The sequence below is a fragment of the Pseudomonas sp. AP42 genome, assembly GCF_001728935.1.
GTDB lineage: Bacteria > Pseudomonadota > Gammaproteobacteria > Pseudomonadales > Pseudomonadaceae > Aquipseudomonas > Aquipseudomonas lactis.
Genome location: NZ_LYSO01000017.1, coordinates 1 through 54,942, shown reverse-complemented (window position 1 = coordinate 54,942; position 54,942 = coordinate 1). Strand labels below are relative to the sequence as shown.

The 54,942-nt window shown below is 61.4% G+C and carries 55 protein-coding genes and 1 pseudogene (1 of these 56 only partly in view); 26 read left to right on the top strand and 30 right to left on the bottom strand.

Going from position 1 to position 54,942, the window contains the following annotated elements; translation table 11 throughout:
* Positions 1–60 (top strand): annotated as a pseudogene (locus tag A7K61_RS34190) (outer membrane lipoprotein carrier protein LolA) (its annotated part extends 30 nt beyond the left edge of the window); the annotation flags it as partial.
* Positions 61–68: 8 nt separating this feature from the next.
* On the opposite strand, the gene A7K61_RS09340 reads toward A7K61_RS34190, so the two are convergent.
* A complete protein-coding gene (locus A7K61_RS09340) occupies positions 69–1,460 on the bottom strand; it encodes an L-cystine transporter (RefSeq protein ID WP_014720352.1) in 1,392 nt (463 codons plus the stop codon).
* Between the two features lie 242 nt (positions 1,461–1,702).
* Between A7K61_RS09340 and A7K61_RS09335 the strand changes: the two genes are divergently transcribed.
* Positions 1,703–2,764 (top strand): phosphorylcholine phosphatase, encoded by a 1,062-nt coding sequence (locus A7K61_RS09335; protein ID WP_069557460.1) that lies wholly within the window; start codon positions 1,703–1,705, stop codon positions 2,762–2,764.
* A 191-nt stretch (positions 2,765–2,955) separates the two neighbouring features.
* On the opposite strand, the gene ilvD is transcribed toward A7K61_RS09335, so the two are convergent.
* On the bottom strand, positions 2,956–4,797 hold the full coding sequence (gene ilvD, locus A7K61_RS09330; RefSeq protein ID WP_003195159.1) for a dihydroxy-acid dehydratase: 1,842 nt from the start codon (positions 4,795–4,797) through the stop codon (positions 2,956–2,958).
* Between the two features lie 383 nt (positions 4,798–5,180).
* Here ilvD and A7K61_RS09325 point away from each other — a divergent pair, with 383 nt between their 5' ends.
* Complete coding sequence (locus tag A7K61_RS09325) at positions 5,181–5,639, top strand: transposase (RefSeq protein ID WP_069557459.1); 459 nt, start codon at positions 5,181–5,183, stop codon at positions 5,637–5,639.
* 129 nt (positions 5,640–5,768) lie between these two features.
* Here A7K61_RS09325 and A7K61_RS09320 read toward each other — a convergent pair whose 3' ends face one another.
* Positions 5,769–6,965, bottom strand: coding sequence for a class I SAM-dependent rRNA methyltransferase (locus A7K61_RS09320; protein ID WP_003195152.1), 1,197 nt, complete (start codon positions 6,963–6,965; stop codon positions 5,769–5,771).
* Between the two features lie 277 nt (positions 6,966–7,242).
* Between A7K61_RS09320 and A7K61_RS09315 the strand changes: the two genes are divergently transcribed.
* Together A7K61_RS09315 and mutM are read left to right on the top strand one after the other, a co-directional pair.
* On the top strand, positions 7,243–8,055 hold the full coding sequence (locus A7K61_RS09315; protein WP_171905467.1) for an HDOD domain-containing protein: 813 nt from the start codon (positions 7,243–7,245) through the stop codon (positions 8,053–8,055).
* A 21-nt stretch (positions 8,056–8,076) separates the two neighbouring features.
* Entirely contained in the window at positions 8,077–8,889 is an 813-nt protein-coding gene (gene mutM, locus A7K61_RS09310) for a bifunctional DNA-formamidopyrimidine glycosylase/DNA-(apurinic or apyrimidinic site) lyase (protein WP_044269621.1), read from the top strand.
* 132 nt (positions 8,890–9,021) lie between these two features.
* Here mutM and A7K61_RS09305 read toward each other — a convergent pair whose 3' ends face one another.
* From A7K61_RS09305 to A7K61_RS09285, 5 genes are all read right to left on the bottom strand, one after another.
* Entirely contained in the window at positions 9,022–9,273 is a 252-nt protein-coding gene (locus A7K61_RS09305; protein WP_003195146.1) for a YfhL family 4Fe-4S dicluster ferredoxin, read from the bottom strand.
* A gap of 102 nt (positions 9,274–9,375) precedes the next feature.
* The gene (coaD, locus tag A7K61_RS09300; RefSeq protein ID WP_003195136.1) at positions 9,376–9,855 is read right to left on the bottom strand and encodes a pantetheine-phosphate adenylyltransferase; all 480 of its coding nucleotides are present in this window, start codon (positions 9,853–9,855) and stop codon (positions 9,376–9,378) included.
* A 103-nt stretch (positions 9,856–9,958) separates the two neighbouring features.
* Complete coding sequence (locus A7K61_RS09295; protein ID WP_069557458.1) at positions 9,959–11,554, bottom strand: GMC family oxidoreductase; 1,596 nt, start codon at positions 11,552–11,554, stop codon at positions 9,959–9,961.
* Between the two features lie 53 nt (positions 11,555–11,607).
* On the bottom strand, positions 11,608–12,153 hold the full coding sequence (locus A7K61_RS09290) for a hypothetical protein (RefSeq protein ID WP_044269617.1): 546 nt from the start codon (positions 12,151–12,153) through the stop codon (positions 11,608–11,610).
* Positions 12,154–12,182: 29 nt separating this feature from the next.
* A complete protein-coding gene (locus A7K61_RS09285; RefSeq protein WP_069557457.1) occupies positions 12,183–13,610 on the bottom strand; it encodes a coniferyl aldehyde dehydrogenase in 1,428 nt (475 codons plus the stop codon).
* A gap of 145 nt (positions 13,611–13,755) precedes the next feature.
* Here A7K61_RS09285 and A7K61_RS09280 point away from each other — a divergent pair, with 145 nt between their 5' ends.
* Positions 13,756–14,427 carry a TetR/AcrR family transcriptional regulator gene (locus A7K61_RS09280; RefSeq protein ID WP_005792294.1) on the top strand — a complete coding sequence of 224 codons (672 nt, stop codon included), beginning with the start codon at positions 13,756–13,758 and terminating at the stop codon, positions 14,425–14,427.
* A 33-nt stretch (positions 14,428–14,460) separates the two neighbouring features.
* Positions 14,461–15,315: a sulfurtransferase gene (locus A7K61_RS09275; protein ID WP_069557456.1), complete on the top strand. Its 855-nt coding sequence runs from the start codon at positions 14,461–14,463 to the stop codon at positions 15,313–15,315.
* Positions 15,316–15,431: 116 nt separating this feature from the next.
* Here A7K61_RS09275 and A7K61_RS09270 read toward each other — a convergent pair whose 3' ends face one another.
* From A7K61_RS09270 to A7K61_RS09255, 4 genes are all read right to left on the bottom strand, one after another.
* Positions 15,432–16,430: a hydrolase gene (locus A7K61_RS09270; RefSeq protein ID WP_069557455.1), complete on the bottom strand. Its 999-nt coding sequence runs from the start codon at positions 16,428–16,430 to the stop codon at positions 15,432–15,434.
* Between the two features lie 112 nt (positions 16,431–16,542).
* A complete protein-coding gene (gene rsmD / locus A7K61_RS09265) occupies positions 16,543–17,148 on the bottom strand; it encodes a 16S rRNA (guanine(966)-N(2))-methyltransferase RsmD (protein ID WP_044269606.1) in 606 nt (201 codons plus the stop codon).
* Positions 17,148–18,638 (bottom strand): pitrilysin family protein, encoded by a 1,491-nt coding sequence (locus A7K61_RS09260; RefSeq protein ID WP_032894697.1) that lies wholly within the window; start codon positions 18,636–18,638, stop codon positions 17,148–17,150. The genes rsmD and A7K61_RS09260 overlap by 1 nt, the downstream gene beginning before the upstream one ends.
* Positions 18,631–19,986: a pitrilysin family protein gene (locus A7K61_RS09255; RefSeq protein ID WP_069557454.1), complete on the bottom strand. Its 1,356-nt coding sequence runs from the start codon at positions 19,984–19,986 to the stop codon at positions 18,631–18,633. The genes A7K61_RS09260 and A7K61_RS09255 overlap by 8 nt, the downstream gene beginning before the upstream one ends.
* 232 nt (positions 19,987–20,218) lie before the next feature.
* On the opposite strand from A7K61_RS09255, the gene ftsY reads away from it, so the two are divergent.
* The 4 genes from ftsY to rpoH all read left to right on the top strand — a co-directional run bounded on the left by ftsY (position 20,219) and on the right by rpoH (position 24,291).
* Positions 20,219–21,619 carry a signal recognition particle-docking protein FtsY gene (ftsY, locus tag A7K61_RS09250; protein ID WP_047712001.1) on the top strand — a complete coding sequence of 467 codons (1,401 nt, stop codon included), beginning with the start codon at positions 20,219–20,221 and terminating at the stop codon, positions 21,617–21,619.
* Complete coding sequence (ftsE, locus tag A7K61_RS09245; RefSeq protein WP_003213784.1) at positions 21,616–22,287, top strand: cell division ATP-binding protein FtsE; 672 nt, start codon at positions 21,616–21,618, stop codon at positions 22,285–22,287. Before ftsY ends, ftsE begins: the two co-directional genes overlap by 4 nt.
* Positions 22,284–23,306 carry a permease-like cell division protein FtsX gene (gene ftsX / locus A7K61_RS09240; RefSeq protein WP_047712000.1) on the top strand — a complete coding sequence of 341 codons (1,023 nt, stop codon included), beginning with the start codon at positions 22,284–22,286 and terminating at the stop codon, positions 23,304–23,306. The genes ftsE and ftsX overlap by 4 nt, the downstream gene beginning before the upstream one ends.
* Before the next feature lie 130 nt (positions 23,307–23,436).
* On the top strand, positions 23,437–24,291 hold the full coding sequence (gene rpoH / locus A7K61_RS09235; protein WP_005792286.1) for an RNA polymerase sigma factor RpoH: 855 nt from the start codon (positions 23,437–23,439) through the stop codon (positions 24,289–24,291).
* 300 nt (positions 24,292–24,591) lie between these two features.
* Here the strand turns inward: rpoH and mtgA are convergent, their stop codons facing one another.
* A complete protein-coding gene (gene mtgA, locus A7K61_RS09230; protein WP_069557453.1) occupies positions 24,592–25,314 on the bottom strand; it encodes a monofunctional biosynthetic peptidoglycan transglycosylase in 723 nt (240 codons plus the stop codon).
* A 74-nt stretch (positions 25,315–25,388) separates the two neighbouring features.
* On the opposite strand from mtgA, the gene A7K61_RS09225 reads away from it, so the two are divergent.
* The 4 genes from A7K61_RS09225 to trmB all read left to right on the top strand — a co-directional run bounded on the left by A7K61_RS09225 (position 25,389) and on the right by trmB (position 27,627).
* Positions 25,389–25,763 (top strand): DUF423 domain-containing protein, encoded by a 375-nt coding sequence (locus A7K61_RS09225; protein WP_014720336.1) that lies wholly within the window; start codon positions 25,389–25,391, stop codon positions 25,761–25,763.
* Between the two features lie 79 nt (positions 25,764–25,842).
* On the top strand, positions 25,843–26,043 hold the full coding sequence (thiS, locus tag A7K61_RS09220) for a sulfur carrier protein ThiS (RefSeq protein ID WP_032894705.1): 201 nt from the start codon (positions 25,843–25,845) through the stop codon (positions 26,041–26,043).
* A gap of 54 nt (positions 26,044–26,097) precedes the next feature.
* Positions 26,098–26,892 (top strand): thiazole synthase, encoded by a 795-nt coding sequence (locus A7K61_RS09215; RefSeq protein ID WP_003195103.1) that lies wholly within the window; start codon positions 26,098–26,100, stop codon positions 26,890–26,892.
* A 9-nt stretch (positions 26,893–26,901) separates the two neighbouring features.
* On the top strand, positions 26,902–27,627 hold the full coding sequence (trmB, locus tag A7K61_RS09210) for a tRNA (guanosine(46)-N7)-methyltransferase TrmB (protein ID WP_069557452.1): 726 nt from the start codon (positions 26,902–26,904) through the stop codon (positions 27,625–27,627).
* A gap of 138 nt (positions 27,628–27,765) precedes the next feature.
* On the opposite strand, the gene A7K61_RS09205 is transcribed toward trmB, so the two are convergent.
* The 9 genes from A7K61_RS09205 to A7K61_RS09165 all read right to left on the bottom strand — a co-directional run bounded on the left by A7K61_RS09205 (position 27,766) and on the right by A7K61_RS09165 (position 34,469).
* The gene (locus tag A7K61_RS09205) at positions 27,766–28,089 is read right to left on the bottom strand and encodes a DUF3392 domain-containing protein (RefSeq protein ID WP_003195099.1); all 324 of its coding nucleotides are present in this window, start codon (positions 28,087–28,089) and stop codon (positions 27,766–27,768) included.
* 19 nt (positions 28,090–28,108) lie between these two features.
* Positions 28,109–29,311, bottom strand: coding sequence for a radical SAM family heme chaperone HemW (gene hemW, locus A7K61_RS09200; RefSeq protein WP_069557451.1), 1,203 nt, complete (start codon positions 29,309–29,311; stop codon positions 28,109–28,111).
* Entirely contained in the window at positions 29,308–29,904 is a 597-nt protein-coding gene (gene rdgB, locus A7K61_RS09195; RefSeq protein ID WP_032894708.1) for an RdgB/HAM1 family non-canonical purine NTP pyrophosphatase, read from the bottom strand. The genes hemW and rdgB overlap by 4 nt, the downstream gene beginning before the upstream one ends.
* Positions 29,901–30,335: a DUF4426 domain-containing protein gene (locus A7K61_RS09190; protein ID WP_047711995.1), complete on the bottom strand. Its 435-nt coding sequence runs from the start codon at positions 30,333–30,335 to the stop codon at positions 29,901–29,903. Before A7K61_RS09190 ends, rdgB begins: the two co-directional genes overlap by 4 nt.
* A 21-nt stretch (positions 30,336–30,356) precedes the next feature.
* Positions 30,357–30,977, bottom strand: coding sequence for a methionine biosynthesis protein MetW (gene metW / locus A7K61_RS09185; protein WP_003195091.1), 621 nt, complete (start codon positions 30,975–30,977; stop codon positions 30,357–30,359).
* A 7-nt stretch (positions 30,978–30,984) separates the two neighbouring features.
* Positions 30,985–32,124 (bottom strand): homoserine O-acetyltransferase, encoded by a 1,140-nt coding sequence (locus tag A7K61_RS09180; RefSeq protein ID WP_069557450.1) that lies wholly within the window; start codon positions 32,122–32,124, stop codon positions 30,985–30,987.
* Positions 32,125–32,317: 193 nt separating this feature from the next.
* Positions 32,318–32,905 carry a YggT family protein gene (locus tag A7K61_RS09175; RefSeq protein WP_003195087.1) on the bottom strand — a complete coding sequence of 196 codons (588 nt, stop codon included), beginning with the start codon at positions 32,903–32,905 and terminating at the stop codon, positions 32,318–32,320.
* Between the two features lie 25 nt (positions 32,906–32,930).
* On the bottom strand, positions 32,931–33,749 hold the full coding sequence (gene proC / locus A7K61_RS09170; RefSeq protein ID WP_069557449.1) for a pyrroline-5-carboxylate reductase: 819 nt from the start codon (positions 33,747–33,749) through the stop codon (positions 32,931–32,933).
* Between the two features lie 33 nt (positions 33,750–33,782).
* Positions 33,783–34,469 (bottom strand): YggS family pyridoxal phosphate-dependent enzyme, encoded by a 687-nt coding sequence (locus A7K61_RS09165; protein WP_069557448.1) that lies wholly within the window; start codon positions 34,467–34,469, stop codon positions 33,783–33,785.
* A 57-nt stretch (positions 34,470–34,526) separates the two neighbouring features.
* On the opposite strand from A7K61_RS09165, the gene A7K61_RS09160 reads away from it, so the two are divergent.
* On the top strand, positions 34,527–35,561 hold the full coding sequence (locus tag A7K61_RS09160) for a type IV pilus twitching motility protein PilT (protein WP_047711991.1): 1,035 nt from the start codon (positions 34,527–34,529) through the stop codon (positions 35,559–35,561).
* Positions 35,562–35,701: 140 nt separating this feature from the next.
* Here the strand turns inward: A7K61_RS09160 and A7K61_RS09155 are convergent, their stop codons facing one another.
* Complete coding sequence (locus A7K61_RS09155) at positions 35,702–36,340, bottom strand: C40 family peptidase (RefSeq protein WP_032894719.1); 639 nt, start codon at positions 36,338–36,340, stop codon at positions 35,702–35,704.
* 249 nt (positions 36,341–36,589) lie between these two features.
* On the opposite strand from A7K61_RS09155, the gene A7K61_RS09150 reads away from it, so the two are divergent.
* Positions 36,590–37,018 carry a TM2 domain-containing protein gene (locus tag A7K61_RS09150; protein ID WP_032894720.1) on the top strand — a complete coding sequence of 143 codons (429 nt, stop codon included), beginning with the start codon at positions 36,590–36,592 and terminating at the stop codon, positions 37,016–37,018.
* A 126-nt stretch (positions 37,019–37,144) separates the two neighbouring features.
* Here the strand turns inward: A7K61_RS09150 and A7K61_RS09145 are convergent, their stop codons facing one another.
* The 7 genes from A7K61_RS09145 to gshB all read right to left on the bottom strand — a co-directional run bounded on the left by A7K61_RS09145 (position 37,145) and on the right by gshB (position 43,100).
* A complete protein-coding gene (locus A7K61_RS09145; RefSeq protein ID WP_047711989.1) occupies positions 37,145–38,416 on the bottom strand; it encodes a dihydroorotase in 1,272 nt (423 codons plus the stop codon).
* Positions 38,413–39,417, bottom strand: a complete 1,005-nt coding sequence (locus A7K61_RS09140; protein WP_014720325.1) for an aspartate carbamoyltransferase catalytic subunit — start codon at positions 39,415–39,417, stop codon at positions 38,413–38,415. The genes A7K61_RS09145 and A7K61_RS09140 overlap by 4 nt, the downstream gene beginning before the upstream one ends.
* A 24-nt stretch (positions 39,418–39,441) precedes the next feature.
* A complete protein-coding gene (gene pyrR, locus A7K61_RS09135) occupies positions 39,442–39,948 on the bottom strand; it encodes a bifunctional pyr operon transcriptional regulator/uracil phosphoribosyltransferase PyrR (RefSeq protein ID WP_044269546.1) in 507 nt (168 codons plus the stop codon).
* 148 nt (positions 39,949–40,096) lie between these two features.
* Positions 40,097–40,534, bottom strand: a complete 438-nt coding sequence (ruvX, locus tag A7K61_RS09130) for a Holliday junction resolvase RuvX (protein ID WP_003195067.1) — start codon at positions 40,532–40,534, stop codon at positions 40,097–40,099.
* Positions 40,534–41,103, bottom strand: coding sequence for a YqgE/AlgH family protein (locus tag A7K61_RS09125; protein WP_032894725.1), 570 nt, complete (start codon positions 41,101–41,103; stop codon positions 40,534–40,536). The genes ruvX and A7K61_RS09125 overlap by 1 nt, the downstream gene beginning before the upstream one ends.
* Positions 41,104–41,163: 60 nt before the next feature.
* Positions 41,164–42,069 carry an energy transducer TonB gene (locus A7K61_RS09120; RefSeq protein ID WP_044269540.1) on the bottom strand — a complete coding sequence of 302 codons (906 nt, stop codon included), beginning with the start codon at positions 42,067–42,069 and terminating at the stop codon, positions 41,164–41,166.
* A gap of 77 nt (positions 42,070–42,146) precedes the next feature.
* Entirely contained in the window at positions 42,147–43,100 is a 954-nt protein-coding gene (gshB, locus tag A7K61_RS09115; protein ID WP_003195061.1) for a glutathione synthase, read from the bottom strand.
* A gap of 239 nt (positions 43,101–43,339) precedes the next feature.
* Here gshB and pilG point away from each other — a divergent pair, with 239 nt between their 5' ends.
* The 9 genes from pilG (at position 43,340) to A7K61_RS09070 (ending at position 54,825) form a co-directional block, all read left to right on the top strand.
* Positions 43,340–43,747 (top strand): twitching motility response regulator PilG, encoded by a 408-nt coding sequence (pilG, locus tag A7K61_RS09110; protein ID WP_014720321.1) that lies wholly within the window; start codon positions 43,340–43,342, stop codon positions 43,745–43,747.
* A gap of 46 nt (positions 43,748–43,793) precedes the next feature.
* Positions 43,794–44,159: a twitching motility response regulator PilH gene (gene pilH / locus A7K61_RS09105; RefSeq protein WP_014720320.1), complete on the top strand. Its 366-nt coding sequence runs from the start codon at positions 43,794–43,796 to the stop codon at positions 44,157–44,159.
* 11 nt (positions 44,160–44,170) lie between these two features.
* Complete coding sequence (locus tag A7K61_RS09100; protein WP_047711987.1) at positions 44,171–44,695, top strand: chemotaxis protein CheW; 525 nt, start codon at positions 44,171–44,173, stop codon at positions 44,693–44,695.
* Positions 44,692–46,743 (top strand): methyl-accepting chemotaxis protein, encoded by a 2,052-nt coding sequence (locus tag A7K61_RS09095; RefSeq protein ID WP_069557447.1) that lies wholly within the window; start codon positions 44,692–44,694, stop codon positions 46,741–46,743. The genes A7K61_RS09100 and A7K61_RS09095 overlap by 4 nt, the downstream gene beginning before the upstream one ends.
* A gap of 175 nt (positions 46,744–46,918) precedes the next feature.
* On the top strand, positions 46,919–52,735 hold the full coding sequence (locus tag A7K61_RS09090; protein WP_069557446.1) for an Hpt domain-containing protein: 5,817 nt from the start codon (positions 46,919–46,921) through the stop codon (positions 52,733–52,735).
* Positions 52,728–53,183 carry a chemotaxis protein CheW gene (locus A7K61_RS09085; RefSeq protein WP_003195048.1) on the top strand — a complete coding sequence of 152 codons (456 nt, stop codon included), beginning with the start codon at positions 52,728–52,730 and terminating at the stop codon, positions 53,181–53,183. The genes A7K61_RS09090 and A7K61_RS09085 overlap by 8 nt, the downstream gene beginning before the upstream one ends.
* Before the next feature lie 290 nt (positions 53,184–53,473).
* The gene (locus tag A7K61_RS09080) at positions 53,474–53,857 is read left to right on the top strand and encodes a polymorphic toxin type 44 domain-containing protein (RefSeq protein WP_044269533.1); all 384 of its coding nucleotides are present in this window, start codon (positions 53,474–53,476) and stop codon (positions 53,855–53,857) included.
* The gene (locus tag A7K61_RS09075; protein ID WP_069557445.1) at positions 53,835–54,254 is read left to right on the top strand and encodes a hypothetical protein; all 420 of its coding nucleotides are present in this window, start codon (positions 53,835–53,837) and stop codon (positions 54,252–54,254) included. Before A7K61_RS09080 ends, A7K61_RS09075 begins: the two co-directional genes overlap by 23 nt.
* A gap of 331 nt (positions 54,255–54,585) precedes the next feature.
* The gene (locus A7K61_RS09070) at positions 54,586–54,825 is read left to right on the top strand and encodes a DUF6124 family protein (protein WP_003195043.1); all 240 of its coding nucleotides are present in this window, start codon (positions 54,586–54,588) and stop codon (positions 54,823–54,825) included.
* Positions 54,826–54,942 lie beyond the last annotated feature (117 nt).

The following is a 54,942-nucleotide window of genomic DNA, read 5'->3' as shown; positions in this document are numbered from 1 at the left end:
GGCATTCTGAATGAGCGCGGCGCTCTCAGGTTCTTCGCGAGCAAGCTCGCTCCTACAGTTGATTGGCTTCAGACCTGCGCTAACTCGGCATGCTCATCGGCATCCAGCAACGCCTTATCCGTCTGCCCCATGATCTGGCTGGTAATCGCCCCGGCCGTCATCGAACCATTCACGTTCAACGCCGTGCGGCCCATGTCGATCAGCGGCTCCACGGAAATCAACAGCGCCACCAGTGACACCGGCAAGCCCATGGCCGGCAGCACGATCAGCGCGGCAAAGGTCGCACCGCCGCCGACGCCGGCAACGCCCGCCGAACTCAAGGTCACAATCGCCACCAGGGTCGCGATCCACAGCGGGTCCAGCGGGTTGATGCCCACGGTCGGCGCGACCATCACCGCCAACATGGCAGGGTAAAGACCGGCGCAACCGTTCTGGCCGATGGTCGCGCCAAACGAGGCGGCGAAGCCGGCGATGGATTGCGGAATGCCCAGGCGACGGGTCTGCGCTTCAATGCTCAGCGGGATGCTTGCAGCGCTGGAGCGGCTGGTAAAGGCGAAGGTCAGCACCGGCCACACCTTGCGGAAGAAGCGCAGCGGGTTGATCCCGGCCAGGGACAGCAGCAGGCCGTGCACCACGAACATCAGGCCCAGGGCCAGGTACGACACCACGACGAAACTGCCGAGCTTGATGATGTCTTGCAGGTTGGAACCGGCGACCACTTTGGTCATCAGCGCCAGCACACCATAAGGGGTCAGCTTCATTACCAGGCGCACCAGGCGCATCACCCAGGCTTGCAGGGTGTCGATGGCGTTAAGGACTTTCTGGCCTTTTTCCACGTCGTCCTTGAGCAGCTGCAGCGCGGCAACCCCAAGGAACGCGGCGAAAATCACCACGCTGATAATCGACGTCGGTTTGGCCCGGGCCAGGTCGGCGAACGGGTTGGCCGGTACGAACGACAGCAGCAACTGCGGGATATTCAGGTCGGCGACCTTGCCTGCGTAATCACTCTGGATCACTTGCAGGCGCGCCATTTCCTGGGTGCCGGCCACCAGGCCTTCGGCGGTGAGGCCGAACAGGTTGGTCAGGCCGATGCCGATCAGCGCCGCGATGGCCGTGGTGAACAGCAGCGTGCCGATGGTCAGAAAGCTGATCTTGCCCAGGGACGAGGCGTTATGCAGGCGCGCCACGGCACTGAGGATCGAGGCGAACACCAGCGGGATCACGATCATTTGCAGCAGTTGCACATAGCCGTTGCCGACCAGGTCAAACCAGCCGATGGAGGCTTTGAGCACCGGGTTGCCGTCGCCATAGATCGTGTGCAACGCCGCGCCGAACAGCACGCCCAGCACCAGGGCGAACAGCACCTTCTTGGCCAGGCTCCAGTTAGTACGGCGGGTTTGTGCCAGGCCCAACAACAGGGCCACGAACACCAATAAATTGAGAATCAGGGGCAGATTCATTGAAGCTCCGTTGAGAAGGCAGCCAATCGCGTGAGCCTGCGATTGCGAACCGGGAAGCCTAACAGCTTGAAATATATTGATTTAATACCGATATGGAATGGCGACTGTCGTTTTTGGAATAAGCCTTTGACGCTCAGGCGTATGCCCTTGGCGTGATCACGACGTCCTTGGTCGTGCTCGGGCGATAACTGTCATACGGATTTGTTAGCGTCGATGTCTTTCACTTGAGGGAGACAACGCCTATGAAGCTCGCGCCGAAACTATTGGTATCCGCCGCCTTTTGCCTCGGGCTCGCCAGCCAGGCGTTTGCCGCCACCGAGTTGAAACACTGGCCGGCACCTGCCGCCAAACAACTCAACGAAATGATCGCCGCCAACGCCAACAAGGGTAACTACGCGGTGTTCGACATGGACAACACCAGCTACCGCTATGACCTTGAAGAGTCCTTGCTGCCGTACATGGAAAACAAGGGGCTGATCACCCGCGACAGCCTCGACCCGTCGCTCAAGCTGATGCCGTTCAAAGACACCGCCGAGCACAAAGAGAGCCTGTTCAGTTACTACTACCGCCTTTGTGAAGTGGACGACATGGTCTGCTACCCGTGGGTGGCCCAGGTGTTTTCTGGCTTCACCCTCAAGGAGCTCAAGGTTCAGGTGGATGAGCTGATGGCCTCCGGCAAGCCGGTGCCGGTCAGTTATTTTGAAGGCGACGCGGTGAAGACATCCGAGGTGCAGCCGCCAAAAGTCTTCACTGGCCAGGCCGAGCTGTACAACAAGCTGATGGAAAACGGCATCGAGGTGTATGTGATGACGGCCGCATCCGAGGAGCTGGTGCGCATGGTCGCCGCCGATCCGAAGTACGGCTACAACGTCAAACCCGAAAACGTCATCGGCGTGTCCACCCTGCTCAAGGACCGCAAGACCGGCGAGCTGACCACCGCCCGCAAGCAGATCGCGGCCGGCAAGTATGACCAAGCCGCCAACCTCGGCCTGGAACTGACCCCCTACCTGTGGACCCCGGCGACCTGGATGGCCGGCAAGCACGCGGCGATCCTCACCTACATCGACGAATGGAAAAAACCAGTGATTGTCGGCGGTGACACACCGACCAGCGACGGCTACATGCTGTTCCACGATGTGGACGTGGCCAAGGGCGGCGTCCACCTGTGGATCAACCGCAAAGACAAGTACATGACCCAACTCAACGGCATGATCGCCAAGCACGCGGCGGCGCAAGCCAAGGAAGGGCTGCCGGTGACGGCGGACAAGAACTGGGTGATCGTGAAACCGGAGGAGATTCAGTAAAGAGCCTTAAGTCGAAGTGCAGCCACTGTGGGAGCTGGCTTGCCTGCGATGCAGACACCTCGGTACTTCATGTACTCCGAGGTGATGCAATCGCAGGCAAGCCAGCTCCCACATTTGATCGCCAATGTCTTGGGGATTTTCTGCAGACAAAAAAAGCCCCGCACCTGGCGGGGCTTTTTTATGCGCGAAGCTTACAGGCCGTCGAGCATGGCTTTGTTGCGCACCGCACCTTTGTCGGCGCTGGTGGCCAACAATGCGTAGGCCTTCAATGCGGTGGTGACTTTACGCGGGCGCTTCTCCACTGGCTTCCAGCCTTTCTTGTCCTGCTCAACCCGGCGTGCCGCCAGTTCTTCATCGCTGATCAACAGGTTGATCGAGCGGTTTGGAATGTCGATCAACACCTTGTCGCCATCCTGCACCAGGCCAATCGCGCCACCGGCAGCGGCTTCCGGGGAAGCGTGGCCGATGGACAGGCCCGAGGTGCCGCCGGAGAAACGGCCGTCGGTCAGCAGGGCGCAGGCTTTGCCCAGGCCTTTGGATTTCAGGTAGGACGTGGGGTAAAGCATCTCCTGCATACCCGGGCCGCCTTTGGGGCCTTCGTAGCGGATGATCACGATGTCGCCTTCCTTGACTTCGTCCGCGAGGATGCCGCGTACCGAACTGTCCTGGCTTTCGTAGATCTTGGCGCGGCCTTCGAAGACGTGGATGGATTCATCCACACCCGCCGTTTTGACCACGCAGCCGTCGAGGGCGATGTTGCCGTACAGCACGGCCAGGCCGCCTTCTTGCGAGTAGGCGTGCTCGACACTGCGGATGCAGCCGTTTTCACGGTCGTCATCCAAGGTGTCCCAACGGGTCGACTGGCTGAACGCGGTCTGCGTCGGAATGCCCGCAGGGCCGGCCTTGAAGAAGGTGTGCACGGCTTCGTCGTCAGTCTGGGTGATGTCCCACTTGGCGATGCCTTCGGCGATGGACTTGCTGTGCACGGTCGGCAGGTCGGTGTGCAGCAGGCCGCCACGGGCCAGGGAACCGAGGATCGAGAAGATTCCGCCGGCGCGGTGCACGTCTTCCATGTGGTATTTCTGGATATTCGGCGCGACCTTGCACAGTTGCGGCACGTGACGGGACAGGCGGTCGATGTCGCGCAGGTCGAAATCGATCTCGGCTTCCTGGGCGGCGGCCAGCAGGTGCAGGATGGTGTTGGTGGAACCGCCCATGGCGATGTCCAGGGTCATCGCGTTTTCGAACGCCTTGAAGTTGGCGATATTGCGCGGCAACACCGACTCATCGTTCTCGCCGTAGTAGCGCTTGCACAGCTCGACGATGGTGCGACCGGCCTGCAGGAACAACTGCTCGCGGTCGCTGTGAGTGGCCAGTGTGGAACCGTTGCCCGGCAAGGCCAGGCCCAAGGCTTCGACCAGGCAGTTCATCGAGTTGGCGGTGAACATGCCGGAGCACGAACCGCAGGTCGGGCAGGCGCTTCGCTCGTATTCCGCAACCTTCTCGTCAGAGGCGCTGGAATCGGCGGCGATCACCATGGCGTCAACCAGGTCGAGGCCGTGGGAGGCGAGTTTGGTCTTGCCGGCTTCCATCGGCCCGCCGGAAACGAAGATCACCGGGATGTTCAGGCGCAAGGCAGCCATCAACATGCCAGGGGTGATCTTGTCGCAGTTGGAGATGCACACGATGGCGTCGGCGCAGTGGGCGTTGACCATGTATTCCACGGAGTCGGCGATGATCTCGCGGCTCGGCAGGGAATACAGCATGCCGTCATGGCCCATGGCGATACCGTCGTCCACGGCGATGGTGTTGAATTCTTTTGCCACGCCACCGGCGCGTTCGATCTCGCGGGCGACCAGTTGGCCCAGGTCCTTGAGGTGGACATGGCCCGGCACGAACTGGGTGAACGAGTTGGCAATCGCGATGATCGGCTTTTTGAAGTCGTCATCTTTCATCCCCGTGGCACGCCACAGCGCGCGCGCACCGGCCATGTTGCGGCCGTGGGTGGATGTTTTCGAGCGGTAATCAGGCATTGGAGCACTCCGGGCGGCTAATCAGGTACTAAAGGGGAGTGAGCTTCTATTGACGTCTGGAACACCCGAAAAATGGCCGTAGTGTCCGGAAGTTGCCACTCGCACCGCGGGATCGCCGCTTGCTTGGGCCTCGAGCTCATAAACCCGCCGGGGGATGACTGGCGATGAATAGGGCCGATTCTACACCGACTTCTTGTAGGAGCGAGCTTGCTCGCGAAAATCGTCAACGATGACGCTGTGCTATCAGGTAGTCCGTGTCGTTTGTGGGTTTTTCGCGAGCGAGCTCGCTCCTACAGGGGGACATATTCAGAACTACTGTTTAAAGGCTGGTTGGCGCTGCTGCTCCTACCGTTTCTTTTCCAATCACAGAAGAGGACGAAGGAATGTCCAACCAGCAAAATGCGCATCGGCTGCGTAAAGGGCGCTATTCAGAATCGGGCCGTATCTACTTGCTAACGGCTGTCACCCATCAACGGCAACACATTTTTCAAGACTGGCTTATCGGTCGCTTGCTGGTCCGCGAATTCAGAAAGGCTCAGGAAGACAAAGATGCAACGTCACTCGCCTGGGTGGTCATGCCCGACCATTTCCACTGGCTGGTGGAGTTGCACAGCGGCGATTTGCCTAGGCCCATGCAGCGAACCAAATCGCGAAGTGCCCGTGCAGTCAATAAGGCAAGACAGTCCTTTGGAGTGCTTTGGCAAAAAGGCTATTTCGACCGGGCGTTGCGCCGTGAAGAAGACTTGAAGGCAATGGCTCGCTATATCGTCGCCAACCCCTTGCGCGCAGGCTTGGTCGAGCACATTGGCCAATACCCCCTATGGGACGCCATCTGGCTATAAGACACCTTCCCCTGTAGGAGCGAGCTTGCTCGCGAAGATCGTCAACGATAACGCAGCGCTATCAGGTAACCCGTGGCGGCTATTCGTTCTTCGCGAGCAAGCTCGCTCCTACAGAGGGGGCGGTTTTAATCAGCTATTGGGTAGCAACCGGCAGGTAATGCTCTTGATGTAGCGCGTCTCGGCAATCGCCGGGTGCACCGGGTGGTCCGGGCCTTGGCCGCCGCGTTCGAGCATCTGGATGTTGCGGTCCAGATGGCGGGCGCTGGTGAGCAGGATGTTTTGCAGGTCGTCTTCCGGCAGGTGCATGGAGCATGAAGCGCTGACGAGGATGCCGTCCTTGCTGAGCAGGCGCATGGCTTGCTCGTTGAGGCGGCGGTAGGCGCCTTCGCCGTTTTTCATGTCTTTTTTGCGTTTGATGAAGGCCGGTGGGTCGGCGACGATCACGTCGAAGCGTTCTTCGCTGGCTTTCAGTTCCTTCAAGGCTTCAAAGACGTCGCCTTCGATGCAGGTCATCTTCTCGGCAAAGCCGTTCAGTGCGGCGTTGCGCTCTACGCCGTCGAGGGCGAAGGCGGAGGCGTCGACGCAGAACACTTCACTGGCGCCGAAGGCCGCCGCTTGCACGCCCCAGCCGCCGATGTAGCTGTACAGGTCCAGTACGCGCTTGCCCTTGGCATACGGGGCCAGGCGGGCGCGGTTCATGCGGTGGTCGTAGAACCAGCCGGTTTTCTGGCCCTGGATCACCGGGGCTTCGAATTTCACGCCGTTTTCTTCCAGCGCCACCCACTCCGGCACCAGGCCGAATACGGTTTCGACGTAGCGGTTGAGGCCTTCGGCGTCGCGCGCGGCGGAGTCGTTCTTGAACAGGATGCCGCTGGGCTTGAGCACTTGGGTCAGCGCGGCGATCACATCTTCTTTATGGGCTTCCATGGTCGCCGAGGCGATCTGTACCACCAGAATGTCGCCGAAGCGGTCGACCACCAGGCCCGGCAACAGGTCGGAATCACCGTAGACCAGGCGGTAGAACGGCTTGTCGAACAGGCGGTCACGCAGGGACAGGGCCACGTTGAGGCGGTGTACCAGCAGCGACTTGTCCAGTGGCAACTTGATGTCGCGCGACAGCAGGCGGGCGCAGATCAGGTTGTTCGGGCTCATGGCCACGATGCCCAGGGTCTTGCCGCCGGCTGCTTCCAGGATAGCCTGGTCACCTGCCTGGAAGCCGTGGAGTGGGGTGGCGGCCACGTCGATTTCGTTGCTGTAGACCCACAGGTGGCCGTTGCGCAAACGACGATCGGCGTTGGCTTTGAGACGCAGGCTTGGCAGGGACATGACGTCGCTCCGGAAAAAAGAGCGGGAGTATACCCTTTGCGCACTCTTTCATGTGGGAGCTGGCTTGCCTGCGATGCGGGCGGCGCGGTGTATCAGACGTACGGTGGTGATGCTATCGCAGGCAAGCCAGCTCCCACATTCGATCGGGTTTCACTTGGGTTTTTGGGTGTCGGCCACGTCTGCATAAGGGGTAGAATTCGCGCCTAGCCCAGAGTGTGTACTTATGTCCCAAGAGCTTTCCCCCGAGCAGATCCAACAGGCCCTGCAAGGCATCAGCGTGCCGCCTCAACCGCAAATCATGGTGGATTTGCAGATGGAGCAGTACATGCCCGACCCGGACCTGGAAGTGATTGCGCGGCTGATCTCCCAGGACCCGGGCTTGTCCGGCGCGCTGCTCAAGATCGTCAATTCGCCGTATTACGGCCTGAGCAACAAGATCGCTTCGATCCAGCGTGCGGTGAACCTGCTGGGCAGCCGTTCGATCATCAATCTGATCAACGCGCAGTCGATCAAGGGCGAGATGTGCGACGACACCATCGTCACCCTCAACCGCTTCTGGGACACTGCCCAGGATGTGGCCATGACCTGCCTCACCCTGGCCAAGCGCACTGGCTCCCAGGCCGTGGACGAAGCCTATGCCTTGGGCCTGTTCCATGATTGTGGCGTGCCGCTGATGCTCAAGCGCTTCCCCAATTACATGGCGGTACTGGAAGAAGCCTACGCCAATGCCGGCCCGGATTGCCGCGTGGTCGACACCGAAAACAAAGCGTTCCACACCAACCATGCGGTGGTTGGCTACTACACCGCCAAGTCCTGGCGCCTGCCGGAGCATGTGACCGACGCCATCGCCAATCACCACAACGCTCTGGCGATTTTCAGCGATGAGACATCGCGCAACCCGCAGCTCAAGAACCTGCTGGCCATTTTGAAGATGGCCGAGCATATCTGTTCGTCCTATCGCGTACTGGGTAACCAGGCGGTGGACCATGAGTGGAATGCCATCGGCCATCTGGTGCTGGATTACGTGGGCCTGTCGGACTACGACTTCGAGAGCCTGAAGTTGTCGATCCGCGAACTGGGCGCGCACTGACCCGTTATTCAAGAGGTACACATGCCCGAGTTACCAGAAGTCGAAACCACCCGCCGCGGGATCGCCCCGCACCTGGAAGGCCAGCGCGTCAGCCGCGTGGTGGTGCGTGAGCGGCGCCTGCGCTGGCCGATTCCGGAAGACCTGGATGTGCGCCTGTCGGGGCAGCGCATCGTGCTGGTGGAGCGCCGGGCCAAGTACCTGTTGATCAATGCCGAAGTGGGCACCTTGATCAGCCACCTGGGCATGTCGGGCAACTTGCGCCTGGTGGAAGTCGGCATGCCGGCGGCCAAGCATGAACATGTGGATATTGAGCTGGAATCGGGTATGGCCCTGCGCTACACCGACCCGCGGCGTTTCGGCGCGATGCTCTGGAGCCTCGACCCGCACAACCATGAGTTGCTGATGCGGCTGGGGCCAGAGCCGTTGACCGACCTGTTTGATGGCGAGCGCTTGTTCCAGCTGTCTCGCGGCAAGTCGATGGCGGTGAAGCCGTTCATCATGGACAACGCGGTGGTGGTGGGCGTGGGCAATATCTATGCGACAGAGGCGCTGTTTGCGGCGGGGATTGACCCGCGCCGCGCCGCCGGGGGGATTTCACGCGGGCGTTATTTGAAGCTGGCGATTGAGATCAAGCGGGTGCTGGCCGCTGCCATTGAGCGGGGCGGTACCACGTTGCGCGACTTTATCGGTGGCGATGGGCAGCCGGGGTATTTCCAGCAGGAACTGTTCGTGTATGGCCGGGGCGGCGAGGCGTGCAAGGTCTGCGGTACTGAGCTGCGCAATGTGGTGCTGGGGCAGCGGGCGAGTGTGTTTTGCCCCAAGTGTCAGAGCTGAATGGTGCGGAGGGCTGATGCAGCCTTCGCGAGCAAGCCCGCTCCCACATTTGACTGCATTTAACCTGAAGAAACTCGGTCAATGTGGGAGCGGGCTTGCTCGCGAAGAGGCCTTTACGGGCAATGAAGAGGCTTAGGCCTTACCGGTAATCTTGCGGTACTTCTCCATCAACTGCTCTTCAGTCTCAGGGTGTGCCTCATCCAGCGGAATGCAATCCACCGGGCATACCTGCTGGCACTGCGGTTCGTCGTAGTGACCGACGCACTGGGTGCACAGGTTAGGGTCGATCACATAGATCTCTTCGCCCTGGGAAATGGCGGCGTTCGGGCACTCGGGTTCGCAGACGTCGCAGTTGATGCAATCGTCGGTGATGATCAGGGACATGGAAACTCCTGCCAGGGCACTCTGCCAAGGCATCTGAAAACTAATGCGCGCAATTGTGCCGCATTGGCGCCCGCAGTGCGAGCAGGCACCGACCGAGCAGCCTTACTTCTTGAAGCGTAGCGTCAGCGCATCGGCCACGGCTGGGTGGACGAACTTGGTGATATCTCCGCCCAAAGCGGCGATTTCACGAACCAACGTCGAGGAAATGAACGAATAACGCTCCGACGGCGTAAGGAACAGACTTTCGACGTCCGGCGCCAATTGGCGGTTCATGTTGGCCAGCTGGAATTCGTATTCGAAGTCCGACACCGCGCGCAGGCCACGCAGGAACACATTGGCGTTCTGCTCCTTGGCAAAATGCGCCAGCAATGTCGAAAAGCCCACTACTTCGACATTTGGCAGGTGCTTGGTGACCTCTTGCGCCAGCTCCACACGTTGTTCCAGGGGAAACAGCGGGTTTTTCTTGGGGCTGGCCGCGACCGCGATGATCACATGGTCGAACAGGCGAGAGGCGCGTTCGACCAGATCGCCATGGCCTTTGGTAATCGGGTCGAAGGTACCTGGGTACAACACTCGGTTCATCGCGTCGTCCTGGCGGAGTCCGTTGGGGAACCGGATGGTATCGCAGCATTACCGGTGGGCCAAGTCGACTTATGTAGATAGATACCGTGAATACCCTGTCTTTTCATGCCGTTTTCAGACGTTCGGCCAATGCGCTCGCCAGTTGCGCGGTCAATCCGTACACCGACAATTGCGGGTTGGCGCCAATGCTGGTGGGGAACAGCGAGCCGTCGTGGATCGACAGATTGCGCAACTGATGGTGGCGACCCAGGCTATCGGCCACGGCATTTTTTGGATCTTCACCCATGGCACAACCGCCCATCACGTGGGCACTGCCCAGGGTGGTGCGATGCAGTTCCAGGTTCAGACCGTCGATCACGCTGCGCGCTTCGGCCAGGTTGTTCACGAAGCGCGCGTCGTGATGCAAGGGCTTGACCGATTTGGCCCCCGCCGCGAACTGAATCTCGGCCATGCTGTGGAAGGCCCGGCGCAGGCCGTCCCAGGCGTAGGGCGAGACCTGATAGTCGAGCACTGGCGTGCCGTCACCGCGTAACTCCACGGTTCCGCCTGGGCTGTCGGGGTGAAAACCGTCGCGCAGCAGGGCGAGCATGGCGTGGGTGTGGGGTAATTGGTTCATGTCCAAGGCGTTCTGCTTGCCGTAGCCACCGAACAGGGTGCTTGCCAGGCCTGGGTGCAAGGGTGGTGCTTCCAGTTTGTAGGACATTTTGCCGGTAGTGCCGTCCTGCCATTGGAAATGGTCGGAGTAGATGGATTGCGGCGCGCCGTAGAAGGGGTTGATCACCTCGTCGAACAGCCCGGCGGAGAAATTGACCAGGTGCAGGAAGGTGCGCTTGCCCAACCGCGAGTGCGGGTCGGGTGCGTCCGAGCGCATCAGCAGGGCCGGGCTGTTGATGCCGCCGCCCGCCAGCACATAGTGCTTGGCTTTCACGCTGATCTTGCGCCCGGTGGGCGCTACGCAGCGCTCGTCCATGGCCACGCATTCGAGGCTGCTGATGGTGTCGCCGCTGTAGATGAGTCGCTCGGCGCGAGCCAGGTAAAGCAGTTCGCCGCCCTGTTCCAGGGTGGACGGGATGGTCGTCACCAGCATTGACTGCTTGGCGTTGACCGGGCAGCCCATGCCGCAGTACCCCAGGTTGAAGCAGCCGCGCACATTGCGCGGGATCACATGCCAGCTATAGCCGAGCTTTTCGCAGCCTTTGCGGATCACATCGTTATTGGCATTCGGCGGCAGCGCCCACGGCGCGATGCCCAGGCGCTGTTCCATTTTTTCGAACCAAGGCGCCATTTCGGCGCTGCTGTGCCCTTTGACCGCATATTCGCTGGCCCAATGCGAGAGGGTGGCATCGGGGGTGCGAAAGCTGGAGGTCCAGTTGATCAACGTAGTACCGCCCACGGCCCGGCCCTGCAGGATGGTGATAGCGCCGTCCTTGCTCATCCGCCCGATGCCTTCCTGGTAAAGGCTGGCGTAGGCTTCGTCTTCCAGCAGCTTGAAGTCGCTGCTGGTCTTGAGCGGGCCTTCTTCGATCAGCAACACTTTGTAGCCGGCGGCGCTGAGGATTTCGGCGGTGGTACCGCCCCCGGCGCCGCTGCCGATGATGGCGACATCTGCTTCCAGGGTGAGGTCGTTATCCAGGGCGGCGCCATTGTGGGTTTTCCAGCCACGGGCCAGGCCGTCGCGGAACAGATCGGGTACGGGCATAGGTGTGCTCTCTTATTCTTGTAGGAAGATGCAATCTTGGAAGATTGCCCAGGCTAGATCTTCGGCGGGCCGGGGTAGCCGCAATGGGCCCAGGACTCGGGCCGGAAGTACCAGGCCATGATCACCAGCTTGAGCAGCGAGCCCTGGCCCATGCGCAACAGGTTCAGGTAGCTGTTTTCCCAGCGGTGCAGGAAATTGCGGATCTGTTCGCTGCTGGCATTTTCCCAACTGCCCCAGATACCGGTCAGCGGGCCGCGGGTGATGCCCATTGCCAGCACGTCGAATAATTGCTGAGTGAGCTTGAACATCTCGGGCGACAAGTGCTGCAGGCTGTAATCGAGCTTTTTCAGGGTGTCCTCAATGCCGGCAAACACTTGCTCGGCGCTGGCCGCGCCTTCCAGCAACACCGGGATCACCGCCCGTAAGAACGGCAAGTCGCTGGTGCGCAACATCGCAAAGCCGCTGGCCGGCGTACTGCTGGAGCAACCGCTGAGGCTGGCGCCCAGCCCAGCGGTGGCGAGGAAGGCGCTGGCACACAGGCCGATTTTCAAGACGCCGCGCCGTGACAGCGCGGGTGAATCAGTCAGGCTGGGGTTCATTGTTTTTATTGTCCCGAAGGTGGCGGTTATCAGCGGATAAACAGCTTCTGGATCAGCTTCTGGATCGACTTGCCATAGGGCGGGTAGATCAACTTCGCCGCGTTCAGGCGCTGTTTGACCAGCACACCCTTGGCCTTACTGAACGTCAGGAAACCTTCGTGACCGTGGTAATGGCCCATGCCCGACGGGCCGATGCCACCGAACGGCATATCGTCCTGGGCGACGTGCAGCAAGGTGTCGTTCAGGCATACACCACCGGAATGGGTTTCGTGGAGCACCCGGGCTTGTTCGCCTTTGTTGTAGCCGAAGTAATACAGGGCCAATGGGCGTGGGCGCTGGTTGATGTAGGCAAAGGCTTGGTCAAGGCCGCGATACGGCACGATAGGCAGGAGCGGACCGAAAATTTCGTCCTGCATCACGGTCATGTCGTCGCTGACATTCAACAGCAGGCTGTGAGCCATTCGCCGCGCCTGGCCTTGCTCGTACAGTGGGATCAAGGTGGCGCCCTTGTCGGTAGCGTCCTTGGCGTAGGCATTGAGCCGAGCCAGTTGGCGTTCGTTGATGATGGCGGTGTAGTCCGGGTTGTCGGCCAGCGTCGGGTAAAACCCACGAACGGCCTTGGAATACGCCTCGACAAAGCCCTCTACACGATCTTCCGGTACCAGCACATAATCCGGTGCCACGCAGGTTTGCCCGGCGTTCAAGGCTTTGCCGAAGGCGATGCGTTCGGCGGCGTCCTTGAGCGGCACATCGGTCGAAACGATCGCCGGCGATTTGCCGCCCAACTCCAGAGTCACCGGCGTGAGGTTTTCGGCCGCCGCACGCATCACGTGCTTGCCTATGCTGGTAGCGCCAGTGAACAGCAGGTGATCGAAGCGCAACTTGGAAAACGCCATGCCCACGTCAGCTTCGCCCAGCACGACGCACACCAGGTCCTCAGGGAAGATCTTGGCCAGCAACGCCTTGAGCAGCTCACCGGTAGCCGGCGTAGACTCACTGAGCTTGAGCATCACCCGGTTACCGGCAGCCAACGCCCCCACCAACGGGCCGATGGCCAGGTACAGCGGGTAGTTCCACGGCACGATGACGCCGACGACGCCCAGTGGCTGGTAAATGACTTTGGCTGAGGCGGGCTGGAAGGCAATGCCTACAGCGCGGCGGGAAGGTTTCATCCAGCCCTTGAGGTGTTTGCTCGCGTAGTGAATGCCATGCAGGCTGGGCATCAATTCGGCAAACAGGGTTTCGTCGGCGCTGCGATGGCTAAAATCCTCGCTGATCGCATCGATCAGCGCCTGGCGTTCGTCGCTCAGCAGATCTCTCAGGGCCTTGAGCCATTGCTGGCGCTGCCCGGCCGGCGGCATCGGGTTGGCGGCATACGCGCGGCGTTGGGCGTCGAACAGGTCCTGGAGTTGATCCAGCGCCTGGGAATCTTGCAGGTAGGCAACGTTGGCAGACATGGCGCGGCACCGATTGTTATTGGTCTGCCTGGATTTTTAGAGTCATTGCTCTAAATTGTCAAATAACATTGCAGTAACATCCAGATTTATCCTGGCCGGGTTAGGCCGTAAGATGCCCCATCCCGTGTATAGAAGCTGATCCCCTATGGCACCACGAGTAAAGACCAGCGAGCGCATTGTGCAAACCAGCCTGGAGCTTTTTAACCAGCAGGGCGAGCGCAGTGTCAGTACCAACCACATTGCCGCCCACATGGAAATTTCCCCGGGCAACCTGTACTACCACTTCCCTAACAAGCAGGCGATCATCGCCGTGCTGTTCCGCGAATATGAAGCGTTGGTAGACAGTTTCCTGCGTCCGCCCCAGGGACGCACGATGGTGGTGGAGGACAAGCGCTTTTACCTGCAAGCCGTATTGGCCGGCATGTGGCGTTATCGCTTCCTGCACCGCGACCTCGAACACCTGTTGGAGAGCGACCCGGAACTGGCGACCGGCTACCGGCGTTTTTCCCAGCGTTGCCTGATCCAGGGCGGCGCCATCTACCAAGGCTTTGTCGACGCCGGCATTCTCAATATGGACCCGGTGCAAACCGAAGCCCTGACCCTCAATGCCTGGATCATCCTCACTTCGTGGGTGCGCTTTTTGTGCACCACCAATGAAAAATCCACCCACCTGAGCGCCGAGGCGATCAAGCGTGGGGTCTATCAGGTGCTGGTGCTGGAGGCGGGGTTTGTCACGCCGCAAGCCAAAGAGGCGGTGGACGCCTTGTTCAAAGAGTTTTACGTGCCGTTGAATCAGGCACTGGAAGAAGTGAAGTAAGACCTTTCCCCTTTGTATTCACAGGAGTCAGTCATGCCGCTTGCCCAACTGATCAGCCCCCAGCAATTGGCCGAGCGCCAACAGTCGAGCGGGTGGGTGATCCTGGATTGCCGCTTTGCCCTGGAAGACCCGGACTACGGCTTGTGCAGTTACGCCGAAGGGCATATCGAGGGCGCGCAATACGCCGACCTTGAGCGCCACCTGAGCGGCCCGGTGACCAAGGGCGTGACCGGTCGTCATCCTTTGCCGGCGGCGGACACGCTCACCAGGCAACTGCGGGCCTGGGGCATCAGCGCCGATACCGATGTGGTGCTGTATGACGACGGCCCCGGTGCCTACGCCGCCCGTGCCTGGTGGTTGCTGGCCTGGTTGGGCAAGCGTGATGGCGTGTTTATCTTGGATGGTGGCCTCAAGGCCTGGCATGCCGCGGGTTTCCCCCTGAGCCTGGACGCGCCTGTGGTTGAGCCAGGTACCTTCGTCGGTACGCCGGATCATCGCCTGTTGCTGGATGCCGAACACCTGCAAAAACGCCTGGGCCAACCCGGCCTGACCTTGATCGACGCCCGCGCCCAGCCGCGCTTTCGTGGCGAAGTAGAGCCCATCGACCCGATTGCCGGGCATATCCCCGGCGCGCAGTGCGCGGCGTTCAGTGAAAACCTGGGCAGCGACGGCCGCTTCCTGCCGGCCGAGCAGCTCAAGCAGCGCTTTGCCGCGCAGTTGCAAGGGCGCCCGGCGCAGGAATTGGTGGCGTATTGCGGGTCTGGGGTGACGGCGTGCCATAACCTGTTTGCGTTGAGCCTGGCGGGGTACCCGCTGGGCAAGTTGTATGCGGGGTCGTGGAGTGAGTGGATTACTGACCCAGCCCGGGAAATAGCAACGGGCGACTAAACGATCGGTGTGAACACTTGCTCAAAATGTGGGAGCTGGCTTGCCTGCGATAGCGGAGTGTCAGCCACCTCAACATTGGCTGGCCCACCGCTATCGCAGGCAAGCCAGCTCCCACACTATTGACCGTACTGGGTCTGAAGCCACTGCGGGATCCGGCGTTCCAGGTAGTAACCAGGACGCTTCAGCGAACCCTCCACAAACCCCACATGCCCGCCCTTGGCCAGCAACTCGAACTCGGTGCAGTCCGACAGCTCACTGGCGTCAGGCAAGCTGTGCGCAAATACAAACGGGTCATCGGCCGCCTGGATAATCAACGTGGGCGTACGGATATCGCCCAAGTAATAACGGCTCGACGCGCGGCGATAGTAGTCTTCAGCACTGATGAAACCGTGCAGCGGCGCGGTTACCCGCCCGTCGAAGTCCCAGAACGTGCGCATCTTTTCCAGGGAGCCAAGGGCCTCCAGGGTTTTGAGCCCATCCTCACGACCGTCCTGCAGGAATTGGCGTTGCTTGACGCGGATATACGCGAGCATCTCGCGCATGAAGTGCTTCTGATACACCCGCGAGAACCCCAGGCCGATGCGATCGGCGCATTGATCCAGGCGAAACGGCACCGACACCGCCGCGGCGCCCTGCAAGCCCGAGGCCTGGCCGGTTTCCCCTAAATGCTTGAGCAACACATTGCCACCCAGGGAATAACCCACGGCATACAAGGGCGCCAATGGCCGCTTGGCGCGCAGATGAGCAATCGCGGCTGCCAGGTCTTCGCTGGCGCCGGAGTGATAGCTGCGAGCCAATAGGTTGGGTTCGCCCGAGCAACCACGCCAGTTCAGCGCAGCGCTGGCCCATCCTTGGGCGGCCAGGACTTTTTGCAGGCCGGCCACGTAGGGCGAGTTGGACGAGCCGGTCAGCCCATGCAGCACCAGCACTAAGGGCGCTTGCACGTCATGGGGGCCATGCCAGTCGAGGTCGAGAAAATCGCCGTCGTCCAGCCACAAGCGCTCGCGTTGGCGTTCGATGTGGGTGGTCGGCCGCCACAGCGGCCCCCACAGTGTCTGCAAGTGGGGGTTGCCGAGGCCGAAGGCGGGTTTGAAGCGGTCTGTAGATGGAATCATGAATTACCCGCTGCCGTGTAGGAGCGAGCTTGCTCGCGAAAAACGTTAACGATAACGCGGCGCTGTCAGACAGCCCGTGTCGCCTGTTTGACCTTCGCGAGCAAGCTCGCTCCTAGAGGGCGCGATGCCACAACGCGTAATACACCCGCCCGGACTTCTGCTCCCGGTGCAGGCGCCAGCCACTTGGCAGGCCGAGCGTGGAGGGCGCGGTCTCGCTCTCAGTGTAGATCCAGGCATCCGCTGCCAGCCACTGGCGTTCTTCCAGCAGGGTGCAGACGGCCGGCAGCAGATTCTGGTTGAACGGCGGGTCGAGGAACACTACGTCGTATTCAGTGGCTGCCTGGGTTTCCAGGTAGCGCAGCGCGTCGGCCGTCTGCACCTGGCCGGTGGTGCAACGCAGCGTGCCCAGGTGCTCCTTGAGGCTGGACACCGCCACATTGCTGGCGTCCAGCGCCTGGCCCTGGGCCGCGCCACGGGACAGCGCCTCCAGGAACAGCGCGCCGCTGCCAGCGAACGGGTCCAGCACCTTGGCCCCGCCAATGTACGGCGCGAGCCAGTTGAACAGGGTTTCGCGCACGCGGTCGGGCGTCGGGCGCAGGCCCACGACGTCGGGGAAGCTCAGCTTGCGGCTGCCCCATTCACCGCCAATGATGCGCAGTTGGCCCACACCGTTATGCACGTTGTGGACAGGTTTTTTCGGGCGAGATGAACTGGCCATTAATGCTCCGGAACCCCGAGCGGCTGCTCGGCAGGTTTATCAGTGGGGGGCGGTAGTGGCTTTTGCGCAATCGTCGGGCCGGCGGTCACGATGACCATCTTGTCGGCGCTCAAGTGTTTGTTCATTGCAGCCTTGACCTGATCGACGGTCAGGGCCTGGGATTGTTTCATGAAATCTTCCAGATAGCTCAGCGGCAGGTTGTAGAAACCCATGGCGCCCAACTGTCCGACGATATCGGCATTGCTGGCGGTGGACAGCGGGAAGCTGCCGGCCAGCTCGCGCTTGGCGTCATCCAGTTCTTTTTGCGTCGGGCCGGTCTTGAGGTAGTCAGCCAGTACGTCCTCCACCAGGCGCAAGGTGCCACCGCTCATTTCGGCGCGGGTCTGCAGGTTGATCATGAACGGCCCGCGCACCTGCATCGGTGAGAAGCCGGAGTACACGCCGTAGGTCAGGCCGCGTTTCTCCCGCACTTCGCTCATCAAACGGGTGCCGAAGCCGCCGCCGCCCAGGATCTGGTTACCCAGGGACAAGGCTGCGTAGTCCGGGTCGGCACGGTCAATGCCCAACTGCGCAAACAGCAGGTGGGTCTGCTTGGATGGGAACTCGATCCGGCTCAGGCCGGCTTTTGGCTCGGTCGGCTGGGCAATCTTGGCCATGGCTGGGCCCTTGGGCAGCGAGGCGGACACCTTGGCCGTCATGGCTTCCGCTTCGGCGCGGGTCAGGTCGCCCACCACCGCAATCACCGCGTTACCCGCCGCATAGGCCTTGGCGTGGAACGCCTGCAACTGCGCCAGGGTAATCTTCGGCACGCTCTCGGGGGTGCCTTCGCTCGGGTGCGCGTAAGGGTGGTCGCCGTACAGACGCTTGAACAGCTCGATGCTCGCCAGTTTGCCGGGGTTCTGCTTCTGGTACTCAAACCCGGCCAGGATCTGGTTCTTGATACGTGCCAGGGAATCTGCCGGGAACGTCGGCTGGCCGATCACCTGGTTGAACAGTGACAGGGCTGCGTCACGCTTGGCGCTGTCGCTCAGGCTGCGCAGGGTCACCAGCGCCATGTCGCGGTAGGCGCCGTTGCCAAAGTCGGCCCCCAGGCCTTCGAACCCGCTGGCGATCTGGCTGACATCCTTGCCCGGCACGCCTTCGTTGAGCATGGCGTTGGTCATCAGCGCCAGGCCTGGCACGTCGCCATCCTGGCTGCTGCCGGCGGCGAACAGCAGGCGCATGTCGAACATCGGCAATTCATGGGCTTCGACGAACAGCACCTTGGCGCCTTCGGCGGTGGTCCAGGTTTGTACGTCGAGCTTACGGTTGGTCGGCGCCTTGCCATCCAGTTCCGCCAGGGATTGCAGGGTGCTGGCCGTTTGGGCCTTGTCCAGGGCCTGGCTGGCGACCGACTCGCTGGGGCGCAAGAAGTAAACGGCGCTGGCCGCCATCAGGGTGACGGCGATCAGGCCGGGCAGGATCAGGCGGCTGTTTTTGCGATCACTCATGAGCGGTCTCCTCAGGCAAAACATGGGCGACGCTCAGACGTTCGCGGGTGAAATAGGTGCGTGCAGCCTTCTGGATGTCTTCCGGGGTCACGCTTTGCAGGTCGGCAAGCTCGGTGTCCATGAGTTTCCAGGACAGGCCGACCGTTTCCAGGGAGCCAATGGCCGTGGCCTGGCTGGTGATGGAATCACGCTGGTACACCAGGCCGGCAATCACTTGGGCGCGGATGCGCTCCAGTTCTTCGGCGGTCGGTGGCTTGGCCTTCAACTCATCGAGCAGGCGCCACAGGCCGGCTTCGGCCTGGGCGACGGTTTTCTTCTTCTGCTGGTTCGGCGTGGCCGAGAGGGTGAACAGGCTGTCGCCACGGGTATAGGCGTCGTAGTTGGTGGAAGCGGCGGACACCAGCTCCTCACCGCGTTCCAGCTGCTCGGAGATCCGTGCACTGTAGCCGCCGTCCAGCAGGGCCGAGATCAGGCGCAGGGCCTGCACCGAACGTTTGTCTTCAGCGGTGGCCAGGCCGGGTACGTTGAAGCCCAGGAACACGCTCGGCAGTTGGGTCTGCACGTGCAGGGTCAGTAGGCGCTCGCCGGGCTCGGCCAGTTCCATCGGGATTTTTGCCGGCGGCACGTTACGCTTGGGGATCGGGCCGAAGTAACGTTGGGCGAGGTTTTTCACCTCGTCCGGGGTCACGTCGCCGACCACCACCAGGGTGGCGTTGTTCGGCACGTACCAGGATTGGTACCAGTGGCGCAGTTCCTCGACCTTCATGCGGTCCAGGTCGGCCATCCAGCCGATGGTCGGCGTGTGGTAGCCGCTGGCCGGGAACGCCATCGCCTTGAAGCGCTCGAACGCCTTGGACATGGGGTTATCGTCGGTGCGCAGGCGGCGTTCTTCCTTGATGACCTCGATTTCACGGCTGAACTCGTCGGCCGGCAGGCGCAGGCTGGCCATGCGGTCGGCTTCCAGCTCGAAGGCCACGCCCAGGCGGTCACGGGCCAATACCTGGTAATACGCGGTGTAGTCGTCGCTGGTGAACGCATTTTCTTCGGCGCCCAGGTCGCGCAGGATCAGCGAGGCTTCGCCGGGGCCAACCTTGGCGCTGCCCTTGAACATCATGTGTTCCAGGGCGTGGGACAAACCGGTCTGGCCCGGGGTTTCGTAGCTTGAGCCAACCTTGTACCAGACCTGGGAAACCACCACTGGCGCGCGATGATCTTCGCGCACGACCACTTTAAGGCCGTTATCGAGGGTGAATTCATGGGTGGGTTGTGGATCGGCAGCCAAAGCTGAGAGAGGCAGACAAACTGTGCTGAACAGCAGGCCTGCGGCGCGGCGGGCTAGAGCATTCATTCGTTTTTAAACCTGTTGGGCTGCCCGCTTGGTCTTAGCGTCGGCGGGCGAGGAGGTGCTAGGATACTGGTCCGACTTAAGGACGGCCACTGCGGCTGTCTTGTGAAGGCCCTATTTAGGCCTTACAAAATGTTGCGCATGAACGAGCTGGCTAAAAAACAGTCTGTTACGCATCGAATTTTATTTACCGGCGCGCCCTGTTGCGCGTCGCTACCTTGAGATAGCCGTCTCCATGTTTGGTTCCAACGACGACAAGAAGACCCCAGCTGCGGCTGGCGAGAAGAAAGGCCTGTTCGGATGGCTGCGCAAAAAGCCGCAGGAAACCGTCGTCGAACAGCCACAGGTTCACGCTGAACCGACCCCTGAACCCGTAATAGAAGCCGAACCGGTTGCCGAGACGCCTGTACCGGTGGTGTTGCCGATGGCTGAGCCGGTGTTGCAGCCGGTCGTCGAGGCCGAGCCGGAGCCGGAACCTGAGCCCGAGCACAAGCCCTGGTTGGAGCTGCCCGTGGCCGAAGAGCCTGTGGCGTTGGTGGAGGATGTTCAGGCCGAGCACGTCGTGCCGCCGATTCCTGCAGTGGTTGAGCCGGCGCCGGTAGAGGTTGTGGCAGAAGCACCGCCCGTCGTTGAAGTGCCTGCACCGGTTGTCGCTGCACCTGCCGTTATCGAGCCAGAACCCGCCGTTGCCGCAACCGAAACCAGCAAAACCGGATTCTTTGCCCGCCTCAAGCAGGGCCTGAGCAAGACCAGCGCCAGTATTGGCGAAGGCATGGCCAGCCTGTTCCTGGGCAAGAAAGTCATTGATGACGAACTGCTGGAAGACATCGAGACCCGTCTGCTCACCGCCGACGTGGGCGTCGAAGCCACCGCCGTGATCATCCAGAGCCTGACGCAGAAGGTCGCGCGCAAGCAGTTGACCGACGCCGATGCGCTGTACAAATCCCTGCAGGCCGAGCTGGCCGCCATGCTCAAACCGGTTGAAGCGCCGCTGGTGATCACGCCGAAAAAGCCGTTCGTCATCCTCGTGGTAGGCGTAAACGGCGCTGGCAAGACCACCACCATCGGCAAACTGGCCAAGAAGCTGCAGGGTGAAGGCAAGAAAGTCATGCTCGCCGCCGGCGACACCTTCCGTGCCGCGGCCGTCGAGCAGTTGCAGGTGTGGGGTGAGCGCAACAAGATCCCGGTGATCGCCCAGCACACCGGTGCCGACTCTGCGTCGGTGATTTTCGATGCCGTGCAAGCCGCCAAGGCGCGCAACATTGATGTGCTGATCGCCGATACAGCCGGCCGCCTGCACACCAAAGACAATTTGATGGAAGAACTGAAGAAAGTGCGCCGCGTGATCGGCAAGCTCGACGCCGATGCACCCCATGAAGTCCTGCTGGTGCTCGACGCCGGTACTGGCCAGAACGCCATCAGCCAGGCCAAGCAATTCAACCAGACGGTGCAGCTAACCGGCTTGGCATTGACTAAGCTCGACGGCACGGCCAAGGGCGGTGTGATTTTCGCCCTGGCCAAACAGTTCGGGTTGCCGATTCGCTATATCGGCGTCGGTGAAGGCATCGACGACCTGCGCACCTTTGAAGCCGAACCCTTTGTACAGGCACTGTTTGCCGAGCGGGAGCGTTCATGATTCGATTCGAACAGGTCGGTAAACGCTATGCCAACGGGCATGTGGGCCTGCATGAGCTGAGCTTTCGCGTGCGTCGCGGCGAGTTTTTGTTTGTCACCGGCCACTCGGGCGCTGGCAAAAGCACGCTGTTGCGCCTGTTGCTGGCCATGGAACGCCCGACCACCGGCAAGTTGCTGCTGGCGGGCCAGGACCTGGCTACCATCAGCAATGCGCAAATTCCGTTTCTGCGCCGCCAGATCGGCGTAGTGTTCCAGAACCACCAGTTGCTGTTCGATCGCACGGTGTTCAACAACATCGCGCTGCCGCTGCAGATTCTCGGGCTGTCCAAAGCCGAAATCGTCAAGCGCGTGGATTCGGCGCTGGAGCGCGTGGCGTTGTCGGACAAGACCGACCTTTACCCGGGGGATCTGTCCACCGGTCAGCAACAGCGCGTCGGTATTGCCCGCGCCATCGTCCATCGCCCGGCTTTGCTGCTGGCGGACGAACCCACCGGTAACCTCGACCCGCGCCTGGCGGCCGAGATTATGGGGGTGTTCGAAGACATCAACCGCCTGGGCACCAGCGTCTTGATCGCCAGCCACGACCTGGCCCTGATTGCGCGCATGCGCCATCGCATGCTGACCCTGCAACGCGGCCGCCTGATCGGCGATGGGGAGGCTGGCGTATGAGTGCTACACGCAGCCCTAAAGTATCAGAACGGGTGGCTCCGAAGCCGGCCGACCCGCAACCGAAAAAGAAGAAACACGACGAAGACGACGGCCCGGACTTCGGCACCCTGGTGCACGCCTGGATCGAAAGTCATCGCGCCAGCCTGCTGGACAGCCTGCGTCGCCTGGGCAAGCAACCGATCGGCAGCTTTTTCACCTGCCTGGTCATGGCCGTGGCCTTGAGCCTGCCGATGGGCTTGTCGCTGTTGCTTAATAATGTGGAGCGCCTGGGCGGTTCCTGGCAGCGGGCGGCGCAGATTTCGCTGTACCTGAACCTGGACACCAGCAGCAAGGAAGGCGAAGCGCTGCGCGATGACATCAAGAACATCCCGGGGGTGGCCGAGGCCGAGTACATCAGCCGCGACCAGGCCCTTGAAGAGTTCCAGCAGCAATCCGGCCTGGGCGAGGCGCTCAAGGAGCTGCCGCAGAACCCGCTGCCGGGCGTGGTGCTGGTAACGCCGAACGAGGTCGACAAGCCGGCGCTGGAAGCCCTGCGACAAAAACTCGCAGAGATGCCGAAGGTGCAACAGGCCCAACTTGATCTAGTCTGGGTGGAGCGCCTGGCCGCAATCCTCAAGCTGGGTGACCGCTTTGTGTTCGGTCTGACGGTGTTATTAGTGTCTGCATTACTTTTGGTGATAGGTAATACCATTCGTCTTCATATTGAAAACCGTCGCACCGAGATAGAAGTGATTAAACTGGTGGGCGGCACGGACAGCTATGTACGTCGTCCTTTCCTGTACATGGGCGCGCTGTATGGCCTGGGTGCCGGGGTGTTGTCCTGGGGCGTACTGGCGTTTGGCCTGAATTGGCTGAACGACGCGGTTGTCGGGCTGGCCGGTTTGTATGGCAGTGACTTTGCCCTGGCCGGTGTGCCGGTAGCCGATGGTCTGAGTCTCTTGCTTGGCGCGGTCTTGTTGGGGTATATCGGTGCCTGGATTGCGGTAGCGCGGCATTTACGTGAGCTGGCGCCGAAGTAGTTAATGCCAGATTAATGTGGTTTCGTTTGTATTGACCGTATCAGCGGTTTAGGGAACTTGTCCTACGGTTCCCAGGTCAATTTTCGCAGTGCTGAACTGCACGAGTTATGTGAGTCGGAGGTTTTTTCGTATGACCACTTCTTTGCAACCTGCTTATGCCTTGGTCCCGGGTGCGAACCTGGAAGCCTATGTGCACACGGTCAACAGCATTCCATTGCTGACGCCCGAGCAGGAGCGTGAACTGGCCGAGAGTCTCTACTATGAGCAGGATTTGGGGGCGGCTCGGCAGATGGTGCTCGCCCACCTGCGTTTTGTCGTACATATCGCCCGTAGCTATAGCGGCTACGGTCTGGCCCAGGCCGACCTGATTCAGGAAGGCAACGTTGGCCTGATGAAGGCTGTAAAGCGCTTCAACCCTGAAATGGGCGTGCGCCTGGTGTCGTTTGCCGTGCACTGGATCAAGGCGGAAATCCACGAGTTCATCCTGCGCAACTGGCGCATCGTGAAAGTGGCCACCACCAAGGCTCAGCGCAAGCTGTTCTTCAACCTGCGCAGCCAGAAAAAACGCCTGGCGTGGCTCAACAACGAAGAAGTCCACCGCGTGGCCGAAAGCCTCGGCGTGGAGCCGCGTGAAGTGCGCGAGATGGAAAGCCGCCTGACCGGCCATGACATGGCCTTCGACCCAGCCGCCGAAGCGGATGACGACAGCGCCTTCCAATCGCCGGCCAACTACCTGGAAGACCACCGGTACGACCCGGCGCGTCAACTGGAAGACGCCGACTGGAGCGACAACTCCAACCACAACCTGCACGAAGCGCTGGAAGTGCTGGACGAGCGCAGCCGTGACATCCTCTACCAGCGCTGGCTGGCAGAAGAAAAAGCCACGCTGCACGACCTGGCGCAGAAGTACAACGTGTCGGCCGAGCGGATTCGTCAGCTTGAGAAAAGCGCGATGAACAAGCTGAAGTTGTCGATCGCCGCCTAAAACGCAGCGAACAAAAAAATGCCCCGTTCGAAAGATCGGGGCATTTTTGTATGTGTTCGAAAAGTCTCAAGCCTAGCTCGGCTTTCTGTGTAACTTAATGCCGGTTAGTTAAGCGACCGCAATACTCAAAGCAACGAAGATCAAAGGTGGGAGCGGGCTTGCTCGCGAAGACGTCGGCCCAGCAAGTATTGATGTTGACTGACCCACCGCTTTCGCGAGCAAGCCCGCTCCCACATTTGGATCGCGGCGCTTCAGTTAGATCAGCATAGGCTGTCAGGCAGTCACTGGAGCCATATTGTGTCAGTCGGACCAAGGTGCCTTTCGAGAGTTGTTCAGTTCCACCAGATATCCATCCCCACCGAGCTGGCTCATCTGCTGACGAATCCACGCCGCTCTACGTGCCACATACGCCGTCGGATGGCTGGCACTCCACACCCGTGGATTAGGCAACACCGCCGCCAGGTAACTGGCCTGCTGCCGCGAAAGCCCCTTGGCACTCACGCCAAAATGGTGCCGCGCCGCCGCCTCTGCGCCAAACACACCTTCATCCCATTCCACGCTGTTGAGGTACACCTCAAGAATCCGCTGCTTGGGCCACAACACCTCGATCAAGCCGGTAAACCACGCCTCCAGGCCTTTGCGCAAATAGCTGCGCCCGGCCCACAGAAACAGGTTTTTCGACACCTGCTGGCTCAGGGTGCTGGCACCGCGAATCGAACCGCCGCGTTCGTTGTGCAGAATCGCCGCCTGGATCGCGCCGAAATCAAAACCCCAATGTTGCGGGAAGCGCTGGTCTTCCCCGGCCATAACCGCCACTTTGAGGTCGTCGGAGATTTCATCCCACGGCACCCAGCTGCGTTGCAGGTCAATGGGTTCGCCATCTATCCAGGACTCAACCTTGCGCTCCACCATCAGCGCAGTGAACGGCGGCGGCACCACACGAAACAGCAGCACCAGCAACACACTGCTGATGGCAAACCATTTCACGACGTTGAGAAAGCGTTTGAAGAGGACACGCAGCATAGAGATGGCTTGGCCGAACCCGTTGAGCGGGCCATTATACAGACCCTGCCCGATGAGTCTGACTGGAGTTCCCCATGCTGCGTAGCTTTCTGATGCTGGCTGCCTTTTTCGGCTTTACCGGCGTTGCGCTGGGCGCGTTCGCCGCCCACGGCCTGAAAAACCGCCTGAGCGCCGACTACCTGGCGATCTTCCATACCGGCGTGACCTACCAGTTGGTGCATGCCCTGGCACTGTTCGGCGTGGCCTTGCTGGCGGCGCATATTCCGGGCCGGCTGGTCACTTGGGCGGGTATTTCGTTTACCGTCGGTATCCTGCTGTTCTCGGGCAGCCTGTATGTGCTGACGATGACCGGCATCAGTAAACTGGGGATCATCACGCCGTTTGGCGGGCTGGCGTTCCTGCTCGGCTGGTTCTTCCTGGGCCTGGCGGCGTGGCGCTTGCAGCTTTGACCGCTTGACGCTTGGAGCTGACCTTCAGGTTCCAATCGCGCTAGAATGCGGGCCCCTAAAAACGATGGCGGCCCGTGGCATGCGCATTCAGTTGAACGGCGAACCCTATGAACTGCCCGACGGTGAAACCGTTGCGGCCCTGCTGACCCGTCTGGACCTGACCGGGCGTCGCGTCGCAGTGGAGCTCAACCTGGATATCGTCCCGCGTAGCCAGCACGCCGAGACCTCGCTGAAAGAAAACGACCAGGTCGAAGTGGTCCACGCCATCGGCGGCGGCTAGCCCGCCACGGCCGCAACGCATTCTGCAGAACCTCATCCAACCAGAGGATTTCCCATGAGCATCGTTCGTAGCGACAAGCCTTTCGTCCTGGCCGGTCGTACCTACCAGTCCCGTCTGCTGGTCGGCACCGGCAAGTACCGCGACATGGAAGAAACCCGCCTGGCCATCGAAGCCTCGGGTGCCGAGATCGTCACCTTCGCCGTGCGCCGCACCAACCTCGGCCAGATCGAGGGCGAGCCGAACCTGCTCGAAGTGCTGTCGCCGCAGCGCTATACCTTTCTGCCAAACACCGCTGGCTGCTACGACGCCATCGAAGCCGTGCGCACCTGCCGCCTGGCCCGTGAGCTGCTCGACGGCCACAACCTGGTGAAGCTGGAAGTGCTGGCCGACCAGAAAACCCTGTTCCCCAACGTGATCGAAACCCTCAAGGCCGCCGAAACCCTGGTCAAGGAAGGTTTCGATGTGATGGTGTACACCAGCGATGACCCGATCATCGCGCGCCAACTGGCAGAAATCGGCTGCATCGCGGTGATGCCGCTGGCCGGTCTGATCGGTTCCGGCCTGGGTATCTGCAATCCGTACAACCTGCAGATCATCCTCGAAGAAGCCAAGATCCCCGTATTGGTGGATGCGGGCGTGGGCACTGCCTCCGACGCGACCATCGCCATGGAGCTGGGCTGCGACGCGGTGCTGATGAACTCGGCCATTGCCCATGCCCAGCAACCAATCATGATGGCCCAAGCCATGAACCACGCCATCGTCGCGGGCCGCCTGGCCTACCTCGCCGGGCGCATGCCGAAAAAACTCTATGCCAGCGCCTCTTCGCCGCTGGATGGTCTGATCAAGTAAGAGCTATTGATGACTGAATCAAACGAAACGCCGAACACCGGGGAAGAGGGCGACGAGTCCAAGCACCGCCGCATCAAGAGTTTTGTGATGCGCGCCGGTCGCATGACCGAAGGCCAGCAAAAGGGCCTGGAGCAGGGCACGCCGCTGTTCGTGTTGCCCCTGGCCGATGCGCCGGTGGACTACGACCAGGTGTTTGGCCGTTCAGCCCCACGTTCCCTGGAAATCGGTTTCGGCATGGGCCATTCCCTGCTGGAAATGGCTGCGGCCGCCCCGGAGCAGGATTTCATCGGCGTGGAAGTTCACCGTCCAGGCGTCGGCGCACTGCTCAACGGTGTGCTGACCCAAGGCCTGAAAAACCTGCGGGTCTACGACTGTGACGCGATTGAAGTGCTCAACCGCTGCATCGCTGACAACAGCCTCGACCGCCTGATGCTGTTCTTCCCCGACCCATGGCACAAGGCCCGTCACCACAAGCGCCGCATCGTCCAGGCCTCCTTCGCGGAGCTGGTACGCAGCAAGCTGAAAGTGGGCGGCATCCTGCACATGGCCACCGACTGGGAACCGTACGCGGAATACATGCTGGAAGTGATGAACGTTGCCCCTGGCTATCGCAACCTGGCCGAAGACGGCAAATGCGTGCCACGCCCGGCCGAGCGGCCGATCACCAAGTTCGAGCGCCGTGGCGAGCGATTGGGGCATGGGGTGTGGGATTTGAAGTTCGAGAAGCTGGCTTAAACAGTCATCAACTTGAAACGCAATCAAATGTGGGAGCTGGCTTGCCTGCGATAGCATCACCTCGGTTTCACTGATACACCGAGGTGTCTGCATCGCAGGCAAGCCAGCTCCCACATGTGTTTTGTAATGCCTGCTGGGTCAGCGGCGGTCTGCAACAACGCCAATCAACACCAGCACCACGATCAACACCGGTGCAAGGCTGTAGTTATTGAACTGGCTCAACCCCCGCACAATCCACGGCGTGGCGTAGATCAACGCTGCGCCGCTGCCGATCAGGCACAGCAGGGCCATCAAGGGTACGCGCAAGGCGCCGGCGATGCTGCCCAGGCGCGCTTCGACCCAGCCCTTGATGTCAGCGCCGAACAGCACCAGCAAACAGCCTACAAGGGCCAACGAGATTTCCGACAGGTTGCTACGGCTCCAGCGGGATACGGTGGCGAGCAGGTCGAGTACCAGATCCATTCGATTTCCTTAAGAGCTATCAGCTCAAAAACTTCTGCAACAGGTCATTGAGAAAGAGTTGCCCGCGGTCGGTGGCCGCCAGGCGTGACGGTTCGACCTGCATTAATCCACTTTGTTCTGCCTCGCGGCGGCCTTCGTCGAGGCTGGCCAGATCAAGGCCGGTGCGCTTGGCGTAGAGCTTGGCATCAACCCCTTCGGTGAGGCGCAGCGCGTTCATCAGGAACTCGAACGGCAGTTCATCGTTGGTCAGTTCTTTCGCGCCGGCCTGGAAGCTTTTGGCCGGGTTGAGGTAGTCCTTCGGTGCACGGGTTTTCCAGGTGCGGATGATGCGCCCGTCCGGGTGGCTGAGCTTGCCGTGGGCGCCGGCGCCGATGCCGATAAAGTCACCAAAGCTCCAGTAATTGAGGTTATGCCGCGCCGGCCGCCCCGGTTGGGCGTAGGCCGAGACTTCATATTGTGCGTAACCGTGTTCGGCCAGCAGCGCCTGGCCGGCTTCCTGGATATCCCACAGCGTGTCGTCTTCCGGCAGCGCGGGTGGCTGGTTCCAGAACACGGTGTTGGGTTCCAGGGTCAACTGGTACCAGGACAGGTGCGTGGGCTTGAGTGCAATGGCCTGGCGCAGGTCGCCCAAGGCGTCCTCCAGAGACTGGTTGGGCAAGCCGTGCATCAAGTCCAGGTTGAAGTTGTCGAACCCGGCCTGGCGCGCCATGCCGGCGGCGCGCACGGCTTCATCGCCATTGTGGATGCGGCCCAGGGCTTCAAGCTTCTCTTGCTGGAAGCTCTGGATGCCGATGGACAGGCGATTGATCCCCAGCTTGCGGTACGCCACGAACTTCTCTTGTTCGAACGTCCCGGGGTTGGCTTCCAGGGTGATCTCGATATCGTCGGCAAACGGGATGCGCGCTTCAACGCCCTTGAGCAAGCGCCCCAGCGCGGCGGCGCTGAACAGGCTGGGCGTGCCGCCGCCGAAGAAAATCGAACTCAGTTCACGGCCATAAACGGCGTGCAGGTCTTGGTCCAGGTCGGCCAGCAAGGCGTCCACGTACTCTTCTTCCGGCAGCACTTTGCTCGCGGTGTGGGAGTTGAAGTCGCAATATGGGCATTTGCGCACGCACCACGGAATGTGGATGTACAGCGCCAGGGGCGGCAGATGGGGCAGGGCCGCCCGTGGTGTTTGCGCGCCACCGTGGATCAGCGGCTGCGCAGAGGTGTTCTGGGTCATTTCAAACCCAGGCGCTGGCGCAGCAACGCCATGGCGCGGGCGCGGTGGCTGATTTGGTTTTTGTCGGCCGGGCTCAGTTCGGCGCTGGAGACATTGCGCTCCGGCACCCAGAACAGCGGGTCATAGCCAAACCCATGCTCACCGCTGGCGGCTTGCAGAATGCGCCCGTGCCACAGGCCTTCACACAGGATCGGCAACGGGTCATCGGCGTGCCGCACCAGTGCCAGCACGCAGACGAACTGCGCACCACGCTCGGCCTCCGGCACGTCCTTAAGGGCGTCGAGCAGCTTGGCGTTGTTGGCCGCGTCGCCCTTGCCGTCGGCGTAACGGGCCGAGTAGATGCCAGGGGCGCCGCCGAGGAAATCCACGGCCAGGCCCGAATCATCCGCCAGGGCTGGCAGGCCAGAGATACGCGCGGCATTGCGGGCCTTGAGGATGGCATTCTCGACGAACGACAGGCCGGTCTCTTCCGGTTCGACTTGGCTGAACTCACCGATCGAACGCAGTTGCACAGACTCACCGAGCATGGCCTGCAGTTCTTTGAGTTTGCCGGCGTTGTGGCTGGCGAGTACGAGTTGGGTAAGGTTCATCATTGGGCCGGGAACAGTTCTTGGTTGAATTGGAAGCCGTGGGCCTTGCCGCCGGTTTCAACGTTGATGGTAAACGTCTTGTATTCCCGCTGGGTCACCGAGTAGGGCGCGAGGTAGCTGATGCCGTTTTTTTCTTCGATCTGCTTGAACGTCAGGATCTCGCTCTTGCCACCCAGGTCCTTGATGGTACCGGTGACTTGCGCGGCCACCGGGCTTACGCCCTTGATCACGGTCACGTTGATCAACCCCTTCTCATTGCTGCGCACCACGCCGACTTTCTGGGCGGTCTCGGGTGGCAGGAAGCTTGAAGTGAAGGTGTTGTAATGAACGGTGATATCGCCGAAGTCTTTCTTGCGATTAGCGTCGATAGTGTCGGCGGCCATGGCGCTGGCGCCCAGGCATGCGGTCAATAGAAAAATAGCCAAACGACTCATGAACGTCCCTCTTGAAGATGATTAGACGGCAACTTTGTGGTCGGTCAGGCCAGGACTGCTGACCCGGTAGATACCAATTTCGCCCAACAGGTTGGGCCATAGCTTACTCGCCCAGCCGTGGCGGTGCTGTTGATCGACGGCAAGGCGGTTGATCACCTTGGCTTCACGCTCGCCACACAGGGCTTCGAAGTCTTCGAAGGTGCAAAAGTGGATGTTCGGCGTGTTGTACCAGGTGTACGGCAGGAAGTCGGAGACCGGCATGCGCCCCTTGGTGGCCAGGTACCAGCGGCAGCGCCAGTGGCCAAAGTTGGGGAAGGTGATGATGCATTGGCGGCCCACGCGCAGCATTTCGTCAAGGATGCGGTCCGGGTAGTGCACTGCTTGCAGGGCTTGGGTCATCACCACGATATCGAAGCTGTTGCTGGCAAAGTTGCCCAGGCCCTTGTCCAGGTCCTGCTCGATCACGTTGATGCCCTTGGCCACGCACTGGGCGATGTTGTCCGGGTCGTTTTCCAGGCCGTAGCCGGTGACTTGCTTGTGATCGCGCAGCCAGCTCAGCAGTTCGCCGTCGCCGCAGCCCAGGTCGAGCACGCGGCTGCCGGCGGGGATCCAGTCTTGGATGATTTCCAGGTCGGCTCTCATGGCGTTCTCACAAAGTAATGCGGTTCATGTAGTTACTGAACGCCTGCAGGTAGCGTGGGATCGGAATCAGGAAGGCGTCGTGGCCTTGCGGTGCATCGATCTCCAGGTAGCAGACGTCTTTCTTGGCGGCCATCAGGGCATCCACCAGCTCACGGGAGCGCGCTGGCGAAAAGCGCCAGTCGGTGGTGAACGACATCACGCAGAACTTGGCCGTGGCGTGCTCGAAGGTTTTCGCCAGGTCGTCATCGTGATTGGCGGCCGGGTCGAAGTAGTCCAGGGCCTTGGTCATCAGCAGGTAGGTGTTGGCGTCAAAGCGCCCCGAGAATTCCTCGCCCTGATAACGCAGGTAGCTTTCCACCTGGAACTCGACGCTGTGGAAGTCGTAGTTGAGCTTCTCGCTCTTGAGGCCACGGCCGAATTTCTCACCCATGGAATCGTCGGACAGGTAGGTAATATGGCCGACCATCCGCGCCAGCATCAAGCCACGCTTGGGGATCACGCCCGCTTCCTGGAACGAGCCACCGTGGAACTCGGGGTCGGTGAGGATCGCCTGGCGCGCCACTTCGTTGAAGGCGATGTTCTGCGCCGACAACTTGGGCGCCGAGGCGATAGCCAGGCAATGACGCACGCGGTCCGGGTAAGTAATGGTCCATTGCAGGGCCTGCATGCCGCCCAGGCTGCCGCCAATCACGGCGGCCCACTGGCTGATGCCCAGCAGGTCGGCCAGGCGTGCCTGGCTGTGCACCCAGTCTTCCACCGTCAGCACCGGGAAGTCGGCGCCGAACGGCTTACCGGTTTCCGGGTTGAGGCTGCTGGGGCCGGTGGAACCGTTGCAGCCGCCGAGGTTGTTCAGGCTGACCACAAAGAACTTATCGGTGTCGATGGGCTTGCCGGGGCCGATACAACTGTCCCACCAGCCGGGCTTGCGGTCGTCAACGCTATGGAAACCGGCGGCGTGATGATGGCCGGACAAGGCATGGCAGATCAGCACGGCGTTGCTCGCCGTGGCGTTCAGTTGGCCATAGGTTTCGTAGATCAGGTCGTAGGCTGGCAACGAACGACCGCAGGCCAGGGCCAGGCGTTCGCTGAAATGCGCCACTTGTGGCACGACCAGTCCAACAGAATCGGGGGGGAAGGCAGCTGGCATCGACCCTGCTCTCGTTTAAATGAGGCGTAAGTCTAAAGAGCGGGGACCCTAGCGGCAAGCAAAGGTCGGGGGGGGTAAGCGCATTGCTTTGTGTAGGAGCGAGCTTGCTCGCGAAAAACCTGAGAACGCAGTTGGGTATCAGGTTTCCCGCGTTATCGTTCACGTTCTTCGCGAGCAAGCTCGCTCCTACAGGTCAGATCAGGCCAAACAACTCTTTTGGCATGTAGGCAAAGTAGGCCAGGCGTGGAATCACCCAGCTTTGCAGCAGTTGAATCACGATAAACGCGAAGATCGGCGAGATATCCAGGCCACCCAGGTTCGGGATCAGGCGACGGAAGGGTGCCAGCACGGGTTCGGTGATTTGAGCCACCAACTCGGCACCTGGGCTACGGCTGCCCGGTGCGACCCAGGACAGGATCACGCTGATGATCATCGACCAGAAAATGATCTTCAGGAACAGCGAGAAAATCCCGATCAGGCCCCATGGCAACAGCAGCACGGTGAAGGCCTGGTAGCCATTGAGCATCAGGATCACCACGAACAGCAAAATCTGCAGCAACAGCGCCAGTACCAGCGACGACATGTCCAGGCCGAACAGGCTCGGGATCACCCTGCGCAGCGGCTTGAGCAGCGGTTGGGTAGCCTTCACCACGAACTGGCACAGTGGGTTGTAGAAATTGGCGCGCACCAGCTGCAGGATAAAGCGCATCAGCACGATCAGCAGGTACAGGCTGCCCAGGGTCTGGATGATGAAAATGGCAGCGTCATTGATTCCGAGCATGTTTGATTACCTTGGTAAGGGACGACTATTTGCCCAGTTGCTCAGCCATCTCGGCTGAACGATGTGCGGCGGCACCCAGTGCTGTTTCCACCAGGGCTTCAAAGCCTCCGGCCTGGAACGACTCGATAGCCGCTTGTGTGGTGCCACCTGGCGAGGTGACGCGACGGCGCAGTTCGGCGGCATCCACCTCGCTGCCGACGGCCATCTTCGCAGCGCCAAGGGCGGTTTGTTCCGCCAGTTGCTCGGCCACGTCGTGGGGCAGGCCCAGCTTGACGCCGGCGGCGGTCATGGCCTCGATCAATAGGAAGAAGTAGGCCGGGCCGCTGCCGGAGACGGCGGTGACCGCATCCAGTTGCTGTTCCTGCTCCAGCCACACGGCGATGCCCACCGCAGACAGCAGTTCCTGGGCCTGGTCACGTTGCTGTTCGGTCACTTCGCCAGTGGCATACAAACCGCTGACGCCCTGGCGCAGCAGCGCCGGGGTGTTGGGCATGCAGCGCACGATGGGCTGGGCGCCGAGCCAGTTGGTCATGCTGGCGCAGGTGATGCCAGCGGCAATCGACACCACCAGTTGATGGGGTTGCAGGCTCGGGCGCAGGCTCTCGCACACGGCCTTCATGGCCTGGGGCTTGACCGCCAGCACGATCACATCGACGCCGTGGATGGCCTCGGCGTTATCGGCGAAGGTTTTTATGCCGTGTTCGGCGCTGACGCGCTCGCGGGTCTCGGCGCCCGGGTCGCTGGCGCGGATCTGCTCGGCGTCCAGGCCCTTGGCCCGCAGGCCACCGATCAGGCTGGCCGCCATGTTACCGGCGCCGATAAAGGCAATACGCGTGTTGCTCATGACAGGTCCTTATTTCGAGGGATGTCAGCCATTTCACAGCTGGCCGTAGTCGCGGGCGCCAAACAGGGCGGTACCGATCCGCACCCAGGTGGCGCCTTGGGCAATGGCCGACTCAAGGTCGTGGCTCATGCCCATGGAAAGTGTGTCCAGCGCCAGGTTCAAGCTGGCTTGCAAGTCGCGCACCGTGGCGAACGCCGCATCCTGTTCGGCCCGATCTTCAGTCGGTTCGGGAATCGCCATCAAGCCCCGCAGCTTCAAGCGCGGCAGGGCGCTGATCGCCGTGGCCAGGGCCGGCAGGTCGGCGGGCGTGCAGCCGGACTTGCTGGCTTCGCCACTGACATTGACCTGGATGCAGATATTGAGCGGCGGCAGGTCGGCCGGGCGTTGTTCGGACAGGCGTTGTGCGATTTTCAGGCGGTCCACGGAATGCACCCAAGCGAAGTGCTCGGCGATGGCGCGAGTCTTGTTCGATTGAATGGGGCCGATGAAGTGCCAACTCAAGGGCAGGTCGGTTAAATCCGCCTGTTTGCCCAGGGCTTCCTGCAGGTAGTTTTCACCAAAGTCGCGCAGCCCGGCGGCGTAGGCTTCACGCACTGCCTGCGCGGGTTTGGTCTTGCTCACGGCCAGCAGGTGGATGCTGCTTGCGTCACGTTGCACGGCGTCGGCTGCGGCGCGGATGCGCTGGCTAACCAGGCCGATGTTGTCTGCTATCGTCGACATTCAAGATGCGCCCGTGGATATGGAGTCCGCGGCATTCTACTGGAAATGGAAAGCCCTATGGATATCACGCAATTGCTGACGGCCAGTGTAAGCCGAGGCGCCTCAGACCTGCATCTGTCAGCCGGCCTGGCACCGATGCTGCGCATTGATGGCGAGGTTTGGCCCCTGGATGGGCCGGCGCTGAACGCTACCCAAGTGGTCGACTTATTGAGCCCTTTGCTGAATAAACATCAACAAAAGGATTTCGAAACATCTCTTGAAACGGATTTTGCCTTCGAGTTGCCAGGTGTGGCCCGCTTCCGGGCGAACGTGTTTCGCCAGGATCGCGGCGTCGGTGCGGTGTTCCGGGCTATTGCGACTGAGGTCCAGAGCCTGGAGGACCTGGGATTGGGCGAGGTGTTCCAGCGTATCGCCCGCCTCCCGCGCGGCCTGGTGCTGGTGACCGGGCCCACCGGCTCCGGCAAATCCACGACCCTGGCGGCGATGATCGACGACCTCAACCGGCATCGACGCCAGCATATCCTCACGCTGGAAGACCCCATCGAGTTTATCCACAGGCCGAAAATGGCCCTGGTCAACCAGCGCCAGGTGCATCGCGACACCCACAGTTTCTCGGTGGCCCTGCGTTCAGCCCTGCGCGAAGACCCGGACGTGATCCTGGTGGGTGAATTGCGCGACCTGGAAACCATCCGCCTTGCGCTGACGGCGGCAGAGACCGGGCACCTGGTGTTTGGCACCTTGCACACCTCGTCGGCGGTAAAGACGGTAGACAGGCTGGTGGACGTCTTCCCGGCCGGGGAGAAGGCGATGGTCCGCTCGATGCTGTCGGAGTCGCTGCAGGCGGTGGTGTCTCAGGTGCTGGTGAAGAAGGTGGGCGGCGGGCGCGTGGCCGCCCATGAAATCATGCTGGGCACCCCGGCAATTCGTAACTTGATTCGCGAAGACAAGGTGGCGCAGATGGTTTCGGCTATTCAGACCGGTGGGGCGTTGGGGATGAAGACCCTGGATATGAGTTTGAAGGCGTTGGTCGGCGCGGGAGTGATTAGCCGGGAAGAGGCGCGGGAGAAGGCGAGGGTGCCTGGGGATATCTAGATCGGCAGGCAGGCCCGGAAACAAATGTGGGAGCGGGCTTGCTCGCGAATACGGTGTGTCAGGCAACGAATAGGCTGACTGATCTACCGCATTCGCGAGCAAGCCCGCTCCCACATTTTCTACTGCATTGCAGTGTTAAATCAGCGCTGCACGATCCGCAGGTTGCTGTTCTGCTCTTTAGGCAGTACCCGCTTGGCAATCACGTAGTTCTTGTTCCAGAACGGCTTTTTCAGCGTGTCGATGCTCACCGACTTGCCACGGCGCGGTGCGTGGATAAAGCGGTCGTTGCCCAGGTAGATGGCAACGTGGTTGACCTGGCGGCTCTTGAGCTTGAAGAACAACAGGTCGCCCGGTTTGAGGTCCTTGCGGTCAACCTTCAACCCGTGGCCGGCTGCCATGGCGTTGGAAGTGCGGGGCAGGTCCACTGCTTTTACATCATTAAATGCATATTTCACCAGCCCGCTGCAGTCGAACCCTTTACTTGGGCTGCTGCCGCCCCAACGATAAGGTGTACCGAGCACGTTGACGGCACGGCTCAAGACGTTGCTGCTTTGCTTGGTGTTCACGGCCAGCTGGGTGGAAAGCGCTTTGCCGTTGGCCTTGCTCAGTTGAGTCGGGCGGCTGACGGTTGGCTTTGCCGATTTGGCAGTGCTGGGCGTGCTATGGACTTTAGGGGTGAAACCGTTAACGTTCGGAAGTCGTTGCTCACGATTGGTGGCGTGGGCGGCCAGTGGCATTAATAGGCAAATGGTTAGCCATGTCTTGAAAAATGGTCGCATTAGGCGTGGCTCTTATGGGTTTGCGCGCAACTTTATAACAGCTTTTTGTGCTGTTCTCAGGCCGTTTGTCGACTGAACCTTGGGGTCAAACTCAGGAAAAACGCGACGATTCGCCGCAATTGTCCTACACAAGGCAGGTGGCACAAGGCTTTGAGGGCAGGAAGATACCATTTACCGTACGTCGGGCGCCCGTAAAAAAGTCACAAAGAAAATGAAAAAATTTATCTATCGAAGCAAAAGAGGTCCTTCATGAACACCTATCAACAGGTTGGTCAGCAGCACGATACCCACAGTAAAGCGATTGGTTACCTGCTGTGGATTTTCGGTTTTACCGGGGCTCATCGCTTTTATTACGGCAAGCCCGTGACCGGTACAATCTGGTTTTTCACTTTCGGCTTGTTCGGCATTGGCTGGCTGATCGACTTGTTCCTGATCCCGGCCATGGACCGTGAAGCCGACCTGCGGTTTACCGCTGGGCCGATTGAATACAACGTGGCCTGGATTCTGTTGGCGTTCCTGGGGGTGTTTGGTGTGCACCGCATGTATCAGGGCAAATGGATCACCGGCCTGATCTACCTGCTGACCGGCGGTTTGTTTCTGGTCGGGGTGCTGTATGACTTCTGGACGCTGAACACGCAGATCTCGATCCGCAATGCCGAGCGCAACAGCGGGCGCTGAATTCCTAGGCATACACATAAGCAACTGTGGGAGCGGGCTTGCTCGCGAATGCAGTAGATCAGTCAAATAAATGTCGACTGAGACTCCGCATTCGCGAGCAAGCTCGCTCCTACAGTTTTGGCCGCATCAAGCCTGGTAGCTGATCCGCCCATCCATCAAGGTATACCGCACCGTCGCCGGCAGGCTGTGGCCGATGAACGGGCAGTTTTCGCCCTTGGACAACCAACGCTCACCAGCCACCGTCGAGCTTGCCAGGTCGAACAGCACCAGGTCCGCCGGTGAACCCACCGCCAACTGGCCCGCCGGCAAGCGCAGGGCGTCGGCCGGGCCGGCGCTCAGGCGCGCCAGCAGTGTCGGCAAGTCCAGCAAGCCGTCTTCGACCAGCGTCATCGCCAGTGGCAACAACAACTCCACGCTGCTGATGCCCGGCTCGGTCGCGCCAAACGGTGCCAGCTTGGCATCTCGCTCGTGAGGTTGGTGATGGCTGGAAATCGCTGACACAACACCCGACTTCACCGCCGCACGCAAACCATCACGGTCAGCCTTGGTGCGCAGCGGGGGCTGTACGTGGTACAGGCTGGAGAAGTCGATCAGCGCCTCATCCGTCAGGATCAGTTGGTACAGGGCGACGTCCGCGGTTACCCGTAAGCCACGGGCCTGGGCCTGGGCGATCAGGGCCACGCCCCGGGCGCTGGTCAACTGGCTGAAATGCGCACGTACGCCGCTTTGTTCTACCAGCAACAAATCACGGGCCAGGGCCACGGTTTCTGCGGTTTCCGGAATGCCCGGCAGGCCGAGGAAGCTGGCCACTGCGCCTTCATGGGCCAGGCCACCTTCGGCCAGGTCGCGGTCCTGGGAATGGAAGATCACCGTCAAGTCGAAGGTGGCCGCGTATTCCAGGGCGCGGCACAAGGTGCGCGTGCTGCGAAAGCTTTCCAGGCCATTGCCGAAGGCCACGCAACCGGCGTCACGCAGGGCGATCAGTTCGGCAAGTTGTTCGCCGTCCAGGCCCTTGCTCAAGGCGCCAATGGGAAACACTTTGCAATTGCCGGCTTCGCGGGCGCGGTCGAGGATCAGCTCGGTCACAGCGGAAGTGTCCAGCACCGGCTTGGTATTGGGTGGGCAGCACAGGCTGGTCACGCCACCGGCGGCGGCGGCTTGGGTTTCGCTGGCGATGCTGCCTTTGCGGCTGTAGCCCGGCTCGCGTAGGGCGACATTCAGGTCCACCAGCCCAGGCGCGGCCACCAGGCCCTTGGCATCGATGCTCTGGCCGGCGTTGAAACCTGCGGGGGCGGCGCCGATGGCGACGATCTTGCCGGCGTCCAGGTGTAGATCGGTAACTTGGTCCAGGCCACTGGCCGGGTCGATGACTCGGGCGCCGAGAATGCTGAGCTTCACTGGGCCTGCTCCTGCTCGAATTGACGTTGCGCGGTTTGCCCGCTCATGGCCATGGACAGCACGGCCATGCGCACGGCGATGCCGTAGGTCACTTGGTTGAGAATCACCGATTGCGGGCCGTCGGCCACCGCCGACTCGATTTCCACGCCACGGTTGATCGGCCCCGGGTGCATCACGATGGCATCCGGCTTGGCCTTGGCCAGGCGCGCGGTGGTCAGCCCGAACAGGCGGTAGAACTCACCTTCGCTGGGCAACAAGCCACCGGCCATGCGCTCGCGTTGCAGGCGCAGCATGATCACCACGTCCACATCCTTGAGGCCCTCGGCCATGTCGGTGTAGACCTTCACGCCATACTGTTCGATACCGATGGGCAACAAGGTCTTGGGCGCGATCACGCGGATATCCGGGCAACCCAGGGCCTTGAGGGCCAGCATGTTAGAACGTGCTACTCGCGAATGCAGGATGTCGCCGACGATGGCCACCGAGAGGTTTTCAAAGCTGCCTTTGTGCCGACGAATGGTGAGCATGTCGAGCATGCCCTGGGTCGGGTGCGCGTGGCGGCCGTCGCCGCCATTGATGATTGCCACGTTCGGGCACACATGCTCGGCGATGAAATGTGCAGCGCCGGAGTCGCCGTGGCGTACCACGAACATGTCGGCCGCCATGGCTTCCAGGTTGCGCAGGGTGTCGAGCAGGGTTTCGCCTTTGCTCGCCGACGAGGTGGACACGTTCAGCGTGATCACATCGGCAGACAGGCGCTGGGCCGCCAGTTCAAAGGTGGTACGGGTGCGGGTGGAATTCTCGAAGAACACGTTGCAGATGGTTTTACCGCGCAACAGCGGGACTTTCTTCACTGCCCGGCCACCGACTTCCAGGAACGAGTCGGCGGTGTCGAGGATTTCGGTGAGCAGTTCGCGGGGCAAACCGTCGAGGGACAAGAAGTGTTGCAACTGGCCCTGAGCATTGAGCTGCAGCGGGCGCTTGGCATCTAGAGGCGTCATCGCGGGGACTCTTTACAAGGCGGTTTAAAGGGCAAGGTCTTGCAGTTCGAGTTCGAGCGGCGTGGGACCGGACAATTTTACCCGCTGCTGGGGTGCAAGCGACAGGGTCGCGCCCACCACGTCCGGGCTGATCGGCAGCTCGCCGGCCTCCAGGTCCAGCAGGCACACCAGGGTCACGCTGGCCGGGCGGCCATAGTCGAACAGCTCGTTCAGGGCGGCGCGGATGGTGCGGCCGCTCATCAGCACGTCGTCGATCAGTACCAGGTGCTGGCCTTCGATCTCGAAAGGCAGGGCCGAAGGGCGCACTTGTGGGTGCAGGCCGTTCTGGCTGAAATCGTCGCGGTAGAAGGACACGTCCAGGGTGCCCAGGGGCGAATCATTGCCCAGTTCTTCCAGCAATGCCTGGGCCACCCACACGCCACCGGTGCGTATGCCGATAAAACGCGGTTCGCTGATGGCACGGTGCTCCAGATGCGCCTTGAGGCGTATCGCCATCTGGCTGATCAGTTCGGCAGGGTTCGGCAAGCTCATGGTGGCTCCTTGTTAAGTGTGTAGGAGCGAGCTTGCTCGCGAAAAACGTCCACGATAACGCGTGAAAACCTGGAAGTGCGCGGTGCCTGTGAGTTCTTCGCGAGCAAGCTCGCTCCTACAAAAACGGCATAGCAGCAAGCCGCGTCAGTCAGGATTCAAATAAAGCGGTGTTTTCATCCAGCCAACCCTGCAACAGCAAGGCGGCGGCGATGGCGTCCACCGGGTTGTCGCGATAACTGCCCTTTTGCCCGCCACGGTCACGGCGCTCACCCTTGGCTTCAAAGGTGGTGAGGCGTTCGTCGTGGGTATAGAAGGGCAGGTTGTAGCGGCCATTGAGGCGGCGCGCGAACTTCTCGGCGCGCAGGCACATGTCACTGGGGGTGCCATCCATGTTCAGGGGCAGGCCGACCACCACCGCGTCAGGCTTCCACTCTTTGATGAGCGCTTCGACCTGGTTCCAGTCCGGCACGCCGTTCTGGGCCTTGAGGGTGCACAGCTCGCGGGCCTGGCCGGTGATGACCTGGCCAACCGCTACGCCGATCTGTTTGGTGCCGTAGTCAAAACCGAGGATCAGACGCAAAGCCATCAGGCGTGCCCCGCCTGGCTGGTCAGCAGGCTGAGGTTGACCCGCAGCTTGGCCGCGGCCGCTTCCAGGCGCAGTTCGCTGGCGGTGTTGAACAGGATGTCGGCGTCGAACGGGCAGGTCAGCCAGGCATTGCTGGCCAGTTCGGCCTCCAGCTGCCCGGCTTCCCAACCGGCGTAGCCCAGGGTGATCACACTTTGCTCAGGGCCCACGCCGTCGGCGATGGCGAACAGCACGTCCTGGGACGTGGACAGTGACACGCCTTCAAGGTCTACCGTGGCCTGGTACTTCGGCCCGGTGGGGTGCAAGACAAAACCGCGATCGGTCTGCACCGGCCCGCCGATGTAGATCGGCACGTGCTGGCAGCTTGCCGGCGGGTCGATTTCCGGGCGCAGTTGCTCAAGGATATCGGCCAGGTTCAGCTCCTGCGGGCGGTTGACCACCAACCCCATGGCACCATTGGCCGTGTGCTCGACGATGTAGGTCAAGGTCTGCGCAAAGTTCGGGTCGGCCATATGGGGCATGGCGATCAGGAATTGGTGCTTGAGGTAAGTCGGGCTGACGTTTTTCATGTCCGCTAGTGTGGCGTTGGAGGGGCGAACTGACAAGTGCGGGCGCGATCAGCAGGGGAGTCAGTTACTGGACAACCGATCGCCCTTGGCAAACCGCCAGGTGCGGATGATTTCCAGGCGATCGACGTCGTTCAAGTCGCCGCTGAACGGCGCAAAGGGCGCGGCCAGCCGTACGATACGTTGCGCGGCCTGGTCCAGCAGCGGTTGGCCGGAGGACTCCAGCACCTGCACTTCATACAGCGAGCCGTCACGGTTGATCGACACCAGTAAGCGCAAATTGCCATAAATCTGCTGGCGCCGCGCCTCGTCCGGGTAGTTGAGGTTGCCAATGCGTTCGACCTTCTTGCGCCACTCGTCCTTATACCAGGCGCCTTTATCGCGCATGGTCGAGGCGGCGTTCAGGCGGTAGATGCGCGGGCGCTTGGCATACAGCTGTTGCTCATGGGCCAGTTCGGCTTCCAGGCTGGAAATTTCGTCGGACAACGTCGAACTGTCGAACGTCGGCGCAGGTTTCACCGGTTCGGGCCTGGGCTCGGTCTTGGCCTTTTCGCGCTGGGTCGGGGCTTTTTGCGGTTTGGGCGCGACGGTGGTCACTGCGGCCTTGGGCGCGGCCTGCTTGACCTCGGGCTTGGGCGCCGGCGGCGGGGTGACCTTCTTGACCTGGTTGTCGTGGAAGGGCGCCACTTCGGTGGTCTTGGGCACGGCTTTCTTGTCGAGGGTGCCGCTGCCCTGCTGGTTGTCCTGGGCGAGAAAGTCAGCCTTTTCGGGCTTCTTTTCGCTCTTGAACGTGGCGAGGGTGATTTCCAGGGTCTTGGTAATCTGCTTGGGTTCGACCAGGGTGAACCCCACGCCCAGCAGCAGGGCGAGGTGAATCAGCGCAGCGAGAAACAGGGTAAAACCGAGACGATCAGCCGGGCGCACGCCGCTATGGGTGAATTCGGGGGGCAGATCGGACGGGAGTGTCATGACAAGAAAACCAACATCGCGCGTTTCACAGGTGGCGCATGATAACGCAATGTTGGTGTGTGTCCGGCTGTTCTATGTCACTTGGCTTTTAGCTTGCGCTCAATGGCGGCCATCAGCATTTCGCCGATGTTCGTGCCAAATGCATTGTCGATCTCGCGAATACAGGTCGGGCTGGTGACGTTGATCTCAGTGAGGTTCTCACCAATTACGTCGAGTCCGACAAACAGCAGGCCTTTTTCCCGCAGGGTCGGGCCGACTTGAGCGGCGATCCAGCGGTCCTTGTCCGACAACGGCCGCGCTTCACCGCGACCACCGGCGGCCAGGTTGCCACGGGTCTCGCCGGCTGCCGGGATACGCGCCAGGCAATAATCCACCGGCTCGCCGTCGATCATCAGGATGCGCTTGTCACCGTCCTTGATCGCCGGCAGGTAGGCCTGGCCCATGATCTGCTGGGTGCCCAGGGCGGTCAGGGTTTCGAGGATCACCGACAGGTTCGGGTCGCCGGCGCGGTGACGGAAGATCGAGGTGCCGCCCATGCCGTCCAGCGGCTTGAGGATCACGTCGCCATGCTTGGCGGCGAATTCACGCAGTACATCGGCGCGGCGGCTGACCACAGTCGGTGGCGTGCACTGCGGGAACAGGGTGGCGAACAGCTTTTCATTGCAATCGCGCAGGCTTTGCGGCTTGTTGACGATCAACACGCCAGCCCGTTCGGCCTGCTCCAGCAGGTAGGTGGAATACACAAATTCCATGTCGAACGGCGGGTCCTTGCGCATCAGGATCACGTCGAGGTCGCTCAGGGGGCTGTCGATTTCATCCGAAAGCTCGAACCACTTCTCAGGGTTGGCGAACACCTGCAGCGGGCGCATGCGTGCGCGGGCCTCGCCGTCACCCTGGTAAAGGTCGCGCTGCTCCATATAGAACAAGGTCCAGCCGCGGGCCTGGGCGGCCAGGAGCATGGCCAGCGAACTGTCCTTTTTATAGGAAATGCTGGCGATAGGGTCCATGACAATGCCGACGCGAACGCTCATGGGGGATTTCCTCTAGCAAATTAGGGCGCATAAAAGTGGCGTCAGAGTGGCGCTGCGGCTGTTGTGGGTCAAGGAAAAACCACTGGGCGGGCGCCTCGATAGATTGCGCCAGGAGACTGTGCTAAAAAGGCTGGCACGGCGCAGCAGCCCTTGTATTCCAAGGCTTGCGGCGTTCATCCTGTGCAACATCAGGCAGTACACACCGAAAACCGATTCGCTGTGGCGATGGTAGAGCAGATATGGAACAGCATTCCAACGCCTTGAAGGTGATGGTGATCGACGATTCGAAAACGATCCGCCGCACCGCCGAGACGCTGTTGAAGAACATGGGGTGCGAGGTCATCACGGCGATCGACGGTTTCGACGCCCTGGCCCGTATTGTCGATCATCACCCACACATTATCTTTGTCGACATCATGATGCCGCGCCTGGATGGCTACCAGACCTGCGCCCTGGTGAAGAACAACCCGGCGTTCAAATCGATCCCGGTGATCATGCTGTCCTCCAAGGACGGCCTGTTCGACAAGGCCAAGGGGCGCATCGTGGGTGTCGATCAGTTTTTGACCAAGCCTTTCAGCAAGGAAGAACTGCTGGGGGCGATCAAGGCCTATGTGCCTGGGTTCGCCGCAGTAGAACAAGCACACTGACGCCGCCTCACGAGGGCCGGCGCCTATCAATGTAGCGGGGAAAACCATGGCACGTGTTCTGATCGTCGACGATTCGCCGACTGAAATGTACAAACTCACCGGCATGCTGGAAAAGCATGGCCACCAGGTGCTCAAAGCCGAAAACGGCGCGGACGGCGTGGCCCTGGCCCGCCAGGAAAAGCCCGACGCGGTGCTGATGGATATCGTGATGCCCGGCCTCAATGGCTTCCAGGCCACGCGCCAGTTGTCCAAGGAGCCGGAAACCAACGGTATCCCGATCATCATCATCACCACCAAAGACCAGGAAACTGACAAGATCTGGGGCGCACGCCAGGGCGCCAAAGACTACCTGACCAAACCGGTAGATGAAGAAACCCTGATTGCCACCCTGAACAAGGTGCTGGCCGGCTAAGGCTTGCGATCATGACCGAGTCGCAAACCGCCTTCGAGCTGCTGCTGGACATCGACCGCCGCTGCCGCTTGCTGGCCGCGGACCTGCCGTCCCAGGAAACGCGCCTGCAACGCTGGAGCGGCATCGCTTTTCGCGTAGGGCCAAACGCCTACGTGGCGCCCATGGGCGAGGTCGCCGAGGTGTTGCATGAGCCACGTTGCACCTTGATGCCGGGGGTCAAGCCCTGGGTCAAGGGCGTGGCCAACCTGCGCGGGCGCTTGCTGCCGGTGATGGACCTGGGCGGTTTCCTGGGCCTTGAGTTGTCCAGGGCGCGCAAGCAACGGCGGGTGCTGGTGGTGGAGTTCAACGACCTGTTTGTCGGGCTGCTGGTAGACGAGGTGGTAGGCATGCAGCATTTCCCATTGGACGCCTGGGTGGCGAGCACCGCCTCGAGCGCGCCGTTTATTCAGGGCCAGTTCGACGGCGACCCGCTGTGGCAAGTCTTCAGCCCCTTCGCCCTGGCCCAGGCCCCTGGCTTCATGGATGTTGCCGCATGAGCACCGTTACCACGCCCAAACCCCAGGCCGCTTCGCGCAGCCGTTCGCAGATCATCGTGCTGTTTATCGCCTTGATCGTGTTCATCATGTTGCTGTTCGCCAACTTCGCGTACCTCAACACCCAGTCCACCTACGACAAACAGTACATTGGCCACGCCGGTGAGCTGCGCGTGCTGTCCCAGCGCATTGCCAAGAACGCCACCGAAGCTGCCGCCGGGAAAGCGGCGGCGTTCAAGCTGCTGGGCGATGCGCGCAACGATTTTGCCCAGCGCTGGGGCTACCTGAAAAAAGGTGACCCGCAAACCGGCTTGCCGGCGGCGCCCAGTGCGGTACGCGCCGAAATGCGGGCAGTGCAGACCGACTGGGAGGCGCTGCTGAAAAACACCGACGCCATCCTGGCCAGCGAGCAGACCGTGTTGTCGTTGCACCAAGTGGCCGCGACCCTGGCCGAAACCGTGCCGCAACTGCAGATCGAGTCGGAAAAGGTCGTCGATAGCCTGCTGCAACGCGGCGCCCCGGCCAGCCAGGTGGCCTTGGCCCAACGCCAGTCGCTGCTGGCCGAACGTATCCTGGGGGCGGTCAACACGGTGCTGGCGGGGGATGAAACCGCGGTGCAGGCCGCCGATGCTTTCGGCCGCGATGCCAACCGTTTTGGCGTGGTGCTCAATGGCATGCTCAACGGCAACCCGGGGCTGCGTATCACCCAGGTCGAAGACCCGGACGCCCGGGCGCGGCTGGCGGACATTGCCGAGCTGTTCGAATTTGTCTCCGGCTCCGTGGATGAAATTCTCGAGACCTCGCCGCAGTTGTTCCAGGTGCGCGCTTCGGCGAGCAATATTTTCAACCTGTCGCAAACCCTGCTCGATGAAGCCTCGCACCTGGCCACCGGTTTTGAAAACCTCGCCAGCGGGCGCAGTTTGGACACCATCGGCGGTTACGTGCTGGGCTTGCTGGCGCTGGCCTCGATCATCCTGATCGGTCTGGTCATGGTGCGCGAGACCAACCGCCAACTGCATGAAACCGCGCAGAAGAACGAGCGCAACCAGAACGCGATCATGCGCCTGCTGGATGAAATCGAAGACCTGGCCGACGGCGACCTTACCGTCACCGCCTCAGTCACCGAAGACTTTACCGGCACCATCGCAGACTCCATCAACTATTCCGTGGACCAACTGCGCGACCTGGTCGCCACCATCAACCTCACCGCGGGGCAGGTCGCCGGCGCGGTGCAGGACACCCAGGCTACCGCGATGCACCTGGCCCAGGCGTCGGAGCATCAGGCCCAGCAGATTGCCGAAGCGTCTACCGCCATCAACCAGATGGCGCAGTCTATCGACCAGGTATCGGCCAACGCGGCCGAATCCTCGGCGGTGGCTGAGCGTTCGGTGGAGATCGCCAACAAAGGCAACGAGGTGGTGCACAACACCATCCACGGCATGGACAACATTCGCGAACAGATCCAGGACACCGCCAAGCGCATCAAGCGCCTGGGCGAGTCGTCCCAGGAAATTGGCGACATCATCAGCCTGATCGACGACATCGCCGACCAGACCAACATCCTCGCCCTCAACGCCGCGATCCAGGCCAGCATGGCCGGTGACGCCGGGCGCGGCTTTGCGGTGGTGGCCGATGAAGTGCAACGGCTGGCCGAACGCTCCTCGGCGGCCACCCGGCAGATCGAAACCCTGGTACGCACCATCCAGGCCGACACCAACGAAGCGGTGATCTCCATGGAACAGACCACCACCGAAGTGGTGCGCGGCGCGCGCCTGGCCCAGGACGCCGGGGTGGCACTGGAAGAGATCGAAGGCGTGTCCAAAACCCTGGCGGCGCTGATCCAGAGCATTTACAACGCGGCGCAGCAACAGACCTCATCGGCGGGGCAGATTTCCCTGACCATGAACGTGATCCAGCAGATCACCACCCAGACTTCGTCGGGTTCCACCGCCACCGCCGAAAGCATTGGTAACCTGGCGAAGATGGCCAGCCAGTTGCGCAGGTCGGTGTCAGGTTTCACCTTGCCGCCGCCCAAGCAGGTGGACGATTGAAATGCAACCTGAACAACACCACAGTCCAACTGTGGGAGCTGGCTTGCCTGCGATAGCGGTCTGTCAGATACAGATATAGTGCTGACCCAACGCTATCGCAGGCAAGCCAGCTCCCACATTGGATCTCCATTGTTTGTGCGATACCAGCAACTCATGAATTCTAAGCGGAGCAGTTATGGTTGATCGGCACGACTACGTGGCCCTCGAATGGGTCAAGGGCGATATTGCCGAAACCCTGAAGCAGGCCCGGTCGGCCCTGGACGCGTACGTTGAAACCCATGACGACGACGCCCTCAACGAATGCCTGGCCGGTATCCACCAGGTGCATGGCGCGCTGCAAATGGTCGAGTTCTACGGCGCGGCGCTGTTGGCCGAAGAGATCGAGGAACTGGCCCTGGCGCTCCAGGCCGGGCAAGTCGGCCAGCGCGATGAAAGTATCCGCCTGCTGCAACAAGCCCTCGGCCAACTGCCGCTGTACCTCGACCGCGTGCACAGTGCCCGCCGCGACTTGCCGCTGGTGGTGCTGCCGCTGCTCAACGACTTGCGCAGTGCCCGTGGTGAAAGCCTGCTGTCGGAAACCAGCCTGTTCAGCCCGCAACTACTATTGATCGAGCCGTTGCCTGAGCAAGCCCTGGCCCAACGGGCAACGCCGGATCTGCATGAGCAGTTGCGCCAATGGCGCCACCTGCTGCAACAAGCCCTTGCCGGGTTGCTGCGTGAAGACCACGGCCCCAGCAACCTGGAAGACATGGCCCGGGTGTTCGCACGCCTCGAAGCGCTGTGCCAGGGCGCGCCGCTGTTGCCGTTGTGGCAGGTCACCTCGGCGCTGGTCGAAGGCATGCTCACCGGCGTGGTCGCCAACAGCCCGGCGTTGCGCAGCCTGCTCAAGGCCAGCGATAAACAACTCAAGCGCTTGCTGGTTCAAGGCGTCAATGGCATCAACCAGCCGGCGCCGGATGAGTTGCTCAAGAGCCTGCTGTTCTACGTCGCCAAAGTCACCCGGCCGACGCCGCGCATGCAAAGCCTGAAGGAGCGCTACGGCTTGGACGAAGCCTTGCCCGACAGCGCCGTGGTCGATGCTGAACGTGCGCGGCTGGCTGGGCCGGATCGCAATGCCATGGGTTCGGTACTCGGGGCGTTGTGTGAGGAGCTGGTGCGGGTTAAGGAACGCCTGGATCTGTTCGTGCGCAGTGATCGCCAGCACACCCAGGACCTCGACCCGTTGCTGGCGCCGTTACGCCAGATCGCCGATACCCTCGCGGTGCTGGGTTTCGGCCAGCCGCGCAAAGTGATCATCGACCAACTCGCCGTGGTGTTGAGCCTGGTCCAGGGGCAGCGCGAACCCAATGACGCGGTGTTGATGGATGTGGCCGGCGCGTTGCTGTATGTCGAAGCGACGTTGGCGGGGATGATCGGCACCGTCGAACCGCAAAGCCGTGAAGACAGTCGCTTGCCCACCACCGACCTGACCCAGATTCACCAGCTGGTGATTCGCGAGTCGTGCCAGTGCCTGCGCCAAGCCAAGGAGCTGGTGATCGACTGCATCGAGGCCGACTGGGACCGTCAGCGCCTGGAGTCCTTGCCCGAGCTGTTGAGCCAGGTACGCGGTGCCCTGGCGATGATTCCTTTGCCGCGCGCGGCGAGTTTGATGCGCGGTTGCACCGACTACGTCGATGAGCAGTTGATGGTCAATGACGCCGCGCCTTCGGCGGCACAGCTGGGGCATTTCGCCGAGGTGGTCAGCAGCCTGGAGTACTACCTCGAACGCATGCTTCAAGACCCTGACGCGGCGGGCGAAAAAGTGCTGGAACTGGCCACCCAGGGCTTGAATGCACTGGGCTACCTGCCGGCGGAAAAACCCTGGCGCCAGGCCCTGGCCGCGCCCGAGGGGGCACTGTCCGAGGCCGCACCCAGCCAGTCCCAATTCGATGCGCTGGCGAGCCCAACCTCACGTCTCAACCCTCCGGCCTTGCAGCGTCCCGGCAGCTTGTTGCCGCCGCCGGCCGGTGAAGAACCGATTGACGATGAACTGCGCGAAGTCTTCCTGGAAGAAACCGATGAAGTCCTCGACGTGCTGCATCGCTACCTGCCCGACAGCGCGGACAAAACCGCCCAGGGCGAAATGCGCCGCGCCTTCCACACCCTCAAGGGCAGCGGCCGCATGGTGCGCGCCCTGGTGCTGGCCGAGCTGGCCTGGGCCGTGGAGAACCTGCTTAATCGCGTGCTGGAACACAGCGTAGCCCTCGGCCCTGAGGTGCAGCAGGTATTGGATGAGGCCGTGGCCCTGCTGCCGGAGCTGATCGCCGATTTTGCCAGCGACGACCAACGCCAGCGCGATGAGGTCGATGCCTTGGCCGCCCGAGCCCATGCCCTGGCCAGTGGCGCCGTCACGTCGGCCACCGAGCCCCATGACCCGATGCTGCTGGAGATCTTCCGCAACGAAGCCCAAGGCCATCTGGACAGCCTCGAGTACTTCCTGCAACAGGCCGCCGAGCAGATGCCGCTGCAGGTCAGCGATGAACTGCAACGCGCCTTGCACACCCTCAAGGGCAGCGCCTACATGGCCGGCGTATTGCCCATCGCCGAACTGGCGCGCCCGCTGGATCACCTCACCCGTGAGTACAAGGCCCACCGCCTGCCGCTGGGCAAGGACGAAGTGGCGTTGCTACTTGAAGCACAAGGTCTGTTCCAGCGCGGCCTGCGAGACCTGAACACCCATCCCCTGGCGCCGATCAACGGCGCCGCCGACCTGATCAGCCGCACCCAACGCCTGCTGGACCATCAACTCGCCGCCTTGCTCGACGCGCCCACCACCGGCCTGCGCGTCAAGCGTGACCCGCACTTGATCACCAACTTTCTGGCCCAGGGCATGGACATCCTGCTCGACGCCGAAAGCCTGCTGCGTCGCTGGCAGCAACACCCCGGCGACCGTCAGGAACTCACGGCGTTGCTGGACGAGCTGACCACCCTGGGCGAGGGCGCGCACCTTGCCGACCTGCACCCTATCGACGCGTTGTGCGAAGCCTTGCTCGACCTCTATGGCGCGGTGGAAGAAAGCAGCCTGGCGGTCAGCGCACGCTTCTTCCATGAGGCCGAACAGGCCCATGACGCGCTGATCAACATGCTCGACCAGTTGGCCGCCGGCCAGGAAATCAGCCCCGCGCCCGCACGGCTGCAGGCATTGCGCGAGTTGCTGGATGAAGCTTTGGACCCGTCCGCCACGGGCCTGATCAAAAGCGACGGCAGCCGCGCCCTGAGTATTTCCGAGTTGGGCGCGGCCACTGCGCAGCTAGATCACGCAACGGCGATGGACGACGAAATTGTCGAGATCTTCCTTGAAGAGGCCGTAGACATCCTCGACAGCGCCGGCCAGTCGCTCAAGCGCTGGCTGCTGGAACCCGAAAACGCCGCGCCCTTGTCCTCGTTGCAGCGGGACCTGCACACCCTCAAGGGCGGTGCGCGCATGGCCGAAATCGACCCGGTGGGCGACTTGGCCCATGAGCTCGAATGCGTTTATGAGGGGCTGGTGGACCGCCGCTACAGCTATTCCGTGGAGCTGTCCCAGGCACTGATGGCCAGCCATGAGCGCTTGGCCCAACAGTTGGACGAGCTGCAACAGCAGCAACCCTTGAGTGACGGTGCCGAACTGGTCGAAAGGCTACGGGAATTGCGCCAGGCCAGCAGCCCGGCAGCGCCGGCCGCTGTGACGCCAGCCTCGGGTGCCGACCCGGAATTGCTGGATATCTTCCTCGAAGAAGCCGCCGATATCCTCGACAGTTCAGGCAGCGCGTTAGTGCGCTGGCAGGCCGAGCCGGGCAATCGCCAGGAAGTGGAAACCCTGCTGCGTGACCTTCACACCCTCAAAGGCGGCGCACGCATGGTCGAGATCGGGCCAATCGGCGATCTGGCCCATGAGCTGGAATTTCTCTACGAAGGGCTGTCTGCCGGTTTGCTCGCGCCGACCCCTGAGTTGTTCGCTCTGCTGCAAGGCTGCCATGACCGCCTGGCGCAAATGATCGACGCCGTGGCCGAGGGGTTGCCGGTGGGCTCGGTGGATAAACTGATCGAGCGCATCAAGAGCCTGGTGCACCCCAGTGATGAGCCGGTTACACCCGTGACACTGCCGGCGGGCAAGGCCGAAGCGGTCGCCGATCCGGCTGCCGACATGGTGAAAATCTCTGCTGACTTGCTCGATGACCTGGTCAACCTCGCCGGTGAAACCTCGATCTTCCGTGGGCGTATCGAGCAGCAAGTCAAGGATGCGCGCATTGCCTTGAATGAGATGGAAACCACCATCGAGCGCATGCGCGACCAGCTGCGCCGGCTCGACAGCGAAACCCAGGGCCGCCTCCTGAGCCGCCAGCAAGCCGAGGCCGAACGCCTGGGCTACGAAGAATTCGACCCGCTGGAAATGGACCGCCATTCGCAGCTGCAACAGCTGGCCCGTGCGCTGTCCGAATCCGCCTCCGACCTGCTCGACCTCAAGGACACCCTCGAGCGCCGCAACCAGGATGCCCACAACCTGCTGCAGCAACAGGCGCGCATCAACACCGAATTGCAGGAAGGCCTGATGCGCACGCGCATGGTGCCTTTCGAGCGCATGTTGCCACGCCTCAAGCGCATCGTGCGGCAAGTGGCGGGCGAATTAGGCAAAGACGTGGAGTTCATCGTCGGCAATGCCGAAGGCGAGATGGACCGCAATGTGCTGGAGCGCATGGCGGCACCCTTGGAGCATATGCTGCGCAACGCCGTCGACCACGGCCTGGAGTCCCGCGAAGTGCGGCTGGCGGCGGGCAAACCGGAGAAGGGCCGCATCACCCTGGACCTGACCCACGAAGGCGGCGACATCGTCTTCGACATGCGCGACGACGGCGCGGGTGTGCCCCTTGAAGCGGTGCGGCGCAAGGCAATCAAGCGCGGCTTGCTCGCGCCCCATCAAGAGATGAGCGACCGTGACGTGTTGCAGTTCATCCTGCAGCCGGGCTTTTCCACCGCCGAAAAAATCACCCAGATTTCCGGGCGCGGCGTGGGCATGGACGTGGTGCATGAGGAAGTGCGCCAGCTCGGCGGCTCCATGGTGATCGACTCGACGCCGGGCATGGGCGTGCATTTTCGCATTCGCCTGCCGTTTACCGTGTCGGTCAATCGTGCGCTGATGGTGCACTGCGCGGACGACCAATACGCGATCCCGCTCAACACCATCGAAGGCCTGGTGCGCGTGCTGCCCCACGAATTGGCCGGGCACTACCAGCAAGACCCGCCGCACTATGAATACGCCGGCCAGCGCTACGAGTTGTTCTACTTAGGCGACCTGCTGCACACCGCCAGCCGCCCGAAACTGCTGGGCCAATACCAGCCGGTGCCGGTGCTGCTGGTGCACTGCAATGAGCGCCGCGTGGCGGTGCATGTGGATGCCATGGCCGGTACCCGCGAGATTGTGGTCAAGGGCTTGGGGCCGCAGTTCTCCGGGGTGCAGGGCGTGACCGGCGCGACCATCCTGGGCGACGGCCATGTGGTGCTGATCATCGACCTGCTGGCGCACATCCGCGCCCGGCAACCGGCCTTGCCGGCCCAGGCGGTGGATGCGCCGCTGATCCTCAACGACCCGCTGAAAAAACGCCCGCTGCTGGTACTGGTGGTGGACGACTCGGTCACCGTACGCAAAGTCACCAGCCGCCTGCTGGAGCGCAACGGCATGAACGTGCTCACCGCCAAGGACGGGATCGACGCCCTTGCCATCCTGGAAGAACACACCCCGGACTTGATGCTGCTCGACATCGAAATGCCGCGCATGGACGGCTTCGAAGTAGCCATTCAGATACGCAACGACCCACGCCTGATGCGCTTGCCGATTATCATGATCACCTCACGCACCGGCCAGAAACACCGCGACCGCGCCATGGCCATTGGCGTCAACGACTACCTCGGCAAGCCGTACCAAGAGTCGGTGCTGCTGGAAAGCATTGCCTACTGGAGCAAGTCCCATGCTTGAGCACCGCACCAGCCAACTCACCGGCCTGCTGCTGCCCCTGGCCGACCGCCACCTGGTGCTGCCCAACGTTGCCGTGGCCGAGCTGATCGACTTCCAGCGCGGCGAACCGGCCAGCGATGCACCGCCGTGGTACCTGCGGCAGGTTACGTGGCGCGATCGGCAGATTCCGTTGATCAGCTTTGAAGCGGCCTGCGGAGAAGCCAGCATGACGGGTGAACGCTCACGCATCGTGGTGTTGAACGCACTGGGCGGGCGACCGACGTTGAAGTTCATTGCCCTGGTGATCCAGGGCATTCCGCGCTCGTACAAGCTCGATAGCGAATTGAGCTACGTGGACGTGCCCCTGTGCCCGCTGGAACTGGCGGCGGTGCAGGTAGGCGAGCAGGTGGCGAAGGTGCCGGATTTGATGGGGCTTGAAGCGCTGCTGGTAGAGTCCGGCCTGGCCTGATCCTGAGCCCTATGAAGATCTACCGTGGGAGCTGGCTTGCCTGCGATAGCGGCCTGTCAGTCAACATCTCAGTAGCTGACCTACCGCTATCGCAGGCAAGCCAGCTCCCACGCTGAGCAGCGCTCATCTTCATGTCTCAATCAATCCACGCAGAGCTTGCAAATAATCGGCGATATGTCGGAATAGGGTGGAGTTGCTGTAGGCGAGTTCTGAATTGGGAATAGGCGGGTTTTCAGGTCGCAGTGGAGTGGCTAGTTTCTGCACTCCTCACTGCCAGCAAGGACTCGCAAATGGCCGTACCGTTAATGCCGCCCGGTGTTTCAATTCTTGAAAACATGGCGATATCCAACTGCAAGCGCATTCATCTCAAGCCCGGCTCGGCATTCGCCTATTCCTGGTTTTACTCCCAGGTCCGTGCGGCCGGCCCTTGGAACTACAAGAAGCAGGGGCGTCAGTACGAAGCTTTTGGTAACTTCAATTACGGTGCCACAGGCACGGTGCTGGGCATTCCCGAAAATGTGTTGCTGCGAGCCGCCGGTGTGGCTCAAACCGTCGCCAGAACGACTCGTCCGGATTTTGGATCATGGTGGGGCGGTGAGCCTTTTGGTGATGACCCACGGGATCAATATTGGATAAGAAGAGGTATCGAATATGCCATTTCGCAAGGCCACTAAGCACCTCATACCTGTTCTGCGTAATTGCCTGCTTGTGATCTGCCTGCTCTATATCGGCGGCAGTTGGGTCCTGTCGCCCGGAACACCGGACCTGGATGAAGTGGTGTTGAAGCATTCCCTGGGCAACGGTATGTCGATCTATGGTGCGCGAGATGGCCAAGGTGGCGCGACGGTGGGGTTTTCCTACAGGTACTACGTGCATAAGGATTTGGGAAGTGATCAGGAAATACTCAGCGCATTAGTGTCTGCACCTCCTTTTCTCAAAACAAAAGAGCCGGATGTTCAAGTCAATAATGAGGGGGGGGCCCTGCATCTGGTTATTCAGGGAGAAGTGTATGAGTACCACAGTTATGCGCTGGAGGGCCTGGGGAAGGTCAGGGTGATGATGGTGTTGTGAGGAGCTAGCGTTCAGATTTTTCCTGCAAGATGTCGGGCTGTGCATGAACTTGTTGTGATTGATCATCGCGCCTAGTCTTCGCTCCGTCATCGCAAAAAACGGTGACACGGACGTGCAAGTCCGGTTACATGTCGGCGCACCAACGCCCATAGCCATTCGACGGGCGTTTTTTATGCCTGCTGTACTCGTTATGGCGGCTGTGCGTGGGAGATTCTTCGGAGTCTGCCGGGGTCCGATATGCCCGGTCTTGCACACCTGCGTACAGCTGCCACCTTCATTCGCGTGCAAGCGGAGAGAGGGCAGCCTCCATCACATATCGGAGCTGTAAATCATGGTCAAACCTACGCCCAATCCACCGCTCTTCACCGTAAACCCCCACCAAGACACCGAAACCCTGCTGGTCAATGCCAGCGAAACCCTGTCCTCGCTCAATGCGCTCACCTGCAACCTGGCCTTCGACTTGGACACTTCCCAGCGCGCCATCATGCTGGGAATTCAGCAAATGGCCGAGCTGGGTCAGTTGTTGGTCGATAGAGCGCTGGAGCAAATCAGCCCATCGCCAGCAACTTGAAACGGTCCCAAAAAGGGACTGATCATTCCCTCTTTGGGACCGCTATCTAACCAACACCACCGACCCATGTGGGAGCTGGCTTGCCTGCGGCCATAGGTATCTACACAACTTTGTGGG

What these genes read in the sequence shown, in the direction of transcription:
- A7K61_RS09340 (WP_014720352.1), bottom strand. Translation starts at nt 1,460, where the DNA reads ATGAATCTGCCCCTGATTCTCAATTTATTGGTGTTCGTGGCCCTGTTG.
- A7K61_RS09335 (WP_069557460.1), top strand. Translation starts at nt 1,703, where the DNA reads ATGAAGCTCGCGCCGAAACTATTGGTATCCGCCGCCTTTTGCCTCGGG.
- ilvD (WP_003195159.1), bottom strand. Translation starts at nt 4,797, where the DNA reads ATGCCTGATTACCGCTCGAAAACATCCACCCACGGCCGCAACATGGCC.
- A7K61_RS09325 (WP_069557459.1), top strand. Translation starts at nt 5,181, where the DNA reads ATGTCCAACCAGCAAAATGCGCATCGGCTGCGTAAAGGGCGCTATTCA.
- A7K61_RS09320 (WP_003195152.1), bottom strand. Translation starts at nt 6,965, where the DNA reads ATGTCCCTGCCAAGCCTGCGTCTCAAAGCCAACGCCGATCGTCGTTTG.
- mutM (WP_044269621.1), top strand. Translation starts at nt 8,077, where the DNA reads ATGCCCGAGTTACCAGAAGTCGAAACCACCCGCCGCGGGATCGCCCCG.
- A7K61_RS09305 (WP_003195146.1), bottom strand. Translation starts at nt 9,273, where the DNA reads ATGTCCCTGATCATCACCGACGATTGCATCAACTGCGACGTCTGCGAA.
- coaD (WP_003195136.1), bottom strand. Translation starts at nt 9,855, where the DNA reads ATGAACCGAGTGTTGTACCCAGGTACCTTCGACCCGATTACCAAAGGC.
- A7K61_RS09295 (WP_069557458.1), bottom strand. Translation starts at nt 11,554, where the DNA reads ATGCCCGTACCCGATCTGTTCCGCGACGGCCTGGCCCGTGGCTGGAAA.
- A7K61_RS09290 (WP_044269617.1), bottom strand. Translation starts at nt 12,153, where the DNA reads ATGAACCCCAGCCTGACTGATTCACCCGCGCTGTCACGGCGCGGCGTC.
- A7K61_RS09285 (WP_069557457.1), bottom strand. Translation starts at nt 13,610, where the DNA reads ATGTCTGCCAACGTTGCCTACCTGCAAGATTCCCAGGCGCTGGATCAA.
- A7K61_RS09280 (WP_005792294.1), top strand. Translation starts at nt 13,756, where the DNA reads ATGGCACCACGAGTAAAGACCAGCGAGCGCATTGTGCAAACCAGCCTG.
- A7K61_RS09275 (WP_069557456.1), top strand. Translation starts at nt 14,461, where the DNA reads ATGCCGCTTGCCCAACTGATCAGCCCCCAGCAATTGGCCGAGCGCCAA.
- A7K61_RS09270 (WP_069557455.1), bottom strand. Translation starts at nt 16,430, where the DNA reads ATGATTCCATCTACAGACCGCTTCAAACCCGCCTTCGGCCTCGGCAAC.
- rsmD (WP_044269606.1), bottom strand. Translation starts at nt 17,148, where the DNA reads ATGGCCAGTTCATCTCGCCCGAAAAAACCTGTCCACAACGTGCATAAC.
- A7K61_RS09260 (WP_032894697.1), bottom strand. Translation starts at nt 18,638, where the DNA reads ATGAGTGATCGCAAAAACAGCCGCCTGATCCTGCCCGGCCTGATCGCC.
- A7K61_RS09255 (WP_069557454.1), bottom strand. Translation starts at nt 19,986, where the DNA reads ATGAATGCTCTAGCCCGCCGCGCCGCAGGCCTGCTGTTCAGCACAGTT.
- ftsY (WP_047712001.1), top strand. Translation starts at nt 20,219, where the DNA reads ATGTTTGGTTCCAACGACGACAAGAAGACCCCAGCTGCGGCTGGCGAG.
- ftsE (WP_003213784.1), top strand. Translation starts at nt 21,616, where the DNA reads ATGATTCGATTCGAACAGGTCGGTAAACGCTATGCCAACGGGCATGTG.
- ftsX (WP_047712000.1), top strand. Translation starts at nt 22,284, where the DNA reads ATGAGTGCTACACGCAGCCCTAAAGTATCAGAACGGGTGGCTCCGAAG.
- rpoH (WP_005792286.1), top strand. Translation starts at nt 23,437, where the DNA reads ATGACCACTTCTTTGCAACCTGCTTATGCCTTGGTCCCGGGTGCGAAC.
- mtgA (WP_069557453.1), bottom strand. Translation starts at nt 25,314, where the DNA reads ATGCTGCGTGTCCTCTTCAAACGCTTTCTCAACGTCGTGAAATGGTTT.
- A7K61_RS09225 (WP_014720336.1), top strand. Translation starts at nt 25,389, where the DNA reads ATGCTGCGTAGCTTTCTGATGCTGGCTGCCTTTTTCGGCTTTACCGGC.
- thiS (WP_032894705.1), top strand. Translation starts at nt 25,843, where the DNA reads ATGCGCATTCAGTTGAACGGCGAACCCTATGAACTGCCCGACGGTGAA.
- A7K61_RS09215 (WP_003195103.1), top strand. Translation starts at nt 26,098, where the DNA reads ATGAGCATCGTTCGTAGCGACAAGCCTTTCGTCCTGGCCGGTCGTACC.
- trmB (WP_069557452.1), top strand. Translation starts at nt 26,902, where the DNA reads ATGACTGAATCAAACGAAACGCCGAACACCGGGGAAGAGGGCGACGAG.
- A7K61_RS09205 (WP_003195099.1), bottom strand. Translation starts at nt 28,089, where the DNA reads ATGGATCTGGTACTCGACCTGCTCGCCACCGTATCCCGCTGGAGCCGT.
- hemW (WP_069557451.1), bottom strand. Translation starts at nt 29,311, where the DNA reads ATGACCCAGAACACCTCTGCGCAGCCGCTGATCCACGGTGGCGCGCAA.
- rdgB (WP_032894708.1), bottom strand. Translation starts at nt 29,904, where the DNA reads ATGATGAACCTTACCCAACTCGTACTCGCCAGCCACAACGCCGGCAAA.
- A7K61_RS09190 (WP_047711995.1), bottom strand. Translation starts at nt 30,335, where the DNA reads ATGAGTCGTTTGGCTATTTTTCTATTGACCGCATGCCTGGGCGCCAGC.
- metW (WP_003195091.1), bottom strand. Translation starts at nt 30,977, where the DNA reads ATGAGAGCCGACCTGGAAATCATCCAAGACTGGATCCCCGCCGGCAGC.
- A7K61_RS09180 (WP_069557450.1), bottom strand. Translation starts at nt 32,124, where the DNA reads ATGCCAGCTGCCTTCCCCCCCGATTCTGTTGGACTGGTCGTGCCACAA.
- A7K61_RS09175 (WP_003195087.1), bottom strand. Translation starts at nt 32,905, where the DNA reads ATGCTCGGAATCAATGACGCTGCCATTTTCATCATCCAGACCCTGGGC.
- proC (WP_069557449.1), bottom strand. Translation starts at nt 33,749, where the DNA reads ATGAGCAACACGCGTATTGCCTTTATCGGCGCCGGTAACATGGCGGCC.
- A7K61_RS09165 (WP_069557448.1), bottom strand. Translation starts at nt 34,469, where the DNA reads ATGTCGACGATAGCAGACAACATCGGCCTGGTTAGCCAGCGCATCCGC.
- A7K61_RS09160 (WP_047711991.1), top strand. Translation starts at nt 34,527, where the DNA reads ATGGATATCACGCAATTGCTGACGGCCAGTGTAAGCCGAGGCGCCTCA.
- A7K61_RS09155 (WP_032894719.1), bottom strand. Translation starts at nt 36,340, where the DNA reads ATGCGACCATTTTTCAAGACATGGCTAACCATTTGCCTATTAATGCCA.
- A7K61_RS09150 (WP_032894720.1), top strand. Translation starts at nt 36,590, where the DNA reads ATGAACACCTATCAACAGGTTGGTCAGCAGCACGATACCCACAGTAAA.
- A7K61_RS09140 (WP_014720325.1), bottom strand. Translation starts at nt 39,417, where the DNA reads ATGACGCCTCTAGATGCCAAGCGCCCGCTGCAGCTCAATGCTCAGGGC.
- pyrR (WP_044269546.1), bottom strand. Translation starts at nt 39,948, where the DNA reads ATGAGCTTGCCGAACCCTGCCGAACTGATCAGCCAGATGGCGATACGC.
- ruvX (WP_003195067.1), bottom strand. Translation starts at nt 40,534, where the DNA reads ATGGCTTTGCGTCTGATCCTCGGTTTTGACTACGGCACCAAACAGATC.
- A7K61_RS09125 (WP_032894725.1), bottom strand. Translation starts at nt 41,103, where the DNA reads ATGAAAAACGTCAGCCCGACTTACCTCAAGCACCAATTCCTGATCGCC.
- A7K61_RS09120 (WP_044269540.1), bottom strand. Translation starts at nt 42,069, where the DNA reads ATGACACTCCCGTCCGATCTGCCCCCCGAATTCACCCATAGCGGCGTG.
- gshB (WP_003195061.1), bottom strand. Translation starts at nt 43,100, where the DNA reads ATGAGCGTTCGCGTCGGCATTGTCATGGACCCTATCGCCAGCATTTCC.
- pilG (WP_014720321.1), top strand. Translation starts at nt 43,340, where the DNA reads ATGGAACAGCATTCCAACGCCTTGAAGGTGATGGTGATCGACGATTCG.
- pilH (WP_014720320.1), top strand. Translation starts at nt 43,794, where the DNA reads ATGGCACGTGTTCTGATCGTCGACGATTCGCCGACTGAAATGTACAAA.
- A7K61_RS09100 (WP_047711987.1), top strand. Translation starts at nt 44,171, where the DNA reads ATGACCGAGTCGCAAACCGCCTTCGAGCTGCTGCTGGACATCGACCGC.
- A7K61_RS09095 (WP_069557447.1), top strand. Translation starts at nt 44,692, where the DNA reads ATGAGCACCGTTACCACGCCCAAACCCCAGGCCGCTTCGCGCAGCCGT.
- A7K61_RS09090 (WP_069557446.1), top strand. Translation starts at nt 46,919, where the DNA reads ATGGTTGATCGGCACGACTACGTGGCCCTCGAATGGGTCAAGGGCGAT.
- A7K61_RS09085 (WP_003195048.1), top strand. Translation starts at nt 52,728, where the DNA reads ATGCTTGAGCACCGCACCAGCCAACTCACCGGCCTGCTGCTGCCCCTG.
- A7K61_RS09080 (WP_044269533.1), top strand. Translation starts at nt 53,474, where the DNA reads ATGGCCGTACCGTTAATGCCGCCCGGTGTTTCAATTCTTGAAAACATG.
- A7K61_RS09075 (WP_069557445.1), top strand. Translation starts at nt 53,835, where the DNA reads ATGCCATTTCGCAAGGCCACTAAGCACCTCATACCTGTTCTGCGTAAT.
- A7K61_RS09070 (WP_003195043.1), top strand. Translation starts at nt 54,586, where the DNA reads ATGGTCAAACCTACGCCCAATCCACCGCTCTTCACCGTAAACCCCCAC.